At 71.7% G+C, this 57,601-nt stretch carries 47 protein-coding genes, 2 tRNA genes and 1 pseudogene; 30 read left to right on the top strand and 20 right to left on the bottom strand.

Going from position 1 to position 57,601, the window contains the following annotated elements:
- From DPA01S_RS09595 to DPA01S_RS09585, 3 genes are all read right to left on the bottom strand, one after another.
- Positions 1-740 (bottom strand): SDR family NAD(P)-dependent oxidoreductase (locus DPA01S_RS09595; RefSeq protein ID WP_061915741.1); only part of this gene is annotated, 740 nt, incomplete at its 3' end.
- Between the two features lie 19 nt (positions 741-759).
- A complete protein-coding gene (locus tag DPA01S_RS09590) occupies positions 760-2,352 on the bottom strand; it encodes a glycoside hydrolase family 13 protein (protein ID WP_061915738.1) in 1,593 nt (530 codons plus the stop codon).
- The gene (locus DPA01S_RS09585; protein ID WP_061915758.1) at positions 2,349-2,744 is read right to left on the bottom strand and encodes a globin; all 396 of its coding nucleotides are present in this window, start codon (positions 2,742-2,744) and stop codon (positions 2,349-2,351) included. Before DPA01S_RS09585 ends, DPA01S_RS09590 begins: the two co-directional genes overlap by 4 nt.
- Positions 2,745-3,257: 513 nt before the next feature.
- Between DPA01S_RS09585 and DPA01S_RS09580 the strand changes: the two genes are divergently transcribed.
- A complete protein-coding gene (locus DPA01S_RS09580) occupies positions 3,258-3,869 on the top strand; it encodes an HNH endonuclease (protein ID WP_061915736.1) in 612 nt (203 codons plus the stop codon).
- A 55-nt stretch (positions 3,870-3,924) separates the two neighbouring features.
- Here DPA01S_RS09580 and pepN read toward each other — a convergent pair whose 3' ends face one another.
- Complete coding sequence (gene pepN / locus DPA01S_RS09575; RefSeq protein WP_061915733.1) at positions 3,925-6,534, bottom strand: aminopeptidase N; 2,610 nt, start codon at positions 6,532-6,534, stop codon at positions 3,925-3,927.
- A gap of 109 nt (positions 6,535-6,643) precedes the next feature.
- Between pepN and DPA01S_RS09570 the strand changes: the two genes are divergently transcribed.
- The 3 genes from DPA01S_RS09570 (at position 6,644) to DPA01S_RS09560 (ending at position 8,685) form a co-directional block, all read left to right on the top strand.
- Positions 6,644-7,270, top strand: coding sequence for a mycothiol-dependent nitroreductase Rv2466c family protein (locus DPA01S_RS09570; RefSeq protein WP_061228470.1), 627 nt, complete (start codon positions 6,644-6,646; stop codon positions 7,268-7,270).
- Between the two features lie 63 nt (positions 7,271-7,333).
- Positions 7,334-7,807, top strand: coding sequence for a ribose-5-phosphate isomerase (locus tag DPA01S_RS09565; protein WP_007626676.1), 474 nt, complete (start codon positions 7,334-7,336; stop codon positions 7,805-7,807).
- A gap of 41 nt (positions 7,808-7,848) precedes the next feature.
- Positions 7,849-8,685 carry an Fpg/Nei family DNA glycosylase gene (locus tag DPA01S_RS09560; RefSeq protein WP_061915723.1) on the top strand — a complete coding sequence of 279 codons (837 nt, stop codon included), beginning with the start codon at positions 7,849-7,851 and terminating at the stop codon, positions 8,683-8,685.
- A 215-nt stretch (positions 8,686-8,900) separates the two neighbouring features.
- Here the strand turns inward: DPA01S_RS09560 and DPA01S_RS09555 are convergent.
- Positions 8,901-8,974: transfer RNA gene (locus DPA01S_RS09555), tRNA-Gly, on the bottom strand.
- A 202-nt stretch (positions 8,975-9,176) separates the two neighbouring features.
- Here DPA01S_RS09555 and DPA01S_RS09550 point away from each other — a divergent pair.
- From DPA01S_RS09550 to clpX, 5 genes are all read left to right on the top strand, one after another.
- A tRNA-Pro gene (locus tag DPA01S_RS09550) sits at positions 9,177-9,253 on the top strand.
- A 50-nt stretch (positions 9,254-9,303) separates the two neighbouring features.
- Positions 9,304-10,701: a trigger factor gene (gene tig / locus DPA01S_RS09545; RefSeq protein WP_061915720.1), complete on the top strand. Its 1,398-nt coding sequence runs from the start codon at positions 9,304-9,306 to the stop codon at positions 10,699-10,701.
- A 237-nt stretch (positions 10,702-10,938) separates the two neighbouring features.
- The gene (locus tag DPA01S_RS09540; protein ID WP_007626671.1) at positions 10,939-11,580 is read left to right on the top strand and encodes an ATP-dependent Clp protease proteolytic subunit; all 642 of its coding nucleotides are present in this window, start codon (positions 10,939-10,941) and stop codon (positions 11,578-11,580) included.
- A 68-nt stretch (positions 11,581-11,648) separates the two neighbouring features.
- On the top strand, positions 11,649-12,272 hold the full coding sequence (locus tag DPA01S_RS09535; RefSeq protein ID WP_007626669.1) for an ATP-dependent Clp protease proteolytic subunit: 624 nt from the start codon (positions 11,649-11,651) through the stop codon (positions 12,270-12,272).
- A gap of 146 nt (positions 12,273-12,418) precedes the next feature.
- A complete protein-coding gene (gene clpX, locus DPA01S_RS09530; RefSeq protein ID WP_007626667.1) occupies positions 12,419-13,687 on the top strand; it encodes an ATP-dependent Clp protease ATP-binding subunit ClpX in 1,269 nt (422 codons plus the stop codon).
- 128 nt (positions 13,688-13,815) lie between these two features.
- Here clpX and DPA01S_RS09525 read toward each other — a convergent pair whose 3' ends face one another.
- From DPA01S_RS09525 to benA, 7 genes are all read right to left on the bottom strand, one after another.
- Positions 13,816-15,051 (bottom strand): benzoate/H(+) symporter BenE family transporter, encoded by a 1,236-nt coding sequence (locus DPA01S_RS09525; RefSeq protein ID WP_061915717.1) that lies wholly within the window; start codon positions 15,049-15,051, stop codon positions 13,816-13,818.
- Positions 15,048-17,852 (bottom strand): helix-turn-helix transcriptional regulator, encoded by a 2,805-nt coding sequence (locus tag DPA01S_RS09520; RefSeq protein WP_061915714.1) that lies wholly within the window; start codon positions 17,850-17,852, stop codon positions 15,048-15,050. The genes DPA01S_RS09525 and DPA01S_RS09520 overlap by 4 nt, the downstream gene beginning before the upstream one ends.
- A 4-nt stretch (positions 17,853-17,856) precedes the next feature.
- Complete coding sequence (locus DPA01S_RS09515) at positions 17,857-19,266, bottom strand: MFS transporter (RefSeq protein WP_198150742.1); 1,410 nt, start codon at positions 19,264-19,266, stop codon at positions 17,857-17,859.
- 213 nt (positions 19,267-19,479) lie between these two features.
- A complete protein-coding gene (locus DPA01S_RS09510; protein ID WP_198150741.1) occupies positions 19,480-20,313 on the bottom strand; it encodes a 1,6-dihydroxycyclohexa-2,4-diene-1-carboxylate dehydrogenase in 834 nt (277 codons plus the stop codon).
- Positions 20,310-22,415 carry a benzoate 1,2-dioxygenase electron transfer component BenC gene (gene benC / locus DPA01S_RS09505; RefSeq protein ID WP_061915709.1) on the bottom strand — a complete coding sequence of 702 codons (2,106 nt, stop codon included), beginning with the start codon at positions 22,413-22,415 and terminating at the stop codon, positions 20,310-20,312. Before benC ends, DPA01S_RS09510 begins: the two co-directional genes overlap by 4 nt.
- Positions 22,416-22,509: 94 nt before the next feature.
- Positions 22,510-23,019, bottom strand: coding sequence for a benzoate 1,2-dioxygenase small subunit (gene benB, locus DPA01S_RS09500; protein WP_043567173.1), 510 nt, complete (start codon positions 23,017-23,019; stop codon positions 22,510-22,512).
- A 52-nt stretch (positions 23,020-23,071) separates the two neighbouring features.
- Positions 23,072-24,499 (bottom strand): benzoate 1,2-dioxygenase large subunit, encoded by a 1,428-nt coding sequence (gene benA, locus DPA01S_RS09495; protein ID WP_061915706.1) that lies wholly within the window; start codon positions 24,497-24,499, stop codon positions 23,072-23,074.
- Between the two features lie 322 nt (positions 24,500-24,821).
- On the opposite strand from benA, the gene catA reads away from it, so the two are divergent.
- The 3 genes from catA to catC all read left to right on the top strand — a co-directional run bounded on the left by catA (position 24,822) and on the right by catC (position 27,258).
- The gene (gene catA, locus DPA01S_RS09490; RefSeq protein WP_061915703.1) at positions 24,822-25,688 is read left to right on the top strand and encodes a catechol 1,2-dioxygenase; all 867 of its coding nucleotides are present in this window, start codon (positions 24,822-24,824) and stop codon (positions 25,686-25,688) included.
- A 96-nt stretch (positions 25,689-25,784) separates the two neighbouring features.
- Entirely contained in the window at positions 25,785-26,906 is a 1,122-nt protein-coding gene (locus tag DPA01S_RS09485) for a muconate/chloromuconate family cycloisomerase (protein ID WP_061915698.1), read from the top strand.
- A gap of 67 nt (positions 26,907-26,973) precedes the next feature.
- Positions 26,974-27,258, top strand: coding sequence for a muconolactone Delta-isomerase (gene catC, locus DPA01S_RS09480; protein WP_007628967.1), 285 nt, complete (start codon positions 26,974-26,976; stop codon positions 27,256-27,258).
- Between the two features lie 489 nt (positions 27,259-27,747).
- Here catC and DPA01S_RS09475 read toward each other — a convergent pair whose 3' ends face one another.
- The 3 genes from DPA01S_RS09475 to pcaD are packed head-to-tail and all read right to left on the bottom strand — an operon-like array spanning position 27,748 to position 30,592.
- Positions 27,748-28,959, bottom strand: a complete 1,212-nt coding sequence (locus DPA01S_RS09475; protein WP_061915695.1) for an acetyl-CoA C-acetyltransferase — start codon at positions 28,957-28,959, stop codon at positions 27,748-27,750.
- A 20-nt stretch (positions 28,960-28,979) separates the two neighbouring features.
- Entirely contained in the window at positions 28,980-29,786 is an 807-nt protein-coding gene (locus tag DPA01S_RS09470) for an IclR family transcriptional regulator (protein ID WP_153038745.1), read from the bottom strand.
- A gap of 14 nt (positions 29,787-29,800) precedes the next feature.
- Positions 29,801-30,592 (bottom strand): 3-oxoadipate enol-lactonase, encoded by a 792-nt coding sequence (gene pcaD / locus DPA01S_RS09465; RefSeq protein WP_232303093.1) that lies wholly within the window; start codon positions 30,590-30,592, stop codon positions 29,801-29,803.
- Between the two features lie 160 nt (positions 30,593-30,752).
- Between pcaD and DPA01S_RS09460 the strand changes: the two genes are divergently transcribed.
- The 12 genes from DPA01S_RS09460 to proB all read left to right on the top strand — a co-directional run bounded on the left by DPA01S_RS09460 (position 30,753) and on the right by proB (position 46,449).
- Positions 30,753-31,520, top strand: coding sequence for a CoA transferase subunit A (locus DPA01S_RS09460; protein ID WP_061915686.1), 768 nt, complete (start codon positions 30,753-30,755; stop codon positions 31,518-31,520).
- Positions 31,517-32,146: a 3-oxoacid CoA-transferase subunit B gene (locus DPA01S_RS09455; protein ID WP_007628956.1), complete on the top strand. Its 630-nt coding sequence runs from the start codon at positions 31,517-31,519 to the stop codon at positions 32,144-32,146. The genes DPA01S_RS09460 and DPA01S_RS09455 overlap by 4 nt, the downstream gene beginning before the upstream one ends.
- A gap of 149 nt (positions 32,147-32,295) precedes the next feature.
- Positions 32,296-33,288, top strand: a complete 993-nt coding sequence (locus tag DPA01S_RS09450) for a malate dehydrogenase (RefSeq protein WP_061915683.1) — start codon at positions 32,296-32,298, stop codon at positions 33,286-33,288.
- Positions 33,289-33,664: 376 nt separating this feature from the next.
- Positions 33,665-36,376 (top strand): valine--tRNA ligase, encoded by a 2,712-nt coding sequence (locus DPA01S_RS09445; protein ID WP_061915679.1) that lies wholly within the window; start codon positions 33,665-33,667, stop codon positions 36,374-36,376.
- On the top strand, positions 36,373-37,971 hold the full coding sequence (gene folC / locus DPA01S_RS09440; RefSeq protein ID WP_174521534.1) for a bifunctional tetrahydrofolate synthase/dihydrofolate synthase: 1,599 nt from the start codon (positions 36,373-36,375) through the stop codon (positions 37,969-37,971). The genes DPA01S_RS09445 and folC overlap by 4 nt, the downstream gene beginning before the upstream one ends.
- Positions 37,968-38,381, top strand: a complete 414-nt coding sequence (locus tag DPA01S_RS09435) for a DUF4233 domain-containing protein (RefSeq protein ID WP_007628951.1) — start codon at positions 37,968-37,970, stop codon at positions 38,379-38,381. The genes folC and DPA01S_RS09435 overlap by 4 nt, the downstream gene beginning before the upstream one ends.
- Positions 38,382-38,432: 51 nt before the next feature.
- Complete coding sequence (gene ndk / locus DPA01S_RS09430) at positions 38,433-38,843, top strand: nucleoside-diphosphate kinase (RefSeq protein WP_007628950.1); 411 nt, start codon at positions 38,433-38,435, stop codon at positions 38,841-38,843.
- Between the two features lie 331 nt (positions 38,844-39,174).
- Positions 39,175-42,855: an Rne/Rng family ribonuclease gene (locus DPA01S_RS09425; RefSeq protein WP_061915676.1), complete on the top strand. Its 3,681-nt coding sequence runs from the start codon at positions 39,175-39,177 to the stop codon at positions 42,853-42,855.
- Positions 42,856-43,097: 242 nt separating this feature from the next.
- A complete protein-coding gene (gene rplU, locus DPA01S_RS09420) occupies positions 43,098-43,403 on the top strand; it encodes a 50S ribosomal protein L21 (protein ID WP_007626967.1) in 306 nt (101 codons plus the stop codon).
- A 69-nt stretch (positions 43,404-43,472) separates the two neighbouring features.
- On the top strand, positions 43,473-43,736 hold the full coding sequence (gene rpmA / locus DPA01S_RS09415) for a 50S ribosomal protein L27 (RefSeq protein WP_007626965.1): 264 nt from the start codon (positions 43,473-43,475) through the stop codon (positions 43,734-43,736).
- 140 nt (positions 43,737-43,876) lie between these two features.
- Entirely contained in the window at positions 43,877-45,337 is a 1,461-nt protein-coding gene (gene obgE / locus DPA01S_RS09410) for a GTPase ObgE (RefSeq protein WP_061228481.1), read from the top strand.
- A complete protein-coding gene (gene proB / locus DPA01S_RS09405; RefSeq protein WP_061228482.1) occupies positions 45,334-46,449 on the top strand; it encodes a glutamate 5-kinase in 1,116 nt (371 codons plus the stop codon). The genes obgE and proB overlap by 4 nt, the downstream gene beginning before the upstream one ends.
- Positions 46,450-46,522: 73 nt before the next feature.
- On the opposite strand, the gene DPA01S_RS09400 is transcribed toward proB, so the two are convergent.
- The 3 genes from DPA01S_RS09400 to DPA01S_RS09390 all read right to left on the bottom strand — a co-directional run bounded on the left by DPA01S_RS09400 (position 46,523) and on the right by DPA01S_RS09390 (position 48,917).
- Positions 46,523-47,146, bottom strand: coding sequence for a carbonic anhydrase (locus tag DPA01S_RS09400; protein ID WP_061915673.1), 624 nt, complete (start codon positions 47,144-47,146; stop codon positions 46,523-46,525).
- 85 nt (positions 47,147-47,231) lie between these two features.
- Entirely contained in the window at positions 47,232-48,119 is an 888-nt protein-coding gene (locus DPA01S_RS09395) for a Sir2 family NAD-dependent protein deacetylase (RefSeq protein ID WP_061915670.1), read from the bottom strand.
- Positions 48,120-48,917 carry an MBL fold metallo-hydrolase gene (locus tag DPA01S_RS09390; RefSeq protein WP_061915667.1) on the bottom strand — a complete coding sequence of 266 codons (798 nt, stop codon included), beginning with the start codon at positions 48,915-48,917 and terminating at the stop codon, positions 48,120-48,122.
- Positions 48,918-48,940: 23 nt separating this feature from the next.
- Between DPA01S_RS09390 and DPA01S_RS09385 the strand changes: the two genes are divergently transcribed.
- Together DPA01S_RS09385 and DPA01S_RS09380 are read left to right on the top strand one after the other, a co-directional pair.
- Positions 48,941-49,678: an AAA family ATPase gene (locus DPA01S_RS09385; RefSeq protein ID WP_232303092.1), complete on the top strand. Its 738-nt coding sequence runs from the start codon at positions 48,941-48,943 to the stop codon at positions 49,676-49,678.
- Positions 49,679-49,695: 17 nt separating this feature from the next.
- On the top strand, positions 49,696-51,516 hold the full coding sequence (locus DPA01S_RS09380; RefSeq protein ID WP_109148408.1) for an FAD-binding dehydrogenase: 1,821 nt from the start codon (positions 49,696-49,698) through the stop codon (positions 51,514-51,516).
- 33 nt (positions 51,517-51,549) lie between these two features.
- On the opposite strand, the gene DPA01S_RS09375 is transcribed toward DPA01S_RS09380, so the two are convergent.
- Together DPA01S_RS09375 and DPA01S_RS09370 are read right to left on the bottom strand one after the other, a co-directional pair.
- Positions 51,550-52,710 (bottom strand): calcium/sodium antiporter, encoded by a 1,161-nt coding sequence (locus DPA01S_RS09375; protein ID WP_061915664.1) that lies wholly within the window; start codon positions 52,708-52,710, stop codon positions 51,550-51,552.
- A gap of 118 nt (positions 52,711-52,828) precedes the next feature.
- Entirely contained in the window at positions 52,829-55,006 is a 2,178-nt protein-coding gene (locus tag DPA01S_RS09370; RefSeq protein ID WP_061915661.1) for a RecQ family ATP-dependent DNA helicase, read from the bottom strand.
- 70 nt (positions 55,007-55,076) lie between these two features.
- Between DPA01S_RS09370 and DPA01S_RS09365 the strand changes: the two genes are divergently transcribed.
- From DPA01S_RS09365 to DPA01S_RS16790, 4 genes and pseudogenes are all read left to right on the top strand, one after another.
- A complete protein-coding gene (locus DPA01S_RS09365) occupies positions 55,077-55,487 on the top strand; it encodes a serine hydrolase (RefSeq protein WP_232303091.1) in 411 nt (136 codons plus the stop codon).
- A complete protein-coding gene (locus DPA01S_RS09360; RefSeq protein ID WP_061915655.1) occupies positions 55,409-56,020 on the top strand; it encodes a class I SAM-dependent DNA methyltransferase in 612 nt (203 codons plus the stop codon). Before DPA01S_RS09365 ends, DPA01S_RS09360 begins: the two co-directional genes overlap by 79 nt.
- A gap of 69 nt (positions 56,021-56,089) precedes the next feature.
- Entirely contained in the window at positions 56,090-57,394 is a 1,305-nt protein-coding gene (locus DPA01S_RS09355; RefSeq protein ID WP_109148416.1) for a glutamate-5-semialdehyde dehydrogenase, read from the top strand.
- Between the two features lie 70 nt (positions 57,395-57,464).
- Positions 57,465-57,601, top strand: a pseudogene (locus tag DPA01S_RS16790) (AAA family ATPase); the annotation flags it as partial.

Here is a 57,601-nt window from a genome sequence, read left to right as displayed (position 1 = left end):
CGGAGCATGAGGCTGCCGCCGTCGACCATCATCGTCTGCCCGGTCATATAGGACGCGTCGTCGCTGGCCAGGAACACGGCGACCCGCCCGATGTCGGATTCGGGGTCGCCGAATCGCCGCATCGGGGTGCCCGCGAGCAGCTTCTCCTCGATCCCCGGGTTCGCTTCGATGTACGCCTCGACGCCCTCGGTGAGCGCGAGCGGTGAGATGACGTTGACGTTGATCCCGTCGCGCGCCCACTCGTTGGCGGCCACCCGGCTGATCGCGCGGATCGCCTCCTTGGCGGCGGCGTAGGACGCCTGGGTGGCGCTACCGTCGATCCCGGCGCCGGAGGCGAAGTTGATCACCGAGCCGTCCTGCGCCGCCAGGTGCGGATGCGCGGCCTTCATGAGCCAGAACGTGGGGTAGAAGCCGGTGTTGAACGACAGGTCCATCATGCCGCCGGTGGTCTGCAACAGTGGGGCCTGACGGGAGGCGTGCGCGTTGTTGACCAGCACGTCGAGGTGGCCGAAGGCGTCGACGGCGGCGGCGACGATCTTCTCCGCGTTGGCCTCCACCGAGATGTCTGAGTTCAGGTACCGCACCTCGTCTCCGAGTTCGGCGGCGAGCGCCTCCCCGGCCTCGTCGTTGATGTCCACCACCAGGACTCGGGCTCCCTCGGCGACGAACGTGCGCGTGATGCCGCGGCCGATGCCGCCGGCCCCTCCGGTCACGATGGCCGTCTTACCGGAAAGTCGCATATCCCGCACCCTTCGATCGTCAGCGCTGGAGCCACACGGCGGTGTCCGGTGGCAGTCTGCTCCCGTCGAGGGGGCCCGACGCGAGCACCACGTCACCCTCGGGCAGCTGCACCGCGTGACGCGTTGTATTGATCATGCACAGGACCGGGCCGTCCTCGCGCCAGAACAGTAGACACCCGTCAAGTTTGTCGTCCCACCCGATCGTCGAGGACCCCGTGGGAGGCCACGACCGCCGGATCTCGATCGCTCGCCGATACAGCGCCAGCGTGGAATCGGGGTCGGTCTCCTGCGCTGCCGCCGTCAGCGGTGCCCAGCCGTCGGGCATCGGCAGCCAGGTCCGCGGCGAGTCCGAGAACCCGTACGGCGGCCGGTCGCCGTCCCACGGGATGGGAACGCGGCAGTGGTCACGCCCGGTCTCGGCGTGGGCGGTGCGCTCCCAGGTCGGATCGGTGAGCCGATCGTGAGGGATGGAGTAGTCGCTGGGCAGGCCGAGTTCGGCGCCGTTGTAGACGAACGTGATGCCCGGCAGGGCGAGCGCGACGAGGAGCATGGCGCGTGCGCGGGCTGTGCCGGTGGCGCCGTTGCCGTAGCGGGTCACCTCGCGCACGACGTCGTGGTTCGACAACGCCCATGTGGGGGCGGCGCCGGAGACGCGGGCGGCCTCGAGGGTGGAGTCGATCGCCGCGCGGATCGCCGCCGCCTCGAACGGGGCGCCGGTGAGGGCGAAGTGGAACGCGAAGTGCAGTTCGTCGGGCCGGAGGTAGCGCGCGAACCGCTCGACCGGGCCCACCCAGACCTCACCGAAGGCGGCGGTGCCGGGGTAGTCGTCGAGGACGCCCCGGATCCGTCGGTGGACGTCGTGGACGCCGGGCTGGTCCCACCGTGCGTCACGGGTGTCGACGACGAGCTGCGCGATCTCCACATCGTCGGGCAGGTCCGCCAGGTCGGCGGGTTTCGCGAGGCCGTGCGCGACGTCGATCCGGAACCCGTCCACTCCCAGGTCGAGCCAGAACCGCAGGGTGTGCTCGAGATCGTCGGCGACGTCCGGGTGCGACCAGTCGAGGTCCGGCTGCTCGGGGGCGAAGAGGTGGAGGTACCACTGCCCGGGCGTGCCGTCGGGCTCGGTGATGCGAGTCCAGGCGGGGCCGCCGAAGACGGACGGCCAGTTGTTGGGCGGTTCCGATCCGTCTTCGCCGCGCCCGTCGCGGAAGTAGTAGCGTGCCCGCTCGGGGCTGCCCGGCCCGGCGGCGACCGCGGCCGCGAACCACGGGTGCTCCACGCTGGTGTGGTTGGGCACGAGGTCCATGATGAGCACCATGCCCACGGCGTGCAGTCGCTCGAGTAGCCGCTCGAGGGTGGCGACGTCCCCGAACAGCGGGTCCACGTCCCGCGGGTCCGAGACGTCGTATCCGTGGTCGACGCCCGGCGACCGCATGATCGGCGAGAGCCAGATCCCGTCCACTCCGAGCGTCTCGAGGTGTCCCGCGCGGTCGAGGACGCCCTGCAGATCCCCCGCGCCGTCACCGTCGGAGTCGGCGAACGAGCGTGGGTAGATCTGGTACAGGACCATGTCGTCCCATGCTCGCCGGGCGTGCGCGGGGGACGGGGTCACGGCGCGTCCGCGGTGTTGACCATCATCGCGGCGGCGCGGGTGAGGTAGTCCACCAGCGCGGCGCGGTGTTCGTCGTCCAGGGTGTCGCGGTCGATCGTCTCGACCGCCGCGAGCATGTGGGTGAGCCACGCGTCGTGGGCGGCGCGGTCGACGACGTACGGGTTGTGCCGCATCCGCAGTCGCGGGTGCCCGCGTTGCTCGGAGTAGGTGGTGGGGCCTCCCCAGTACTGCTCGAGGAACATCCGCAGGCGGTCCTCGGCGGGGCCCAGGTCCTCCTCGGGGTACATCGGGCGCAGCACGGGGTCGTCCGCCACGCGGCGGTAGAACTCGTGGACGATCTTCCGGAACGTTTCCGCCCCACCGACCTCGTCATAGAACGTGCTGCTGCTCATGGCCTCCATGATGCCTGTGTAGTCACCTGCGGGCCGCCAGGGCGGACACCCGCGGACCCCCTCGCGGGTGGTGGAGCCACCCCTGATCCGCCCGCGTCACCCTCCGCCCCTGACCCGCCCGCGTCACCCTCCACCCCTGACCCGCGCTCATGCCCGACCCGGCCGCGGCCCCGGCCACGCCCCGGCGTGTGTCGATATGGACGCACTCGTGGCGACTGTGGACGTAACCATGGTGGTGATCCGGGCTCCGGACCTACATGGTTACGTCCAGAACCCGAGGGGCATGCGGTCCGACCGGCGCGGTTCTCCCGAGCGCGGCGTCACGGAGCGCAATCGGCGCCGCCCCCGCCGCCCCCGCCGCTACTGATCCTGGCAGGGCGACTCGGCGAGCCCGCTCGCCTGTAATCCGCGCGAAGAGTTCACCGAAGGTGCATCATCGTTGCAGGCAAGGTTCACTGCGGGCCCGGTCGGGAATGGTGCACTGGGCTCGGAACAGACGGGCGGAGACCGACCATGGGCACAGCAGTGCGCGAGAACTCGGAGTACCGACAACGGGGGTCGCGGACCCCCAAGCGACTGGAGCCGGTCCCGGACCGGCCGGTCCCGCTCGCGTCGGCACCGCGCGTGCTGTTGCTCAACGCCAGCTACGAGGCACTCACCGCCCTTCCTGCCCGCCGAGCCGTGGTGATGCTGCTGGGGGGGAAGGCCGACGTGGTGCACGAGCACCCGGTGGAGGTCGTGGTGCGGTCGGTCGACACTTCGGTGCGTGTGCCCTCCGTCATCCGGCTCCGCGAGTACGTCCGGATCCCATACCGCACGCAGGTGCCGATGACCCGCGCCGCGCTCATGCACCGGGACGGGCACCGCTGCGGATACTGCAACGCCAAGGCCACGACCGTCGACCACGTCGTCCCGCGCAGCCGCGGGGGAGCGCACAACTGGGAGAACTGCGTCGCCTCGTGCGCACCGTGCAACCACCGCAAGGCGGACAAACTCCTCTCCGAGCTGGGTTGGGAGCTCCACGTGCCGCTCGTCGCCCCGCGGGGCCGGACGTGGCGACTCGTCTCGCAGTTGCGGGAGATCGGCCCGTACTGGGAGGACTACCTCTATCTCGACGCCGCCTGATCCAGCGAAGTCCGGCGGCCGGGGTGCCGCGGCCGCCTGCCCGGCGATGGACCTGTCAGTCGGCCTCGGCGGCGTCGACGGCCCGGGCCGCCAACGCGCGGGTCATGTCCGCGGTCTGCTCGGCGATGATCCGACGCAGCGACGACGGCCGCGACTCGTCGGCGATCACCTGCTCGAACCGCTCCACGGTCTCGCTGTCGACCGCCCAGGAAGGGAAGATGCCCTCGGCGACGGTCTGCGCGAGGTCGCCGGGGCGCGCCTTCCACAGTGCGGTGACGTCGTCGAGGTAGCGCTCGCACAGGCCGCTGAGCAGGTGTTCGTGGCCGGGCAGATCCAGCCCGAGGAGTGTGGCACGCACGATCGCGTTGGTCGGGGCGTCGGCGCCTGTGGTCAGGAGCAACTCCTCCGCCTCCTCCTTCGCGGCGACGGAGGGGCGGGCCGCCCGCGCGGTGGCGGCCCGGCGGGCCCCGCCGGCCGTGTCGTCGGCGGCGAGCTCCGCATCGATGCGGTCGGTGCCCTCGACGCCCGCGGCGACGAGTGCGGTGAGCACGGTCCAGCGCAGATCGGTGTCGACGATGAGGCCGGGCAGCCCCGCGTCCTCGGCACCCGCGTCGAGGAGCGTCCCGAGCACACGCTGCTGATCGATCCCGATCGGGCACCCGCACAGCGCGGTGAGGAACGCGAGCTGGTGATCCGAACCCGGCTCGGCGTCGCGGGCTGCGGCGAGCATGGCCCCGGAGAACGTCGCCCACCCGGTCGCGGCCGCCCAGTCCGGGTCGGCGTAGCGCGCCAACGCGGTCTGCGCCTGCGTGAGTACGCGCTGGACGACGCCGATCTGGGGCTCGCGCGGGACGGCACGCGAGACCACCTCGACGAAGCGACGGGCGGGGAGCCGTGTCTCCCGCGTCATCTCCCACAGCGCCGACCAACACAGCGTCCGCGCCAGCGGGTCGACGATGTTCTCGAGGGAATCCAGGACGGTGGCCAGCGACCGCTCGTCCAGGCGGACCGAGCAGTACGTCAGGTCCTCGTCGTTGGGCAGGACGAGGTCGGGCACCGGCTGGCCGGCCAGGTCGGCGACGACGGTCCGCTCGCCGGCGATGTCGAGTTCGGCGCGGGCGGTCCGCACGAGCGCGCCGGAGTTGTCGCGGTTGTACAGGCCCACGCCCAGACGGTGTGTGCGCAGCTCGCCGGCCCCCGGTGCTGCGGGACCCTGGGTCACCGTCAGCTCGGAGATGCGGGCACTCGCTCCGCTACCCGAGACGGACACGTCAACGGAGATCGGGTTGATTCCGGTGGTGCGCAGCCACTGGTCGGCCCAGCCGGACAGGTCGCGGCCGGAGGACTCCTCCAGCGCTGACAGCAGGTCGTCGAACTCGGCGTTGCCGAACGCGTGCTCGGCGAAGTACGCGCGCAGACCCGCGAGGAAGGGCTCGCGCCCGACGTAGGCGACGAGCTGCTTGAGCACCGAGGCGCCCTTGGCGTAGGTGATGCCGTCGAAGTTGGCCTCGACCGTCTCCAGATCGGTCATGTCCGCCGCCACGGGGTGCGTCGACGGCAGCTGGTCCTGGCGGTACGCCCACGACTTCTCCACGTTGGCGAACGTCGTCCACGCCTCCGTGTACTGGGTCGCGTCGACCTGGGCGAGCACGGAGGCGAAGGTGGCGAACGACTCGTTGAGCCACAGGTCGTCCCACCACCGCATGGTCACGAGGTCCCCGAACCACATGTGGGCCATCTCGTGGAGGATCGTCTCGTTGCGCCGCTCGTAGCGGTAGCCGGTCACCCGGGAGCGGAACACGTAGTCCTCGAGGAACGTCACCGCGCCGGCGTTCTCCATGGCTCCCGCGTTGAACTCGGGGACGAAGATCTGGTCGTACTTGCCGAACGCGTACGGCAGCCCGAACTCGCGGTGGTAGAAGCCGAACCCCTCCTTGGTCTCCGCGAAGAGGCGGTCGGCGTCGAGGTACTCGGCGAGCGAGGCGCGGCACAGCAGCCGCAGCGGGATGGTGCCGTGCTCGTCGGTGTAGGCGTCCTCCACCACGTGGTACGGGCCCGCGATGAGCGCGACCAGATAGGTGGACATGATCTCGGTCGGCGCGAAGCGGTGGACCACGCCGCCGCCCTCCGCCGGTGACTCCTCGGCCAGCGTGTTGGCCACCACGACCCACTTCTCCGGTGCCGTCACCGTGAGCGTGTACCTCGCCTTGAGATCCGGCTGGTCGAAGCAGGCGAAGACCCGCTTGGCGTCCGCCGTCTCGAACTGGGAGTAGAGATAGACCTCCCCGTCCGCCGGATCGACCATCCGGTGCAGGCCCTCACCGGTCGTGGTGTACGCCAGATCGGCGTCCACCACGAGCTCGTTGGACTCCTGCAGGTCCGGAAGGGTGAGGCCCTCCTCGTCGTCGTACCGGTTCTCCTCCCCGGCCGGGAACAGTTCCCGGCCGTTGAGGACCGCCGACCTGATCACGGCGGACCGCAGGTCGATGAAGGTCTCCGCGCCCGGGCGCGCGCAGGAGAACCGCACCACGGTGCGCGAGCGGAACGTGCCGGTCCCGGGCCCGCCACTGCCGTCGGTGAGGTCGATCTCCACGTCGTATGACTCGACGCTGAGCAGGTCCGACCGCGCGGCGGCGTCGGCGCGGGTGAGGTTGAGCGAGCGCATCAGTGGGACCTCGGTTCCTGGGGGTTCGTCTACCGCACCAGTCCTACCACCCGGACCCGACACGTAAGCGGCAGTGGCGGCACGCGCGCCGGACGGGGAGGATGGGGACATGACCTCCAGTACGCAGTCCACCACCCGTTCCGTCGACTTCTGGTTCGATCCGCTGTGCCCCTTCGCGTGGGTCACCAGCCGCTGGATCCTCGAGGTCGAGAAGGTCCGTGACATCTCCCTGACGTGGAACGTCATGAGCCTGTCCGTGCTCAACGACGGCCGTGACCTGCCCGAGGACTACTTGGAGAAGATGAAGCTCGGGTGGGGCCCTGTGCGCGTGGCCATCGCCGCCGCCAAGCGCCACGGCCAGGAGGTCCTCGGGCCGCTGTACACCGAGATGGGCACCCGCATCCACGACCAGGGTCGTGGCGTCGAGGACCCGACCGTCATCACCGAGGCGCTCCAGGCGGCCGGCCTGGACGCCGACCTCGCCGCGGCAGCTGGGACCGATGAGTACGACGACGAGCTGCGCGCCTCCCACCACCGGGGCATGGACCCGGTGGGCGACGAGGTCGGGACCCCGGTCGTCCACGTCGACGAGGTGGCGTTCTTCGGGCCCGTCCTGACGCGCATCCCGCGTGGCGAGGAGGCCGGCAGGGTGTTCGACGGTGCCGCGCTGCTCGCCGGGTTCCAGTACTTCTTCGAGCTCAAGCGCAGCCGCACGGAGGATCCGCGGTTCGACTGAGCGGCACTGTCGGCACCGGTGCCCCGGGGGTGGGCGCACCCGGGGCGTGGCAGAATCGCCGCCATGCGCATCTACCTGGGAGCGGACCACGCCGGCTTCGAGACCAAGAACGTCATCGCCGAGCATCTGAAGGGCTCCGGCCACGAGGTCGTCGACTGCGGCGCCCACACCTACGACGCCGAGGACGACTACCCGGCGTTCTGCATCGACGCCGCCCGGAAGGTCGTCGCCGATCCGGGCAGCCTCGGGATCGTCCTGGGCGGGTCCGGCAACGGTGAGCAGATCGCCGCGAACAAGGTGCCCGGCGCCCGTTGTGCGCTCGCGTGGAGCGTGGAGACCGCCCGGCTCGCGCGTGAGCACAACAACGCGCAGCTGATCGGCATCGGCGGGCGTATGCACTCGCAGGAGGAGGCGCTGGCGATCGTCGACGCGTTCCTCGACCAGGAGTGGTCGGGTGCCGAGCGGCACCAGCGGCGCATCGACATCCTCGCCGAGTACGAGCGCACCGGCGAGGCCCCCGCGGTCCCCGGCGCCTGATTCCCTGACCGGCCCGGTCCCCACCGTGTCCGAGCGTCACCGTGCCTGAGGGGCACACCCTCCACCGGCTGGCCCGCCTGCACACCGAGTACTTCGCAGGCGGGCCCGTCCGTGTGTCCAGCCCCCAGGGTCGATTCGCGGACCATGTCGTCGTCGACGGACGGCACTTCGACCGCGCCACGGCGGTCGGCAAGCACCTCTTCCACCACTACGAGGGCGGCCTCGCCGTCCACGTCCACCTGGGCCTGTACGGCTTCTTCGACACCCACCTGGTTCCCGAGGGGCAGGACCCGCCGGCTCCGGTCGGGCAGGTCCGCATGCGGGTGGGCGCGATCGCCGACGGGGCGCCCGCACACTGGGTCGACCTGCGTGGACCGACCCGGTGCGAGGTGATCGCCGAGGCGGAGGTCGGCGACGTGCGCGACCGACTGGGCCCCGACCCCCTCGACCCGGACGCCGAGCCGGAGCGGGCCTGGGCCCGGATCGCGCGCAGCGCCCGGCCCATCGGTGCCCTGCTCATGGACCAGAAGGTCCTGGCCGGCGTCGGCAACGTCTACCGCGCCGAGGTGCTCTTCCGGCACGGGATCGACCCGTTCCGTCCGGGCAAGGACCTCGATCGCGCGCAGTTCGACGCCGTGTGGGACGACCTCGTCGCGCTGATGGAGATCGGGGTACGGACCGGGGCCATCCACACCATCCGTCCCGAGCACGATCACGGCGACGTGCCGAGGCGTGGCGCCGACCGGCCGCGCAACTACGTTTACCAACGCGACGGCTGGGAATGCCGGGTGTGCGGGGACGAGGTGCGTCAGCAGGCGATGGAGGCGCGGACCCTGTACTGGTGCCCCACCTGCCAACAGGGGCGGCCCGGCCGCTGATCGGGCGGCTGGACCCGGGCCGGGAAGCGCAGCCGCGCGCGACCATGGCGTCCGGCGCGCACCGGAGTCGGGGCGAGACGCCATGGAGAGGAGCGGCCGTGGGCGGGCCGGTCAGGCAGGCGCGAGACGCCATCCGCGGGAGCGTCTGGGCACCGGTCGAGGCGCTAGGACGGGAAGAGCCCCGGACCGTCGGTGGGGACGGGCGGGGCTCTCTGTGGAGCGGGTGACGGGAATCGAACCCGCGTATCCTGCTTGGAAGGCAGGGGCTTTACCATTAAGCTACACCCGCGTCGGTGGCCTGACCTGGGGTTTCCTCCCCGGTCCCGCTCACGCTGTGACAACACTACCGGACGCCACGCGGCGCCCCCAACTCCCGGGCCGATAAGTCGGAATCGGCGCCGAGGTGGGCCTGTCGTACACTGGGCGAGTTGGTTTGGCGGCCCGGCGGATTCCCCGTGCGTGACAGCGGGGCGGTCGGCCGCGCGACCCACCGGGATGTGGCGCAGCTTGGTAGCGCATCCGCTTTGGGAGCGGAGGGTCGCAGGTTCGAATCCTGTCATCCCGACCAGCGGAGCCGAAAGACACGAACCCCAGAAGACTTCCTAGGAGAACATCACCGTGAAGAGCACTGTCGAGCAGCTCAACCCGACCCGGGTCAAGATCACCGTGGAGGTGCCGTTCGCGGAGCTCGAGCCGGACTTCGCCAAGGCCTACAAGTCGCTCGCCGGCCAGGTCAACATTCCGGGCTTCCGTCCCGGTAAGGCCCCGGCCAAGCTCCTCGAGTCGCGGATCGGTCGCCCGGCCGTCCTCGAGCAGGTCATCAACGACATGATCCCCGCGCGCTACAGCCAGGCCGTCGACGAGCACGAGCTCGTGGTCCTGGCCCAGCCGGAGATCGAGGTCACCAAGCTCGAGGACAACGACGTCGTGGAGTTCACGGCCGAGGTCGACGTCCGCCCGGAGATCACCCTGCCGAAGTTCGAGGACCTCGAGGTCACCGTCGAGGCGCCCGAGACCGACGACGCCGCCGTCGACGCCGAGCTCGACAACCTCCGCGCCCGCTTCGGCACCCTCAAGGGCGTCGAGCGTGGCGCCACCAAGGGCGACTTCCTGTCCGTGGACCTGGCCGCCACCGTCGACGGCGAGCCGGTCGAGGACGCCTCCACCGAGGGCCTGTCCTACGAGCTCGGTTCGGGCACGCTCATCGAGGGGCTCGACGAGGCCGCCGAGGGCCTCAAGGCCGGCGAGTCCAAGGAGTTCACCTCCTCGCTCGTCGCCGGTGAGCACGCCGGCAAGGAGGCCGTCATCACGGTGACCGTCCAGTCGGTCAAGGAGCGCGAGCTCCCCGAGGCCGACGACGAGTTCGCCCAGATGGCCAGCGAGTTCGACACGCTCGAGGAGCTGCGCGCCGATCTCACCGAGAAGGTCGCCCAGCAGGCCAAGGCCGGCCTCGCCGGGGAGATCCGCGACAAGGTGCTCGACGCCCTCCTCGAGGCCACCGACGTCCCGACCCCCGACGCCCTCGTCGAGGCCGAGGCGCATCAGCAGCTGCACTCGATCTTCGGCGATGCCGCGCACGACGACGACATGATCAACTCCATGCTCGCCGCGGAGGGCACCGACCGCGAGACCTTCGATGCGGAGACGCTCGAGGCCACCGCCCGTGCCATCCGTAGCCAGCTCCTGCTGGACGCGGTCGCCGAGGAGGCCTCCACCGACGTCTCGCAGGAGGAGCTCACGCAGCACATCCTGTTCCAGGCCCAGCGCTACGGCATGGACCCCAACCAGTTCGTGCAGCAGATCCAGCAGGCCGGCCAGCTCGGCTCGCTGTTCTCCGACGTCCGCCGCTCCAAGGCCCTGGCCGACGTGATCCAGCAGGTCACCGTCAAGGACGCCGAGGGCAACGTCGTGGACACCTCCGAGTTCTTCGGCACCCGTGAGGACGCCTCGGACGAGGACGCCGCCGATGAGGCGACCGACTCCGCCGACGAGTCGCGCGAGGGCACCGACGCCTGATCGGTACGCCCAGTCGCACCCGGGGGCCGGGGACCACCACGCGTGGTCCCCGGCCCTCTCCTCGTCAGGGGCTGCCCCGGCGGAGAGCGGGGTCGGCCGACGCTGAGAGCGAACACCCGCCCCGGCGGGACGGTTCCGTCCCCGGCGTTGGTTAGTGTTTGACGTAACGGTTCCCCGGCCACCGGTCGGCCGGGCGCCGCGCGAGCGGTGAAGACGATGAGCGAAGGTAGGTTCCCCGTGGCCCAGAACGGTTCAGCGGCTCAGCCCGGTTCGACACAGCCCGCCCTCAACTCGCCGGGGTCCCACGGACTCACTCTCGGCGACTCGGTGTACGAACGTCTCCTGCAGGAGCGGATCATCTTCCTGGGCTCCCAGGTCGACGACGACATCGCCAACCGCCTCTGCGCGCAGATGCTCCTGCTCGCCGCGGAGGATCCCTCCCGCGACATCGCGATGTACATCAACTCGCCCGGCGGCTCGGTGACGGCCGGCATGGCCATCTACGACACCATGCAGTTCGTCGAGTGCGACGTGGCCACCTACGGCATGGGGCTGGCCGCCTCGATGGGCCAGTTCCTGCTGGCGGCCGGGACGAAGGGCAAGCGCTACGCCCTCCCGCACGCCAAGATCATGATGCACCAGCCGTCGGCCGGCGTCGGTGGCTCCGCCGCGGACATCGCCATCCAGGCCGAGCAGTTCGCGGCGACCAAGCGTGAGATGGCCGAGCTCATCGCCTTCCACACCGGTCAGTCGTTCGAGCAGGTCACCGAGGACTCCGACCGCGACCGCTGGTTCACGGCCGAGCAGGCCAAGGAGTACGGCTTCGTCGACCACGTGATCTCGCGTGCGTCCCAGTCCGGCGGGTCCTCGCCGTCATGATCGAGTCCTTCCCCGGCGGGAGCGCTCCCGCCGACCGTCCAGTCCCGCACACGACCACGGAGTCCCCGATGACCTCACTGCCGTCCTCGCGCTACATTCTCCCGTCCTTCGTCGAGCACTCCAGCTACGGCGTCAAGGAGTCCAACCCGTACAACAAGCTCTTCGAGGAGCGCATCATCTTCCTGGGTACCCAGGTCGACGATGCCTCGGCGAACGACATCATGGCCCAGCTCCTGGTCCTGGAGGGCCAGGATCCGGACCGCGACATCACCATGTACATCAACTCGCCGGGCGGCTCGTTCACGTCGCTCATGGCGATCTACGACACGATGCAGTACGTGCGCCCGGACGTCGTGACGGTGTGCCTCGGGCAGGCCGCGTCGGCCGCGGCCGTGCTTCTGGCGGCCGGCACGAAGGGCAAGCGGGCAGCGTTGCCCAACGCCCGCATCCTCATCCATCAGCCGGCCACCGGCGGCATCCAGGGTCAGGTCTCGGACCTGGAGATCCAGGCTGCGGAGATCGAGCGGATGCGTCGTCTCATGGAGACGACCCTCGCCCGGCACACCGGTCGTGACGCCGACCAGATCCGCAAGGATACGGACCGCGACAAGATCCTCACGGCCGAGGAGGCCAAGGATTACGGCATCATCGACACCGTGTTCGACTACCGCAAGCTGTCGGCGGGCAACTGACGCGGCGGCGGCGCGCCGCTCGGGGGAGCGGTGGGCCGTCGGGTGCAATGAACTGATCGCGCGGGGCGGCTTTCGTGGCCGCTTCCGCGTACCGTCGACTACGGGGCGTGACATCGGCGCCCCCGGAATGCGAGGACGTAGAACTCATGGCGCGTGTGGGTGAGAGCGGCGACCTGTTGAAGTGTTCCTTCTGTGGGAAGAGCCAGAAGCAGGTCAAGAAGCTGATCGCCGGTCCCGGGGTCTACATCTGCGACGAGTGCATCGAGCTGTGCAACGAGATCATCGAGTCCGAGGTCGACGAGTCGCAGGAGGCGGGTCTCGACGCGCTGCCCAAGCCGGCCGAGATCCACGCGTTCCTCGACGAGTACGTGGTGGGGCAGGACGCGGCCAAGCGCAATCTCGCGGTGGCCGTCTACAACCACTACAAGCGCATCCGCGTCGGCGCGGCCCTCGGGCGTGGTGACGGCGTCGAGCTGGCCAAGTCCAACATCCTGATGCTGGGCCCGACCGGATGCGGTAAGACCTACCTCGCGCAGACCCTCGCCAAGATGCTCAACGTGCCGTTCGCGATCGCGGACGCCACGGCGCTGACCGAGGCCGGGTACGTGGGCGAGGACGTGGAGAACATCCTCCTCAAGCTCATCCAGGCCGCGGACTTCGACACCAAGCGCGCCGAAATGGGCATCATCTACATCGACGAGGTCGACAAGATCGCCCGCAAGGCGGAGAACCCGTCGATCACGCGGGACGTGTCCGGCGAGGGCGTCCAGCAGGCGCTGCTCAAGATCCTCGAGGGCACCCAGGCGTCGGTGCCGCCGCAGGGCGGGCGCAAGCACCCGCACCAGGAGTTCATCCAGATCGACACGTCCAACGTGCTGTTCATCGTGGCCGGCGCGTTCCAGGGCCTGGAGAAGATCGTCGGCGACCGCGTGGGCCGCAAGGGCCTGGGCTTCGGGGCGGAGGTGGCCAGTAAGAACGAGCTGGACACCACGGACAACTTCTCGGAGGTCATGCCCGAGGACCTGGTCAAGTTCGGTCTGATCCCGGAGTTCATCGGGCGCCTGCCGGTGGTCGCGACGGTGACCAGCCTGGACCGCGAGGCCCTGGTGAACATCCTCGCCGAGCCGAAGAACGCGCTGGTCAAGCAGTACGCCCGCCTGTTCGAGATGGACGGCGTGGAGCTGGAGTTCACCCAGGACGCGCTCGAAGCCGTGGCCGATCAGGCGATCCTGCGCGGCACCGGCGCCCGCGGTCTGCGCGCGATCATGGAGGAGGTGCTCCTGCCGGTGATGTACGACATCCCGGGCCGTGACGACGTCGCCCGCGTGGTGGTCACCGGCGAGACGGTGCGCGACAACGTCCTCCCGACGATCGTCCCGGTCTCCGAGGAGGAGCCCCGGGAGCGCTCGGCGTGAGCTGACCCCGGAGACGCTGCCTCCTGTTACACGAGACGGCCCCCGCCACCCGGCGGGGGCCGTCTCGTGTCCGCGCGTGTCAGGACGGGATCGGTGTCAGGACGGGATCGGTGTGAGGCTGGGAGGCGTCAGGACAGGGTCCGGCGCTCGAGCAGCGCGGTGACCGCCATCCCCACCACGATGCCCCAGAACGGCGCCGAGATCCCCAGGAGCGAGACGTCGGCCACGGTCACGAGCAGACACACCAGCGGGCCGAGCGCGCGGTCGGTGCGGAACGCGGTGACGAACGCGGACTGGAGAGGCGCGAGCATCGCGAGCCCGCCGAGCGCGGCGATGAACGCCGCCGGTGTCCCCAGGATGAGGCCGACGAACGCGGGGGAGAGCACCCCCACGACCAGCGCCAGCGCGCCGTTGGTGATCGCGGCCGCGTAGTGGCGGTCGCGGTCGCCGGAGGAGACGATGAGGGCGTTGGTCGGCCCGGTGAGGCAGGTCGAGACCGCGCCGATGGCGGAGACGAGCAGGGACCAGACGCCGCAGGCGACCGCGCACGCGGAGACGGGCGGGTGGTGGCCCTTGGCGCGCAGTACGGCGATGCCCTGCCCGTTCTGGACGACCAGCACGGTGATGGCGAGCGGGACCACGAGTTCGGTCATCGCGCGCAGGGTGAACTCGGGCGTCTGCAGCATGGGCGCGGCGATGAGCCCGTCGTCGAGAATTCCGCGTGACAGGCCGCCGGTGAGGATGACCGCGACGATCCCCACGACCATGGCGGCGAGGATGGGCGGGACCACGCGGGCGACGCGGGGGACGGAGCCGACGACGACGAAGGCGAGCGCCATCGGGAGGGCCACCGCGGCGGACGACCAGACGGAGGACACCAGACCGAGCCCGAACTGGAGGAAGACCCCGGCGACCATGGCCATGATGATCGGCATGGGGATCCAGTCCATGAGCCGGCGGGCCAGGCCGGACACCCCGACCAGCAGGATCACCACCCCGGTGACGACGTAGGCCCCGAGTACCTCCGACCACCGCAGGTGGGCGAGCGAGTTGCCGACGATGACCGTGCCGGGGATGGTCCAGAAGAACGCCAGCGGCGTGCGGTGGATCCAGCTCATGAGGATGGTCAGCAGACCGTTGGCGAAGAAGACGCCGAAGATCCACGACGACAGTTGGCCGGGGGACAGGTCGCCCTGGCCGCCGGCGGTGAGGATGACGGCGACGGGGCCGGTCGCGGAGAAGACCAGCGCGATGAGGGCGTTGGCGAATTCGCGGGGGCCGATGTCGGACAGCACCCGGCGGGGCGAGGGCCCGGTGGTGGCGGCCGGGGCCGGGCGGACGGTCGACGGGGGTCCGGTGGTCACAGTTCTCCCGGGAGGTGGTGGTCGGTTCTGAACGGCTCGGCGTTGCGGGAGACGTAGGCGGCGAGCTCGGTGCGGCCGCGGACCCCGAGCTTCGAGTAGATGCGGGTCAGGTGGTACTGGACGGTCTTGACGGACAGGAACAGCTCCTCGGCGGCCTGGGCGTTGGTGCGTCCGGCGGCGACGAGGGTCGCGACGGCGCTCTCCTGGGGGGTCAGGGTGCTGTTGCCGCCGGTGCGGGTGACGTCGACGCCGCCCGCGCGGCGCTCCCTGTCGCACCGCTCGACGTACGCGCGGGCCCCGAGCTGTTCGTAGATGTCGCGCGCCGTGCCCAGAGCGAGGTGCGCCTCGCGGCGTCGGCCGGCCCTGCGCAGGGTCTGCCCGTACCCGAAGTGCATGCGCGCCGAGTAGTAGGGCATCGCTAATCCGTCGAGGTGGTCGAGGCTGCGGCGGAAGATGCGGTTGCACTCGTCGACGTCGCCCCGGACGGCGGCGATGCGGGCGCGCACGGCGCCGAGGCGGGCCAGGGTGGACCGGTGGCCCTGCTTCTCCGCGCGTGCCTCGACGGGATCGATAAGGCCCTCCGCCTCGTCCAGTCGGCCCGCCAGGACCAGCGCGTGGGCGTAGAGGTCGTGCCACGGCCAGTACCCCGGCTGGTCGATGTCGAGTTCGGCGGCCAGCGCGACGAGGGGCTCGGCGGCCAGCCGGACGGAGGTGTAATCACCGGTCGCGGCCGCCACCTGCATCCGGGCCATCGCCGACGGGATGACCTGGACGGGGTAGGCGTCGGCGCTGGTGGTGAGGTTCCGCAGGTGCGCGGCCGCGCCGAGGTGATCGCCGCGCATCGAGCGGATGACGGCGCCGGGCCAGTGGACCACCGGCGCGAGGAGGTCCAGCTCGAGGTCGTCGACCCGGCGGGCGGCGGTGTCCACGACGCGCAGCGCGTCGTCCCACTCGCCCCGCAGCATGAGAGTCCGGGCCAGCCACGCCTGCGCCCAGATCGAGATGCGGGCAGACCCGGAGACGTCGGCGGTGGGGACGGCCGAACCGAGATGCCGGCGCGCGCTCTCCAGATCGTCCCGGGCGAGCGAGATCCAGCCGGCCGCCATCTCGAACCGCTGGGCGACGGCCGGCGCCAGGCCCGCGAGCCGGTCCTCGACGGCGGGCGCGGTGTCGGGGCCGCCCTCGATCGCGCGACCGAGCATCTCGATGGCCCGGGCCTCCTCGACCTCGGGCTGGTCGGGGCGTCCGCTGCCGGTGACGACGCCGGCCCAGTGGCGGATGCGCGCCGGCCGCCACTCACACAACGAGTGGACGACGAACTTCTGGGCGAGGGTGACCGGGTTCGCGGTGGGGGTGTCGGCCGTGCCGTCGGCCCGGGCCGCGAGGGCCCGTTCGAGCAGGACCTGGGCCTCGCCGGCGTGGCCCAGGTGCAGTGCCAGGGAGCCGAGGACGGCGTCCCGGCGCGCGTCCGAGCGCGCCCGCTCGAGGCTCTGGGCGAGCGAACGCGCCTCGCTGATCCGGCCGGAGTTGAGCAGGGCGTCGACTCCGTCGATCTGGAGGTCGCGCGCCCGCTCGGCATCCGGGTTGAGCGCGGCGGCGGTGAGGTAGGCGTGTCCGGCCGAGCTCCAGCGGCCGGCGCGGGCGTGCATGAGCGCGCGGGCCCGCAGGGTCTCGGACAGGTCGGGGTCCGGGCCGATCGACGCCGAGGCGCGGTGATCCAGCGCGGCGTCGAGATCGCCGACCTCGTCGGCGACGTGGGCGGCGAGGGTGTGCAGCCGCAGCAGCTCGCTGGGCGGGATCCCGCGCAGCACCGCCGTCCGCAGCAGCGGGGAGCGGAAGCGGACGCTCGCCGCCCCGGGCGTGAGGTCCACGCGGGCCAGGTCGGCGGCGTGGGCGACGTCGAGGGCCGCGCCGATGAGCGCGGGGGAGACCGAGATGCGGGAGCGTGCGGCGAGCAGCGCGGACAGCGCCTCGTAGGTGACCGGGGGCGACAGGACGGCGGCGGCCTCGATCACCGTGCGATGGTTCGGGTCCATCCCGTCCAGCAGGGCGGCGACCTCCCGCTCCACGGACGCGGGCAGGGGCGGGACGGAGAAAGGGGCGTTCCACCAGGAGTCGGGGGCCTGGTCGGCGACGGTCGCGACGGCCCCCGCCTCGCCGCCGGTGTAGTCGAGCAGGCGCCGGGCCGCGGCGGCCGACGGCTCGCGACCGGTGCGGGTGGCGACGAGGGTGCGGATCTCGGACTGGTCGAGCGCCCCGAGTCGCACGGTCTCGCGTGCGAGTTCGGAGCAGAGTTCGGCGGACGGGCCCTGCGCGGGGCTGCCGAGGGTCAGCACGAGCATGACGGACGCGCCGCCGGCGGCCTCGAGCGCCGAGGCGAGGACCCGCAGCGAGGCCGGGTCGGCGTACTCGGCGTCGTCGACGACGACCACCGCCCCCGGCCCCGCGGAGACCAGGGCACCGGCCAGCGCGTCGACCAGCACCGGGGCACCGACCGGCTCGGCCTCCTCGGACCCGGGCCGGCGGGCGGGTTCGGTGTCGGGTCGGGGCAGGCGCTCGAGGACCCGCGCGGCCACGACCCACCGCGCGTCCTTCTCCCAGGGCAACGCGCGGACGAGCACGGAGGTCACCCCGGACAGCTCGGCGACCACGGAGTCGACGAGGTGGCTCTTGCCGCCGCCGTCGGCGGCGGTGACCAGGACGATGGACGACCGCTTGCCCGCCACCGCGCCGTGGATCGCGTGGAGGCGATCCGCGGCGCGGTGGTGACCGTAGCGGGGGACGGGGTGGGCGAAGGTCATGCGCTCAGCGTAGGTCCGACCCCGCGGAGGCGACGGGCACCGGCGCCGGGGTGGGCTCGGGCAGTCCGGGGGAGCGGGGCACGGCCAGCGTGAGGGTCGCACCCACGAGCGCGATGCCGCCGAACACCAGGAAGGACGTGTCGGCCTCCAAGCCGGCCGCGACGAGGAATCCGCCGATCACCGGACCGAGGATCCCGCCCAGGCGACCGAAGCCGGCGCACCAGGCGACACCCGCCGCGCGGGCACTGGTCTCGTAGTAGTTCGAGACGAAACCGTAGAGCAGGACCTGGGTACCGATCGTGCCCATGCCGGCGGCCGCGACGAGTACCACCACCAGGACGAGCGGCGGGGAGACCGTGATGGCGACCAGAGCGAGCGTGGCCAGCACGAACGAGCAGGCGACGATCACCCGCGGGCCGTGGCGATCCGCGAGCCAGGACGCGGCCAGGCCACCGACGATCGCACCGCCGTTGAGCACCAGCAGGAATCCCAGCGAGCTCGTGGCGTCGATCCCGTAGTTCTCCATGATCGTGGGCAGCCAGGTGTTCAGGCCGTACGTCAGCAGGAGCCCGGCGAAGCTCATGAAGCCCAGGAGCGCCGTGCCCAGACGGTAGCGGGGCGACAGCAGGGCGGCGAAGCCGGTGCGGGTGCCCACCTCGTCGTCGTCCCCCGTCCCCGTCGACGTGCCCGCGGTGAGGGGCACGCCCTCCGTCCGCGCCATCTCCGCCGGCAGGCCGGTGGCCCCGCAGATCCGTGCGGCGCGCGCGGTGTGGCCGCGGGAGGCCAGCCAGCGCGGGGACTCGGGCAACGCGTACCAGGCGTACGGCAGGAGCAGCACCAGCGGAAGGGCGCCGATGAGGAACAGGCCGCGCCAGCCGATATGGTCGCGCAGAGCCATCGCCAGGGCGGAGGCGAGGACGCCGCCCGCGGGGATGCCGCTGTAGACCACGGCGTTGAACAGGTTGCGTCGGCCGGCGGGGGCGAACTCGGCGATGATCGCGCCGGCCGTGGCGACGATCGCGCCGATCCCGAGGCCGGTGAGCAGGCGCAGGACGCCGAACGTCGTGATGTCCCGGGCGAACGCGGTGGCGGCCATACCGATGGAGAACCAGGCGATCGCGCCGAGCATGATGCGGCGCCGGCCGATGCGGTCGCCGACCGCGCCCGCGCTGAGCGCGCCGATCATCACGCCGATGAGCGCGTACGAGCCGAGCGCACCGGCCTGGGCGGCGCCGAGCTCGCCGATCTGGGAGGGGTCGGCCATGAGGGTCGGAAGGACCGCGCCGTAGACCACGAGGTCGTAGCCGTCGAACAGGATGGCCAGTGCGACCACGGCGAGGACGCCGTAGACGGTCCGGCGGTGGGCGGGGGATTCCCACACGTCGGAGGCGCGGCTGGTCGGGGCCGACGGGATGGTGGGTGCGGGCGGCCCGGAGGACGCGGGAGGGCTGGAGGACACGGGAGGGCTCCGTTCGGTGGTGGCAGGGGTGCCGGTGTGAGGATCGGTGCGAGGACGGTCGGGAGAGTGGGGCCGGGCGGGGGGAGGGTCGGACCGGGCGGGGACGGTCGGATGGGCCGGGCCGGGCGGGAGGGCCGCCCGGCCCGGGAGGGGGAGGGACGCGGCCGGTCAGCCCTGGTCGCCGCCGGCGACCGGCAGGACGGATCCGGTGATGTAGGAGGCCTCCTCGGACGCGAGGAAGCAGATCGGGGCGGCCTGCTCGAGGAGGGTCCCGTAGCGGCCCATCACCGTGGAGTCGACCGTCTGCTCGACGATCTGCGAGTACCAGGTCTTCTCCTCCTCGGTGCGGGCGTCGCCGCCGCGGGAGACCTTCCGCTCGGGGGCCAGTGTGCCGCCGGGGGCGGTGGCCACCACCCGGACCCCGTGGGGCGCCGCCTCGAAGGCGAGCGCCGAGGTCAGGCCGTTGACCCCGCCCTTGGACGCGGCGTAGGGGACCCGGTTGACCCCGCGGGTGGCGACGGAGGAGACGTTGACGATCGTGCCCGCGCCGGCGGAGACCATCGACGGCAGGACGGCGCGGCACATCCACAGCGTGGGGAACAGCGACCGGCGGACCTCGGCCTCGATCTGCTCGGCCGAGTACTCGTGGTACGGGCGGGCCCAGATGGTCCCTCCGACGTTGTTGATGAGCGTGTCGATCCGGCCGTGTGCGCCGAGCGCGGCCTCCGCCGCGGACCGTGCGCCCTCGAACGTCTCCAGGTCCGCCTCGACGGGGACCACACGGTGGCCGTCCGGGGACACCGCGGTCAGCTCGTCGGCCACCTCGGTGATGAGGTCGGCGCGGTCGACGACGGTGACGAGTCCGCCCTCGCGGACCACCCGGTCGGCGACGGCGCGGCCGATGCCCTGGACGGCGCCGGTGATGAGCACCGACCGCCCGGCGAAGCGGCCGGGGGACAGCACCGGGGGCACGGGGTCGTACTCGCCGACGGGCGCGCTCACGACGCCGCCCCCACGGACCCCTGGTCGGCGGCCTGCTGGTCCAGGGCCGTGCGCATGGTGGTCTTGGCGTGTTCGGTGTGGCGGCGGATGAGGTACCGCGCCGCGTCGCGGTCGTTGTTCTCGAACGCGACCACGATCTCCAGGTGCTCGGGGACGATCTCCTCGGACACCCAGCGGGCGTCCGGCAGGACGCTGTTCATCACCTGGGTCACCTCCAGCATGCGGTAGGCCTGCAGCAGCGAGTCGTTGCCGGTGCAGCGGAAGAGGAACTCGTGGAACTGGGCGTTGGCGGCGGTGAACCGCTCGGGGTCGAGGAAGTGGTCGCCCTCGATGTACTGGTTGGCCGACTCGGCGAGCATCCGGAACTCGGCGAGCCGCGCGGCGTCGAGGCGGCCCATCGTCAGCTCGACCACGCCGAGCTCGAGAGCCATGCGGGCGTCGAACTGGGCGTCGGAGTGGCGGATCGCGGGGTGGATCTCGCCGCTGACGACGCCGGGTCCCGAGGTGATGGTCTCGGAGCGGTTGCCGCCGGCCAGCGAGATGGTGGCGGCCGCGTTCGAGGCGGTCGTCCCGGTCGAGGGCGCGAGGGTGACCTGCGGCGGGGTGTAGCCGACGGGGCGGGCGGCGATCGGGGCCTCGGGCTCGGACGCCGCGACCGGCGCGGGGAACAGTCCGGGCGCGGGCGGGGTGTAGCCGACCGGGCGGGTGGCGATGGGCGCCGGCCGTTCCGCCGAGGTGGCCGCGGGGGCCGGGTGGCCGCCCGGGGCCGGCGGTGCGTAGCCCACGGGCCGGGCCTCGATGGCGGGGACCGGCTCGCCGGGCCGTCGCGCGACGAGCGGCACAGCCGGTGCGGGCGTGGCCGAGGCCGGCGCAGCCGAGGCGGCGGGCGCTGTGGGGGCCGCGGGGGTGACCGCGCGCTCCTCGGCCTGACCGGCGGCGGCGCCGTCGGTGCCGGACCCGGCGGTCTCGCCGCTGTCCGTGTCCGTTCCCGTGGCCGGCGTGGAGGTGGAGGGTTCGACGACGAGGGCCGCCTCCTCCACCGGCTCCGCCGGTTCGGTGCCCGTCGCGGCCGGGGCCGGTGTGGCCGGCGCCGCGGCGGCAGGGGTGAACTTCTCGTAGTAGAAGTGCGTGACCTGCAGACCCTCGTCGTCCAGGAACCCGCGCACGGCCTCGACCATCGGCGGCGGGCCGCACAGGTAGATGTCGGTGGTGCCGTCGTGGAGGTGCTCCGGGCGGATCAGGCTCGTGACGTACCCGCTGTTGGGGTGGACGGTCTCCGGGTCGGCGACGACCAGGTCCCAGGTCATCCTGGGGATGCGGGTGGTGAACTCGTCGAGCAGGTCGGTGTAGACGACGTCGGTGTCGAAGGACGTGCCGTAGATGAGGTGGATCGGGCGGTCGGTCGTGCCGGCCGCGGCGAGAGTCTCGAGGATGGACAGCACGGGCGCCAGCCCGGTCCCGCCGGCCAGCAGCAGCAGCGGGCGATCGGACTCGCGGAGGAAGAAGCTGCCCATCGGCCCGGTGAGCTCCAGCCGGTCGCCCACCGCGCAGCGCTGCGCGAGGTATTCCGACATGGCGCCGCCCGGCGCGTACTTGATGAGGAACGACAGGTGGGTCGAGTCGGCGCCGGTGGAGAACGAGTACGAGCGCGTCTGATCGGTCCCGGGCACGGCGATGTTGACGTACTGGCCGGGCAGGAAGGCCAGGGCGTCCCGATCGTCCAGCTCGACCGTGAGCGCGAACGCGCCCTCGGCGAGCCGCTCGACCGCCGTCACCGTCGCGGGGTGCGCGGCGGCGGCGGTCTTGGCGACGTCCGAGGTGGTGGGGATCTGCACGACCAGGTCCGAGCGCGGCACCATCTGACACGGCAGGCAGTAGCCGGCCGCGGCCTCGTCCTCGGTGAGCGCGTCGTCGATGTAGTCGCCGCCGTCGTACTCGCCGGACTCGCACAGGGACTTGCACGTCCCGCACGCGCCGTCACGGCAGTCGAGGGGGATGTTGATCCGGGCCTTGTACGAGGCGTCGGCGACGGTCTCCGACGGGCCACAGTTGATGAAGCGCGTCACCCCGTCCTCGAAGCTCAGGGCTACCTGGTAGCTCATGGGTCTTACTCCTGGTCGCTGGCTGGTCGGCCGCGCGCGGCGACCGGGTGGGTGCCGGCGCCCGTGGGGCGGGCGCCGGCGCGGGGTGTGGGTGTCACACCATGTAGACGTCCACGATGTGGTGGATGTAGTCGTTCTTCAGGACGACCTTCTTGTAGGTGATCAGCGGGGACTCACCGGTGACGTCCAGGGTGTAGAACGACGTGCCGAAGTACTGGTCCGTGGTCTTGTAGCGGAAGTACGACGAGATCCAGTTGAAGCGGACGTCCACCTCACCGGGCCGGCGGTCGAGCACCTCGATGTTGCTGATGAGGTGGTTCGTGCGCGGCTCGGGCAGGGAGGTGGCCGACGACCGGTCGGTCCGGATGCGGAACACCCGGTCCTCGATCCCGGCCCGGTTGGGGTAGAAGATCAGCGAGATCTCCGAGTACGGGTCGGTGGTGAGCTCGCCGTCGTCGTCCCAGGCGGGCATCCAGTACATGGCGTCCTCGCGGTAGCACTCGATCCACTGCTCGAACTGGCGGTCGTCGAGCAGGCGTGCCTCGCGGAACAGGAAGGCGGAGATCTCATCGATGGAGATCGACGCCACGGCGGGTGCGGACATGATCATGCCTTTCTTGGGGCGTAGGAGTCGGTGGGGCGTGGGTGCGGTCGGCTCAGGCGTCGGCGGAGACCGTCGCGTGCTGCGGCGCACGACCGGGAGCGCCCGCCCCCTGCTCGTCGGCCTCGCGCGCGGCCTTCTCGGCCTCGAGTGCCCGCTGCATCGTCTCGACCCAGTAGGCGTGCTGGATCGGGTACAGGCCCTCGTCCTCGGTCTTGGCACCGGAGGACAGCACGTTCTCCATACCCAGGCCGCGGGCGGTCTCGTCCGGGCCGGTGATCTGGTGGGTGCTGCCGCGGGTCATGTCGTTCCACGGCGCGGCGTCGGCCAGGTAGGTCTTCTGGCAGGAGCGGAACTCCTCCAGATCGTCCGGGGTGGCCATGCCGGTGGCGTTGAAGAAGTCCTCGTACTGCCGGATGCGGGCGGCCCGGGCCTCGGCGCTCTCGCCCTTGGGCGCGATGCAGTAGATCGTCACCTCGGTCTTGTCGACCGAGATCGGCTTGAAGTGCCGGATCTGGCTGGAGAACTGATCCATCAGGTAGACGTTCGGGTACAGGCACAGGTTGCGGGAGGCGCCCACCATGAACTCGGCCTTCTTCTCGCCGATCTGGTCGGCGAGCTCCTGCCGGCGGTCCCACAGCGGACGGTCCTCGGGGTTGCCCCACCACATCCACAGCAGGAGGTGGCCGTGCTCGAACGACCAGTAGCCGCCGCCCTGCTTGCCCCAGGTGCCGGCGTCCATGGCCTTGGTCTCGTTCTTGGACTCACCCGAACCACGACGGGCGGTGGTCGCCGCGTAGTTCCAGTGGGTGGCCGAGACGTGGTAACCGTCGGCACCGTTCTCGGCCTGCAGCTTCCAGTTGCCGTCGTAGGTGTAGGTCGACGACCCGCGCAGCACCTCCAGCCCCTCGGGGGACTGGTCGACCAGCATGTCGATGATGACCGTGCTGTCCCCGAGGTGCTCCTCGAGCGGCAGCACGTCCGGGTTGAGGCTGCCGAACAGGAAGCCGCGGTAGCTCTCGAAGCGGGCCACGCGACGCAGGTCGTGCGAGCCGTCCTTGTTGAACTGCTCGGGGTAGCCGGCGTCGCGGGGATCCTTGACCTTGAGGAGCTCACCGGAGTTGGAGAACGTCCAGCCGTGGAACGGGCAGGTGAGGGTCGTGCGGTTGTCCGTCTTCCGGCGGCACAGCATCGCGCCGCGGTGGGAGCAGGCGTTGATGAGGCAGTTGAGTTGTCCGTCCTTGCCGCGCGTGATCACGACCGGCTGGCGGCCGATGTCGGTAGTGAAGTAGTCGCCCACCTCGGGGATCTGGCTCTCGTGGGCGAGGTAGACCCAGTTGCCCTCGAAGATGTGCTTCATCTCGAGTTCGAAGATCTCCTCATCGGTGAAGATGCGGCGGTTGGCGCGGATGATGCCGTCTTCGGGCCGGTCCTCGAGGGCGGTCTCGAGGGTGGCCTGGACGTGGTCGAGTCGATCTGACATCGAGGGCTCCTAGCGTGATCGGTTCCGGCCGCTGTGCGGCCTCCTGCCGTTGTCACCCCACCGTGCCAGCATGTGCGGTCGATCACACTAGGGGACCTCCTAGTCATACCTAGGTGCTCAGTGTTCGTATGCCGAACGCGGACCACGGTCCACTGCGGCGACCTGCGACTTCATCGCCCCGCTGTTCGCGAAGCGCACGATTCGTACTCTATAGGTGTTGAGGCTCGTGATTGACGACACATCAGATACAGCGCACAGTAGGGACATCGACCGGGCCAGCCGGTCCGATCCACACCTCATCCGACACCACTCGAGGAGCGTCATGACCAGCACCGCAGTCCCGAGCGCCGCCGGCTCCGGAAACGCCGCGACGGACAAGTTCAAGGGCAACCGTTTCACCTCCGACACCTCCAAGGAGCGTGCGGCCGCCATCTACAAGGACGTGCTGACCAAGCTGTCCGAGGTCATCTACGAGCACGAGGTCACCTACGACGAGTACCGCGTCCTCAAGCAGTGGCTCATCGAGGTCGGCGAAGGCGGCGAGTGGCCGCTGTGGCTGGACGTCTTCCTCGAGCACTTCATCGAGGACTCCAACAGCCGGATCTTCAGTGGCACCAAGGGGTCCATCGAGGGCCCGTACTACGTGCCGGACGCCCCGAACCTGGGCTCGAAGGGCGTCATGCCGATGCGTGAGGACGAGAAGGGGACCAAGTTCATCTTCCGCGGCCAGGTCCGCGACCTGGACGGCAAGGGCATCGAGGGCGCCACGGTCGAGCTGTGGCACGCCGATTCCGACGGCTACTACTCGCAGTTCGACGACGGCCTGGGGATCCCGGAGTGGAACCTGCGCGCCACCTTCTCCACCGACGCCGAGGGTCACTTCCACATCACCACGGTCCAGCCGGCGCCGTACCAGATCCCGCACGACGGCCCGACCGGGGAGTTCATCGCCAGCTACGGCGGGCACCCGTGGCGTCCCGCGCACCTTCACCTCAAGGTGACGGCCCCGGGCAAGCGCCTCATTACCACCCAGCTGTACTTCGAGGGCGGCCAGTGGGTCGACGACGACGTCGCCGGCGCCGTCAAGCCCGAGCTCATCCTGCACCCGAAGCCCAATGCCGACGGCATCGACGAGGTCGAGTACGACTTCGTGCTGGATCCCGTCTCCGAGAAGCGCTACGTGGCCTGACCGGCCCCGACACGCGCAGTATCACTCCGTCAGCCCCGGTCGCCACGAGCGACCGGGGCCTCGGCGGTTCACCGGCCGACCCAGCAAAGGACCCCCATGTCTGACCTGACCATCCGTTCCGTGGAGACGCGGATCCTCGACGTGCCGCTCATCCGGCCACACAAGTTCGCGACGACCACCGCCACCGCCCAGTCGATCCTGCTCGTCTCCGTGACCACGGAGGCCGGTGTCGTGGGGTACGGCGAGGGCGTGACGCCGGGCGGACCCTGGTGGGGCGGCGAGTCGGCCGAGACCATGCAGGTGCTGGTCGAGAAGTACCTCGCCCCGGTCGCCGTGGGCCGGCGGGTGGACGAGGTCCCCGCCGTGCTCGAGGCGATGGAGGGCGTCGTCGCGCGGGGACGCTTCGCCAAGGCCGCCCTCGAGATCGCCATGTTCGACGCGTGGGCGCGCTCGCTCGACGTGCCGGTGCGCTCGCTCCTCGGCGGCGCGGTGCGTGACTCGATCGAGTGCACCTGGGCGCTCGGTGCCATGCCGCTCGAGGAGATGGTCGAGGAGATCGACGAGCTCATGGCGGCGGACCGGCACCGCACCTTCAAGCTGAAGATGGGTGCGCTGGAGCCGGCGGAGGACGTGGCCCGGATCGCGGCGCTCGCGGAGCGGCTGAACGGTCGCGCCGGCCTGCGGGTCGACATCAACGCCCGCTGGGACCGCTTCACCGCCAACGTCCACCTGCCCGCGCTGGTGGAGGCCGGGATCGAGCTCATCGAGCAGCCGACCCCCACCGAGCAGGTCGAGGTGCTCGCCGAGCTCAACCGGTCCCTGCCGGTGCAGTTCATGGCCGACGAGTCGGTCCAGTCGCCGCATGACGCGCTCGAGGTGGCCCGCCGGGACGCCGCCGGGGTCATCGCGGTCAAGACCACGAAGCTCGGCGGTCTGACCCGGGGCAAGGAGACGGTCGCCATCGCCCGCGCGGCCGGGATCGCCTGCCACGCCGCCACCTCCCTGGAGGGGCCGATCGGCACGGTCGCCTCACTTCACCTGGCCTGCGCCGAGCCCGGCTTCAACTACGGCTCGGAGCTCTTCGGCCCGCTGCTGCTGGCCGAGACATACGTCACCACGCCGATCCGCTACGAGGAGGGCCGCGTGCACCTCCCGGAGGGGCCGGGACTCGGCGTAGAGCTCGACCACGACGCGGTCGAGCGGTTCACCCGCCGCTGATCACCGCGCGACCCGCACCACAGACACTCGCGCGACCCACACCACAGACAAGAAGGAGAGGCCGACAATGGCACTGTTCCACGTCCGGATGGACGTCAAGATACCGCACGACCTGGACCCGGAGGTGCGCGCCGAGACGGTGGCGCGCGAGAAGGCGTACAGCCAGGAGCTGCAGCGTTCGGGAAAGTGGAAGGAGCTCTGGCGCATCGTCGGCCAGTACTCGAACATCAGCATCTTCGACGTCGAGTCGGCCGATGAGCTCCACGAGCTGCTCCAGGGACTCCCGCTATTCCCGTACATGGACATGGAGGTCATGGCCCTGACCCGGCACCCGTCGCGGATCGACGGCTGACGGCGACATGACGGACGCCCCCGGGGCGGAGCGCGGAACACGCGGTCCACCCCCCCCGGGGGCGTCGTCGTCTCTCAGGCGGGCCCGGCGCCGGGCGCGCTGTTCCTGGCACCGGCCGCGCTGTTCCTGGCATCGGGCGCCGGGCGCCGGACGCTAGGCGCCGGGTGCCCGACGAGCTGGTCGGGGTGCCTCCCTCTCCGCGACTGCAGCGGGCAGAGGCGCAGCGCGACCCCCGCGAAGTGCGCTGGCTCCACGGCTCACGCTGCCCCTCTGTACGGAAATCCCGGGGGTGCGCTGCGGGAACGGACCTTTCCGCCAGCGCGGGTCGAGGGCGCAGCACAACCGGCCGCACCCGCGCTGGCGGAATGCCCGGGCGCGGCCTTCCCGGGGCGCTCGTAGGGCCCGGCGCACCGGGGTCCGGCACACCGGGGTCCGGCACTCCGGGGGCCCGGCGCTCCCGGATGGTCGGCCGCGGTCGCGGCGCCGGCGTCAGACCCGCTCGAACACGGCGGCGAGGCCCTGGCCGCCGCCGATGCACATGGTCTCCAGGCCCCACTGCGCGTCGCGGCGGACCATCTCGCGCGAGAGGGTGGCGAGCATCCGGGCGCCGGTCGCGCCGACGGGATGGCCGAGAGAGATGCCGGAACCGTGCGGGTTGAGGTGCTCGGAGGCGGGGTCGATGTCCCACTCACGCATGACGGCCAGAGCCTGGGCGGCGAACGCCTCGTTGAGTTCGATGACGTCCATGTCGGCCAGCGTGAGGCCCAACCGGTCGAGCGCCTTGGCGGTCGCGGGGACCGGGCCGATGCCCATGGTCTCCGGGGCGACGCCCGCGACGGCCCAGGAGGCCAGACGCACGATCGGGGTCAGGCCGAGAGCGGCCGCCCTGTCGGCGGTGGTCACCACGCACATCGCGGCGCCGTCGTTCTGACCGGAGGCGTTGCCGGCGGTGACGGTGGCCTCGGAGTCCGAACGACCCATGATCGGGCGCAGCTTAGCGAGGGCCTCCACGCTGGAATCCGCACGCGGGTGCTCGTCGGTGTCCACGACCAGGTTGTCGCCCTTCCGCTGCGGGACGGTGACCGGGACGATCTCCTCGCCGAACACGCCGGACTGCTGTGCGGCGACCGCCCGCTGGTGTGACTGGACGGCCAGGCGATCCTGTTCCTCGCGGCCGATCCCGTACTCGCGTCGGAGGTTCTCGGCGGTCTCGATCATCCCGCCGTCGATGACGTGGGACAGCCCGCCGACGGTCGTGCGGGCCCGGCCCAGGCGATCGACCAGAGAGATCCCGTCGCCCTTGATCCCCCACCTGGGGGACGGGCTGGCATAGAACTCCACCTGGCTCATGGACTCCACGCCACCGGCCACCAGGAGATCCACGCCGCCTGAGGCCACCTGGAGCGCGCCCGTGATGATCGCCTGGAGGCCGGAACCGCAGCGACGGTCGAGCTGCATGCCCGGCACGTCGATCCCGAGCGGGGAGTCGAGCGCGGCGATGCGTCCGATCGCCGGTCCTTCGCCGCTCGGTGAGCCCTGGCCCAGAATGACGTCGTCGACGTCGGCGCCGGTCAGACCGGTGCGCTCGACCAGAGCGGTGAGCAGGCCGGTCGCGAGGGTGTTCGCGTCGAGGTCGCGGAACACCCCTCCGAAGCGTCCGACGGGGGTGCGTAGGGGTTGGCAGATGACGACATCACGCATGGGTGCTCCTCGGGTCGGGGTCAGCGGTTGACGATGGCGAGATCGGCCGACAGCGCGCGCGCCGTGGCCAGCAGTTCGGGGATGAGCTCGTCGTGGAGTTGCTCGGGGGAGTATCTGGCGGCATGGGTGGAGACGTTGAGCGCGGCCCGGACCGCGCCGTTGCGGTCGTGGACCGGAGCCGCGACCGAGCGGAGGCCGGGTTCGAGCTCCTGGTCGACCACGCACCAGCCCTGTTCGGCCACCCGCGACAGTTCGGCGCGCAGTGCACCCTCCTCGGCGAGCCCGTGAGGGGTCAGCGCCCGCAGATCCGTCGCGTCGAGGTAGGCGTCGAGATCCTCGGCGGGAAGGGCCGCGAGCAGGACCCGCCCCATCGAGGTCGCGTACGCGGGGAACCGGGTCCCGATGGTGATGCCGATGGTCATGATCCGGCGGACCTGGACGCGGCCGACGTAGACGATGTCGGCGCCGTCGAGCACCGCGACCGACGACGACTCGCCCAGTCGGGAGCTGAGCTTCTCCAGGTGCGGCTGCGCGAGGTCGGTCAGGGGGAGAGCGGACAGGTAGCTGTAGCCGAGGTCGAGAACCCGGGGGGTCAACCAGAAGACGGAATCGGCGGTGTCGACGTAACCGAGCTCGACGAGCGTGTGCAGGAAACGGCGGGCGGTCGCACGGGTCAGACCGGTGTTGCGCGCGACGTCACTGAGGCTCTGTCGGGGCCGGCGGGCGTCGAACGCGCGGATCACCGACAGTCCGCGGGCGAGGGATTGGACGAAGTCGGGGGACGCCGAGCGGTCGGACTCGACCGTGGAACCCGCGGAGGTGCCCACGACATCGCCGCGTGTCACTCCGACTCCTTCTGCCCGGCGGCGGTCAGATGGGCCCGCAGCTGCTCGGTGACGCGCTCGGGGATCTCGACGGTGGGGACGTGCGCGGCGGGGGAGAGGGTGACGAACTCCGAGCCCGGCACCCCGTCGGCGATCTCCTCGAGCACCTCGGGCGGGGTCGAGGGGTCCTCGTCACCGGCGAGCACGAGGGTGGGGCAGGTGATGCGGCCGAGATCGGCGCGGTTGTCCCAACCGGACAGGGCGTCGCAGGCCGCCGCGTACCCCTCGGCCGGGGTGGCGAGGACCATCTCGCGGAGCCGGGTCACCAGCTCGGGGTCGGCCTCCGCGCGCGCGGAGGTGATCCACCGGGCGACGACGGCGTCGGCGACAGCGGCGGTCCCGCCCTCGCGAACGGCGGTGGCCCGCTCGACCCACCCGGCCGGCTCGCCGAACCTGGCCGCCGTGCACAGCAGGGCCGCCGACCGCACCCGCGGGGCCTCGTGGACGGCGAGCCACTGTGCCACCGCGCCGCCCAGGGAGAGGCCGACGACGTGGAACCGGTCGATCGAGAGCGAGTCGAGGAGGGCGGTGACGTCGCCGGCGAGATCGGCGATGGTGCACGGTCCGGGCACGACCTCCGACCCACCGTGGCCGCGGTGGTCGATCGCCACCACGGTGTGGTCACGTGCGAGGTCGCTGACCTGTGCGTCCCACATGGAGCGATCGGAACCGAGCGATCCGAGCAGGGCGACGACGGGGGTGTCCGCGGAGCGGGGTCCGCTGACCTCGTGGGACAGGGTGGCGGGCATGGACTCGTCCTTTCCTCGATCAGCGTTCGTGGGCTGTTCGAAGCCGCGCCCGGGACCCCGGGCGGGCTCGATCCGCGCCCTCATGCGTTCCACGATACGCCGAAGTGGTGCGAAGGGCGAACGTTTGTACAAGATGCGAACACGCGCTATCGTGTGTGACATGACCAACAAGATCTATTCCTCGGCCGCCGAGGCGGTCGCGGACATCCCGGACGGCGCGTCCCTCGCCGTGGGAGGTTTCGGTCTGGTCGGCATCCCCGCCGTCCTCATCGATGCGCTCCTCGACCAGGGCGCGGGCGATCTGAAGACGGTGAGCAACAACTGCGGTACCGACGGCTTCGGCCTCGGCAAACTGTTGGAGGCGCGTCGTATCACCCGGACCACCGCCTCGTACGTGGGCGCCAACAAGGAGTTCGCCCGGCAGTACCTGTCGGGCGAACTCGAAGTGGAGCTCACCCCTCAGGGCACACTCGCCGAGCGCATGCGCGCCGGCGGCGCGGGCATCCCCGCCTTCTACACCCCGGCGGGCGTCGGCACGATGGTCGCCGAGGGCGGCCTGCCGCTGCGCTACGACGGTGACGGTGGAGTGGCCGTGGCCTCCGAGCCGAAGGAGGTGCGGGTCTTCGACGGCGAGCAGTACGTCCTCGAGCGGGCCATCGTCACCGACTTCGCCCTGGTGCACGCGCACCGGGCGGACACTGCCGGCAACCTGCAGTTCCGGGGGACCGCCCGCAACTTCAACCCGGATGCGGCCATGGCCGGCCGGGTCACGATCGTCCAGGCCGAGGAGGTCGTCCGCGAGGGCGAGATCGACCCCGCCGACGTCCACCTGCCCGGCATCTTCGTCCAGCGCATCGTCGAGGTCGGACGCCAGGAGACCGGCGTGGAGATCGAGAAGCTCAGCAGCAAGGGGGAGGATCAGTCATGAGCTGGACCCATGAGCAGATGGCCGCCCGGATCGCCGCGGACTTCACCGACGGCCAGTACGTCAACCTCGGTATCGGGATGCCGACGCTGATCCCCGACTACCTCCCCGAGGGCGTGCGCGTCACCCTCCACTCGGAGAACGGGATCCTGGGCGTCGGCCCCTACCCGACCCGCGAACAGCTGGACCCCGAGATGATCAACGCCGGCAAGGAGACGATCACCGCCGCACCCGGCGCGGCGTTCTTCGGCTCCTCGGACTCGTTCGCCATGATCCGGGGCGGTCACGTCGACGTGGCGGTGCTGGGTGCGATGCAGGTCTCGCAGCACGGCGACCTGAGCAACTGGATGATCCCGGGCGCGATGGTCAAGGGGATGGGCGGTGCCATGGACCTCGTCCACGGTGCCGGCCGTGTGATCGTGATGATGGACCACGTCACCCGTAAGGGCGATCTCAAGCTCATGGAGGAGAACACCCTCCCGTACACCGGAAAGGCCTGCGTCCAGCGGGTCGTGACCGATCTGTGCGTCCTCGACATCACCGAGGAGGGCTTCCGCCTGGTGGAGCTGGCGCCCGACGTCACGATCGACGAGGTCCGTCAGAAGACGGCTGCGCCGGTCCACGCCTGATCAGCGCCGCCCGCCGGGCATCGCAGCCCGCGGGGCTTGCAGCCCGCAGTGCAGCGCGCACACGGCTGACGAGCGGGCACGCGGTACGGGGTCGGATTCGCACTACTGTGGGGACCGACCCCGTCGTCGTTCCCGGGAGGCCCTCGGATATGAGCACCAACACACCGGTCACCGTCACCGTCACCGGTGCGGCCGGCAAGATCGCCTATTCGCTGCTGTTCTGGCTCGCGTCCGGCCTGGTCTTCGGGCCGGGCACCCCGGTCCGCCTACGGCTCCTCGACATCCCGTCGGCCGTGGTCGCCGCCGAGGGAGTGGCGATGGAGATCGAGGACTGCGCGTTGCCGTTGGTCGACTCGATCGAGATCACCGACGACGTGACAGAGGCGTTCGACGGCGCGAACGCGGCGTTCCTCGTGGGTGCCCGACCGCGCGGGAAGGGCATGGAGCGGGCCGATCTCCTCACCGCGAACGGGGCGATCTTCCGCGAACAGGGGCGGGCGATCAACGACCACGCCGCCGACGACATCCGCGTGGTCGTCGTGGGTAATCCCGCCAACACGAACGCGTACATCGCCCACCGTCACGCGCCCGACGTCCCGGCCGGACGCTTCACCGCGCTCATGCGTCTCGACCACAACCGCGCGCTGAGCCAGCTGGCAACGCGGCTGGGGGCCCGGGTGTCCGAGCTCGACGGGGTGGTGGTCTGGGGCAACCACTCCGCGACCCAGTTCCCCGACGTCACCTATCTGACGCGCGGGGGCGAACCAGTCACCGCCGGGCTCGACCCCGAGTGGCTGGCCGACACCTTCATCCCGCGCGTCGCGGGCCGCGGCGCCGAGATCATCGCAGTCCGGGGATCGTCGTCGGCCGCCTCCGCGGCCGGTGCGGCGGTCGACCAGATGCGGGACTGGGTGCGTGGCACGTCCGGCGAGAGCTGGACCACCGTCGCGCTGCCGTCGGGCGGTGAGTACGGCACGGTCCCCGGCGTGGTGACGGGGTTGCCGTGCCGCAGCCGGGGCGGCGAGTGGGAGGTCGTCGAGGGCCTGGAGATCAGCGATTTCCAGCGGGCCCGCATCGACGCCTCGGTCGCGGAACTCGTCTCCGAGCGGGACGCCGTGCGCGCGCTCGGCCTGGCGGACTGACCCCGCGATCCTCCACCGACCCTCGACACCGTGAAGTCCGACGCCGCGGACAGGTGGGCGTACGTGTGACGCCCGAGTGGCGAGGGGCCCCGAGGGGTCCGCCGCGGCCTGCGCGCCCACGGTCGGCGCGTGTGAGCACCCGGCCGTGCCGGCGGCCCCGGCGGCGGCGCTCACGGCGAAGGCCACCCGCAGGAACCCGCGCCTCCCCAGTCCGCGTTCGAGCGTCTCCGCGGCGCGATGTCCGGTGTGCTCCATGGTGGGCTCCTTCTGCAGATGATGTTCTCCGACGGCGACCGGCAGAAAGCTACGTGTCCTGTTTGTCGAACCGGTTTCACCGTGTTTCGGGCGAGTTCCGCCGACGGCCTAAGATGGCCGGGTGACCACTCCAGCCGCTTCCCCTCCGAACGCCGACCGCGCGGACGCCCTGCCCGCCTCCTGGAACCCAGGTGAGGTGGAGGCCGAGCTGTATCAGCGATGGGTGGACGCCGGCTACTTCGAGGCGGACGCGTCCAGCGGTAAGCCCGCGTATTCGGTGGTCCTGCCCCCGCCCAACGTCACCGGCAGTCTGCACATGGGACACGCGCTCGACCACACCCTCATGGATGTGCTCACGCGGCGCAGGCGCATGCAGGGGTACGAGGTGCTGTGGCTGCCCGGGATGGATCACGCCGGCATCGCGACGCAGACCCTGGTGGACCGCAAGCTCCGCGACGAGGGGATCGACCGTCACGAGATCGGTCGTGAGGCCTTCATCGAGAAGGTCTGGGAGTGGAAGCGTGAGTCCGGCGGCACGATCGGCGAGCAGATGCGTCGCCTCGGCGACGGCGTGGACTGGTCGCGCGAGCGGTTCACCCTCGACGACGGCCTGTCCCGCGCCGTCCAGACGATCTTCAAGGAACTCTACGACCAGGGGCTGATCTACCGCGCGGAGCGACTGGTCAACTGGTCGCCCACGCTGCAGACCGCGATCTCCGACATCGAGGTCAAGTACTCCGACGTCGAGGGCGAGCTGGTCAGCTTCCGCTACGGCTCGATGGACGACTCCGAGCCGCACCTGGTCGTGGCCACGACCCGTCTCGAGACCATGCTCGGCGACACCGCGATCGCCGTCCACCCGGACGACGAGCGCTATGCGCATCTGGTGGGCACCGAGATCCCGCATCCGTTCCGCGACGGCTGGACCATGCGTGTGGTCGCCGACGACTACGTGGACCCCGAGTTCGGGACGGGCGCCGTCAAGGTCACGCCGGCACACGACCCCAACGACTTCGCCATCGGCCAGCGTCACGGGCTCGAGATGCCCACGATCATGGACGCCACCGGCCACATCACGGGCACCGGCACCCGCTACGACGGCATGGACCGTTTCGAGGCACGTGCGGCGGTCCGCGAGGACCTGGCGGCGCAGGGGCGGATCGTCAAGGAGGTCCGGCCCTACCTGCACTCGGTCGGTCACTCGGAGCGGTCCGGGGAGCCGATCGAGCCGCGCCTGTCGCTGCAGTGGTGGGTCCGCGTCGAGGAACTGGCGAAGATGGCCGGCGACGCGGTCCGCGACGGCGACACGGTGATCCACCCGACGAGCCAGGAACCGCGGTGGTTCGACTGGGTCGACGACATGCACGACTGGTGCATCTCACGCCAGCTGTGGTGGGGCCACCGGATCCCGATCTGGTACGGGCCCGACGGCGAGGTGGTGTGCGTGGGTCCCGACGAGGAGCCGCCCGCCGGGTACACGCAGGAGGCCGACGTCCTCGACACGTGGTTCTCCTCCGCGCTGTGGCCGTTCTCCACGATGGGCTGGCCCGAGCGCACCGCCGACCTCGAACGCTTCTACCCGACGTCGGTGCTGGTCACCGGCTACGACATCCTGTTCTTCTGGGTGGCGCGGATGATGATGTTCGGCACGTTCGTGGGCCGCCGGCTCGGCGGCGACAAGGCCGCGCCCGGCACGGTCCCGTTCACCGACGTGTTCCTCCACGGGCTGGTCCGTGACGAGCACGGTCAGAAGATGTCCAAGTCCAAGGGCAACGGTATCGACCCGTTGGACTGGGTCGACCGTTTCGGCGCGGACGCACTGCGGTTCACGCTGGCGCGAGGCGCGCACCCCGGCGGCGACCTGTCCGTCGGCGACGACTCCGCGCAGGCCTCGCGCAACTTCGCCACCAAACTCTTCAACGCCACCCGCTTCGCGCTCATGAACGGCGCGAAGGTCGGTCCGGTGCCCGACGCCGCGGATCTCACCGACGCCGACCGGTGGATCCTGCACCGTCTGGGGCAGGTGCGGGAGACCGTCGACGAGGCGTTGGAGCGCTACGAGTTCTCCAAGGCGTGCGAGGCCCTCTACCACTTCGCGTGGGACGAGGTCTGCGACTGGTATCTCGAGCTCGCGAAGGTCCAGTTCGGGAACGACGACGAGTCCCGCGCCTCCGAGCGGGCCGAGCGGACGAGGCTCGTACTGGGCCACGTCCTGGACGTGCTGCTGCGGATGCTGCACCCGGTGATCCCGTTCGTCACCGAGACCCTCTGGACCGCCCTCACCGGCGGTGAATCGCTCGTGATCGCGCCGTGGCCGACCGACGTGGTCCCGGCCGACGACGCCTCGGACGCGGTGCGGCGGGTGGGCGACGCCCAGACGCTGGTCACGGAGATCCGCCGGTTCCGCTCGGATCAGGGCCTCAAGCCCGGTCAGCGCGTGCCGGCGCGTATCGGTGGCGTCGACGGCGCGGACCTGCCGGCCGACCTGCTCGACCAGGTGGCCTCGCTCGCCCGCCTCACGCCGGCCGCGGACGACTTCACCGCCACGGCGTCGCTCGAGGTCCGGCTCGGCCTGTCGACGGTGGACGTCGAGATCGACACGTCGGGGACGATCGACCTCGCCGCCGAGCGGCGTCGCCTGGAGAAGGATCTCGCGGCGGCCCACAAGGAACTCAAGACCACGGGCGCCAAGCTCGGCAACGAGGCGTTCCTGGGCAAGGCGCCTGACCACGTCGTCGACAAGATCCGTGCCAGGCGTGACCTGGCGGAGGCCGAGGTCGCCCGGATCACCGCCCGGCTCGAGACGATGCCGGCGGGGAGTGGCTCCGCGTGAGTGACCGCAAGTGGCTCCCGCCCCACGATCCGGAGGAGGGATGGGACACCCCGACCGAGGAGGACGTCGCCGAGATGCTCGGCGAGGACGGGCTCGTGTCGGGCGTACCACTGGGCGGGCCCATCCCGGGGGACGAGGAGAGCGACGGTGACGACCACCTGCCGCCGCGCCCGATCCCCGAGGTGGGCAGCCCCGAGTGGCAGGCCGACACGGCCGAGCTCGCGGCGGTCGAGGAGAACCTGGCCACCCGCTGGCCCGAGTCCCGCCTCGAGCCGAGCCTGGACCGGATCGCCGAGCTGACCTCGATCCTCGGCGACCCACAGCACGCCTACCCCGTGGTGCACGTCGCCGGGACGAACGGCAAGACGTCGGTCACCCGGATGATCGACGCGCTGCTCCGGGCGCTCCACCAGCGCACCGGGCGCAACTCCAGCCCGCACCTGCAGAGCGTCACCGAGCGCATCGCGATGGACGGCGAGCCGATCACGGCGCGGACCTTCGTCGACACCTACCGTGAGCTGCAGCCCTACTTCGACCTGGTCGACCAGCGGTCCGAGGAGGCGGGCGGCCCGCGGATGAGCTACTTCGAGGTGCTCACAGCGATGGCGTTCGCCGCGTTCGCCGACGCTCCCGTCGACGTCGCGGTGATCGAGACGGGGATGGGCGGGACCTGGGACGCCACCAACGTCGTGCGGCCGGCCGTCTCCGTCATCACCCCCGTCGGCCTGGACCACACCGAGTACCTCGGCGAGGACCTCGCGACGATCGCGGGGGAGAAGGCCGGGATCATCCAGCCGGGACCCTCCGACGACCTGCTGCCGCGGGACCCGGTCGCCGTGATCGGCCGCCAGGAGCCCGAGGCCATGGAGGTGCTGATCCGCCGCGCGGTCGAGGTCGGCGCGGTCGTCGCGCGCCTCGGTTCCGAGTTCGATGTCGTGGAGCGGCGTCTCGCCGTGGGCGGACAGCAGCTAACCCTGCGCGGGCTCGGCGGCGAGTACCCCGAGGTGTTCCTGCCCCTGTTCGGCGAGCACCAGGCCGAGAACGCGGCGACCGCCCTGGCCGCGGTCGAGGCGTTCTTCGGAGCCGGGCCCGACAGGGCGCTAGATCCGGAACTCGTCCGCGCCGGCTTCGCCGCGGTCGACAACCCGGGCCGTCTCGAACGGCTCAGCTCCAGCCCCACCGTCCTGGTGGACGCGGCCCACAACGGCCACGGGGGTCGCGCGCTCGCCGAGGCCGTCACCTCGGAGTTCGACTTCAAGCGGCTGGTCGCCGTGGTCGCCATGCTCGACGGCAAGGACGCCGACGCCTTCCTCGCGGCGCTGGAGCCCGTGGTCGAGGAGGTCGTCGTCACCCGCTCGGCGTCACCGCGCGCGATGGAACTCGACGAGTTGGCCCGGATCGCGGAGGAGCGGTTCACCGCGCAGCGCGTCCACGTGGTGGACACCCTGCCCGACGCGGTCAGCGCCGCCCTGGATCTCGTGGGCGTCCCGGACCCCACCGCGGACGACGACGTCTCCGGAGTCGGCGTCCTCGTCACCGGCTCCGTGGTGACCGCCGGTGCCGCCCGCAGTCTGTTCGGAAAGGACGCACAGTGACCGACCCGACCCCCGGACCCCGGGGCACCGCACACGAGCCGTCGGTGGACCCGTGGAAGGGCCTGCGGGGCATCATGGCGGGGACCCTGGTGCTCGAGGCGATCGTCATCGGCCTGGTGCTCACGGTGATCGCACGGCTCGACGACGGCGCGCACTTCCAACCGTGGAAGGTGTGGTTCGTCAGTCTGCTGGCGATCGCGATGCTCGTGGCCAGCGGACTCCAGCGCAAACCCTGGGCGATCCCGATGAATCTGACCCTCGCGGCCCTGGCCGTGGCGGGATGGGCCGTGCACTGGTCGATGGGCGTCTCCGGCCTGTTGTTCGCGACCGTGTGGGCGTACATCCTGTTCCTGCGCCGCGACCTCGCGGGACGGATGGCCGGGGGATACCTGCCCAGTCAGCACGACTGAGCGGCCCCGCCGGGCGACCCCGCCCGCGTATGTGCTTGTAGCATTGCCGCCGTGACCGAGAGAACCTTCTTCCTCATCAAGCCCGACGGAGTCGAGCGCGGCCTGACCGGCACCATCCTGTCCCGTATCGAGGCCAAGGGGCTCAGGATCGTCGCCATGGACATGCGGCGGGTGCCGCAGGAGACCGCGGCCGAGCACTACGCGGAGCACGCCGAGCGTCCGTTCTACGGCGACCTGCTCGAGTTCATCACCTCCGGTCCCGTGGTCGCTGGCGTCCTCGAGGGGCCCCGCGCGATCGCCGCGTGGCGGCAGCTCGCGGGTGGCACCGATCCCGTCGAGAAGGCCGCCCCGGGCTCCATCCGCGGCGACTTCGGCCTCGAGACCCAGCTGAACCTCGTCCACGGTTCGGACTCCGAGGAGTCGGCGGCGCGCGAGATCGCGCTCTGGTTCCCCGGTCTGTAGCTCCCGCCACCTCCTGCAGCGACGACGCTGCCCACGCGCCCGTCGGCCCCCGTCCCGACGGGCGCGTCGCCATTTCGTGGTGCCCGGACGGCGACGTTCCGGCGCCCGGTGTGGGAGAATGATCGGAGCCCATCCTGGCGAGTGGACCACCAGTCCGCCCCGGAACGGGCGCCCGCCACCCGCGGCCCGATTCGTCCGGGTACCGCGGACCACAAGACGTTGCCCCGCCACGGCGGGGCCGAGACCAGAAGACGCCCGACCCCGTGCGGCGGCGTGGGTCACCGGTTTCCCGGTGACGTGATCGCGCCCGGAGTCCGGCCGGAGGAGACACGTGTCGGATCCGAACCTGACCATCGACGACCTCGCCGCGCTGCCCGAGAGGATGCGCGCGCACGCCGCGGCCAAGGCCGTGGGCATGACCAGCAAGGAGTTCCTGGCCGCCATGGCCGGGATCGGGGTGGAGATCAAGAGCGCCCAGTCCGGCGTGACCCGCGACATGCTGCTGACCTGGTTCAACAGCCGTTCCGACGCGGCGGAGGCTCCAGCCGCGAAGAAGGCCCCGGCCCGCAAGACCGCCGCGAAGAAGGCCGCGGCGAAGAAAGCCCCAGCGCGCGAGGACGCCGCCGAGGCGACGGGAGTGGACGTGGCCCCCGCCGAGGGCGAGACGGCCGATACCCGATCCGCCCGGAAGGCGCCCGCCCGGAAGAGCCCGGCGCGCAAGACCACCGCCGAGAAGACCGCCGAGAAGGCCACCGCGGCGGAGAAGAGCGCCGCGAGGACCGCCGACGAGACCGTCCCGGCCGAGGACACCCGCTCGGAAGCCGCCCGCACCGGGGGTGGGAAGACCGACGCGAGGAACCGGCCGCCGCTGCCGGAGATCGCGATCGTCACCGGCGAGGTCGGCGCCGCCGAGCCCGGGAACCGTCGCCGTCGCTCCACCGCGACCCCCTCGTTCTCCCCCCTGTTCCTCTCCCCCGAGGACACCGCCGCGTCCACCGGGAGGTCCGACTCGGCAGCGCAGTCGGACGCCACGGCGCCGTCCGACTCGACCACGCGGTCCGACCCCGCTGCCCAGCCCGATTCCACCGAACAGTCCGACTCCGGTGACGGCGGAACCCGTCGTCGTCGCCGTGGCCGTCGGGGCCGCGGCCGCGGGCGTGGTGAGGGCGGCGACGAGCAGAACGGCCAGGACACCACCTCCGGTCCGGACGCGGGTGCCGCCGGATCCGACGACGCGACCGGTGACGACGACAACGATGCCGACGACCGCACCGCCGCCGCCACGGCGTCCTCCGGAGACGCCGACGGCGCAGACGCGTCCGACGACGCCGCGACGGCCGCCCGCGGGCCCGGCCGCGACCGCTCCGACGACGCCGCGGACCGGACGGCCGACGACGCCGACGGGCAGGACGATTCCGGAGACGACGACGCGGACGAGTCCGACGACTCCTCGGGTGCCCCGTCGGGCTCGAGGAGGCGTCGTCGTCGTCGTCGTCGTGGTGGGGGTTCGGGCGCCGACGACGCCCAGACCTCCAGCGACGACCCGCCCCACACCGAGGTCCACGAGCGCGACTCGCGCCGCCGCACCGGGCGTGGGGGACAGGGCTCCGGCACGTCCTCCGACGAGGTCCAGGGCATCACCGGCTCGACCCGACTCGAGGCCAAGCGCCAGCGTCGGCGCGACGGCCGTGAGGCCGGCCGCCGCCGCCAACCGATCCTGTCCGAGGCCGAATTCCTCGCCCGCCGCGAGGCCGTGGACCGCGTCATGGTGGTCCGCGAGAAGCAGCGCACCGACGGCAAGGGCCTCATGACCCAGGTCGGCGTCCTCGAGGACAAGGTGCTCGTCGAGCACTTCGTCACCACCGAGTCCGCCCGCTCGATGGTCGGCAACGTCTACCTCGGCCGCGTGCAGAACGTCCTGCCCAGCATGGAGGCGGCGTTCGTCGACATCGGACGCGGCCGCAACGGCGTGCTCTACGCCGGCGAGGTCAACTGGGAGGCCGCCGGCCTCGGCGGAAAGGCCCGGCGGATCGAGCAGGCCCTCAAGTCCGGCGACATGGTGTTGGTCCAGGTGACCAAGGACCCCGTCGGGCAGAAGGGCGCCCGCTTGTCGACCCAGATCTCGCTGGCCGGCCGGTTCCTCGTCTACGTCCCCGACGGCAACTCCACCGGCATCTCGCGCAAGCTGCCCGACACCGAGCGGCGCCGCCTGAAGGGGATCCTCAAGGAGGTCGTCCCCGAGGGCTCCGGCGTCATCATCCGCACCGCGGCCGAGGGCGTCAGCGCCGAGGAGATCGGTCGCGACGTCGAGCGGCTCGCCGCGCAGTGGACCGAGATCTCCGAGGCGGCCGCCAAGCGCACCGAGTCCGGTTCCGGCACGCCCGTCGCGCTGTACGAGGAGCCCGATCTGCTGGTCAAGGTCGTCCGCGACCTGTTCAACGAGGACTTCTCCAAGCTCGTCATCCAGGGCGAGACGTCCTGGAACACGGTCCACGGCTACGTCTCACGTGTGGCGCCCGAGATGGTCGACCGGCTCGAACGCCACGACAACCCCGACGTGGACGTGTTCGCCACCCACCGGGTCGACGAGCAGCTGGCCAAGGCGCTCGACCGCAAGGTGTGGCTGCCCTCCGGTGGCTCCCTGGTGATCGACCGCACCGAGGCCATGACCGTCATCGACGTCAACACCGGCAAGTACACCGGCTCCGGCGGCAACCTCGAGGAGACCGTCACCAAGAACAACCTCGAGGCCGCCGAGGAGATCGTCCGCCAGCTGCGCCTGCGGGACGTGGGCGGCATGGTGATCATCGACTTCATCGACATGGTCCTCGAGGCGAACCGCGACCTCGTGCTGCGCCGCCTCACCGAGGCCCTCGGCCGCGACCGCACCCGCCATCAGGTCTCCGAGGTCACCTCGCTCGGCCTTGTCCAGCTCACCCGGAAGAAGCTGGGCACCGGTCTGGTCGAGGCGTTCTCCACGCCGTGTGAGCACTGCCAGGGTCGCGGTCTGATCGTCCACGCCGACCCCCTCCACACCGAGTCGCACAACGCCGACGAGCCGGGCGCCAAGCGCGGCCGTCGTCGTGGCGGCAACGGCAACGGTAAGGGCAACGGCGAGTCCGACAGCGCCTCGCCCAAGCAGGCACCGCGCAAGGACGGCCCCGCGCCGGCCGCGCACCCGGCCGCGCTGGCGATCGCCCGGCAGAACGCCGAGGCCGGCGCCGGCGGGACCGATTCGGCGGATTCGAAGACCGTCGAAGCCGCCGAGGCCGCCGCGCCCGTCGTGGTGGCCGCCCCGCCGGCCGAGGCCGGTACAGACGAGTCCGATGCCCCGGCGGCGACGTCGGCGGCAGAGGCCGCGGCCCCGTCGGCGGCAGAGGCCGCGGCCCCGTCGGCGGCGGACGCGGCGACGACGGCGGTGGCGACCTCTGCTGCGGACGAGGGCGAGACCGCTCCCGCAGCGGCCCCCGAGGCGGGGGTGGCGGACTCCGCCGACGCCGCCGGGGTCACCCGGCCCGCGCGTCGGCGCCGCGCGTCGCGACGGGCGGCGAGCAACGCTCCAGCCCCGGAGACCGCCGCCGCGGACTCCGCCGCGAAGGAGGTCGTCGAGACGCCACAGGCCGAGTCCGCAACGGTGGCCGAGGCGGAGGAGATCGTGGACGAGGTCGAGTCCGCGACGTCGGGGGGTGGGGCCTCAGCCAGCACGTCCGCCGACGCCACGTCCGCCGACGCGGCGACCACCGGTGCCACGTCCGGCCGGCGGCCCCGTCGCCGGTCGACCCGTCGCGAGGCGGGTGCCGCCACAGCGGACTCCGCGGCGGCCACGAGCGCGGCCGGCGCCGCCACGGCCGCCACGGAGATCCCTGCGGCTCCGGCGGCATCGGTCGAACCCCCGGCCGGGGTCGAGGCCGCGCCGCTCGCGCAGACGCCGACCGCCGTGGTCGCCGAGCCGCGCAGGCGCCCCGCGAGGCGACGCGCGACCCGGTCGACGACGGCTCCCACGAGCGACTGAGAGACCGGGCCGCGTGTCCGGCGGCACGGTCGGTTTGACCTGCTGCGCCGCCGGACCGTAACCTTGACAGGTCGCTCGTCGCGGCGCTATGTCGCCGCGCGAGGAGTCGCGGGCCCGGTCCACACGGACCGGCGTGGCCGACGACCTCCGACCGGCGTGAGCCGGCGAGCATGAGAGAACACCGCACACCAGGTGCGGTCGCCCCGGCGGCCGCACACCCGAGAAGCAAGGGGAAGCCCTCGATGTACGCGATCGTCAAGACCGGCGGCAAGCAGTACAAGGTCGCCGAAGGGGACCAGGTCAAGGTCGAGAAGATCGAGGGCGAGGCCGGAACCTCCGTGTCGCTGTCCCCGATCCTCGTGGTGGACGGCTCGGCCGTCACCTCCGACGCCGACGCCCTGGCCAAGGTCACCGTCTCCGGCGAGATCGTCGAGCAGACCAAGGGTCCGAAGATCCGGATCCACAAGTTCAAGAACAAGACCGGGTACCACAAGCGTCAGGGCCACCGTCAGAAGCTGACGGTCGTCAAGATCACCGGTATCAAGTAATCCGTCACCGGCCGCCAAGGCCACCAGCTCAGCGCCCTCGGGCGTGCTCCCTGAAGGAGGGACTCGGACATGGCAAGCAAGAAGGGCGCGTCCAGCACCCGTAACGGTCGTGACTCCAACGCGCAGCGTCTCGGCGTCAAGCGCTTCGGTGGCCAGGAGGTCAACGCCGGCGAGATCCTGGTGCGCCAGCGCGGCACCAAGTTCCACCCGGGCGTGAACGTCGGCCGCGGCGGCGACGACACCCTGTTCGCCCTCTCCGCCGGTGCGGTGGAGTTCGGCACCAAGCGCGGCCGCAAGACCGTGAACATCGTGCCGGCCGGCGCCGAGGCCTGAGCCTCCCAGCCGACCGAACCACACGTGAATCGCCCTCGGGGGCCGGGCGGGGTCTGATCGACCCCACACCCGGCCCCCGAGAGTATTTGCGGCAGCACCACCCGATCCACCGTCGTCCGTCACCAGGAGGAGTCCCCACCATGTCGAGATTCGTCGACCGCGTCGTCCTCCACCTCGCGGCGGGGGACGGCGGCCGCGGCTGCACCTCCGTGCACCGCGAGAAGTTCAAACCGCTCGGCGGCCCCGACGGCGGCAACGGCGGCGACGGCGGTGACGTCGTGCTCGTCGTGGACCCGCAGGTCCACACCCTGCTCGACTTCCACTTCCGGCCCCACGCCCGCGCCGGCAAGGGCCAGCCCGGCATGGGTTCCCACCGCAACGGCGCCCAGGGCGCCGACCTCGTGCTCCCGGTCCCGCCCGGCACGGTCGTGCTGGACGAGAACGGTGAGGTCCTCGCGGACCTCGTCGGCGCCGGCACCCGGTTCGTCGCAGCCGAGGGCGGAAAGGGCGGTCTCGGCAACGCGGCCCTGGCGTCCCGTGCGCGTAAGGCGCCCGGCTTCGCCCTGCTGGGCGAGCCCGGCGAGGTCCGCGACGTCACGCTCGAGCTCAAGTCGATGGCCGACGTCGGACTCGTGGGCTTCCCGTCCGCCGGCAAGTCCTCCCTCGTCTCGGTGCTCTCCGCGGCCAAGCCCAAGATCGCCGACTACCCGTTCACGACCCTGGTGCCCAACCTAGGGGTGGTCTCGGTCGGCGACGACACCTTCACGATCGCCGATGTACCCGGCCTCATCCCCGGTGCCAGCGAGGGCCGCGGTCTCGGCCTGGACTTCCTACGCCACATCGAACGCACCGCCGTCCTGGCCCACGTCGTCGACTGCGCCAACCTTGAGTCCGACCGCGACCCTGTCTCCGACGTGGACGCCCTCGAGGCGGAGCTCGCCGCGTACCGGTCAGAACTGTCCGACGCCGGGATCGGCGACCTGTCCGACCGGCCCCGCGTGGTGGTGCTCAACAAGATCGACGTCCCCGCCGCGGCCGACATGGCCGAGATGGTCCGCGAGCAGTTCGAGGCCCGGGGGTGGCCCGTGTACGCCATCTCCGCGGTCGCCCACAAGGGCCTCGACGAACTCCGCTTCGGGCTCTACGAGCTGGTGAAGGCTCACCGGAAGGCCAACCCGCCCGCCGCGCCCGAGCGGATCGTCATCCGGCCCAAGGCCGTGGACGCGGGCGAGTTCGACGTCCGCCCCGACCCCGCCTCTCCCGGCGACTTCGTCGTCACCGGCACCAAGCCCGAGCGGTGGATCCGTCAGACCGACTTCGAGAACGACGAGGCCGTGGGCTTCCTCGCCGACCGCCTCGCCCGGATCGGCGTGGAGGACGCGCTCATCAAGGCCGGCGCCGAGGAGGGCTGCACGGTCACGATCGGCGACGTCTCGTTCGAGTGGGAGCCGCAGACCCCGGCCGGCGTCGACCTCATGCGCACCGGCCGCGGCACGGACATCCGACTCGAGTCCGACGAGCGTGTGGGCGCCGCCGAGCGCAAGTACCGCAAGCGCGTGCGCCGCGGCCTCATCGACCCGGACGAGGAGATCCTGGAGTGACCACCGAGCGCGAGCTGCGCCGTCGCATCGGCACGGCCCGCCGCGTGGTGGTCAAGATCGGTTCGTCCGCGATCACCAGCTTCCACGGCGGGATCCGGCGCGCCGAACTCGACACCCTGGCGGACGTCTGCCAGACGCGCATGACCGGCGGATCGGACGTGTTCGTGGTGTCCTCGGGCGCGATCGGCGCCGGGATGGCCCCGTTGGGCATGACCACCCGGCCCGCCACATTGTCGGCCAAGCAGGCCGCCGCGAGCGTCGGGCAACTCGAACTGGCGCGCGCGTGGGGTGACTCGTTCGCCCGCTACGACCGGGTGGTGGGACAGGTGCTGCTCACCGCCGCCGACATCGGCCGCCGGGACAGCGCCGCCAACGCGCAACGCACCCTCGACCGCCTGCGCACCCTGCGGGCGGTGCCGGTCATCAACGAGAACGACACCGTCGCGACCAACGAGATCCGCTTCGGCGACAACGACCGGCTGGCGGCCCTGGTCGCCCACCTCATCAGCGCCGACGCGCTCATCCTGCTCTCGGACGTCGACGCCCTCTACGACTCCGACCCCCGCAAGGGCGATGCGACCGCGGTGACGATGGTCGGCGGCGAGGGGGACCTCGACGGCGTGGTGGCCGGCGCCGGGGGATCGCTCGGGACCGGCGGCATGGCCTCCAAGCTCGCGGCCGCCCGCCTGGCCGCCGACGCGGGGATCCCGGTCCTGCTCACCTCCGCGGAGCGGGCGGCCGAGGCGCTCGCCGCCGAGCCGACCGTGGGGACGGTCTTCGCGGCCCGCCCCGAGCGGATGACCGCCCGCCGTTTCTGGGTCCGCCATGCCGCCGATGCGCGGGGCGCGGTGCTGCTCGACGACGGCGCCGTGCGCGCGGTGACGGGCTCGCGTCGGTCGCTGCTGCTCGCCGGGGTCACGGGCGTTGACGGGCTGTTCCACTTCGGCGACGTCATCGAGCTCCACGACTCCGACGGGCGGGTCGTGGCCCGGGGCATCGCGCAGTACGACTCGATCGAGGTCCGATCCCGGCTCGCCGAGCGGCAGTCCGGGACGGGCGCCGCCGGCCAGGGGCGGCCGCTGGTGCACGCGGACGATCTCGTCGCCGTCTGAGCGCGGACCCCACCGCGCCGGGCTGCCGAGCCGCCGCGAGCCGGGCCGCCGGTCCGCGCGCGCCGCGGAGGGATCAGCCCCCGTTGACCCTGCCCTCGGTGTGGACCGGTGTGACGGTCCCCGCCTCGAGGTTGTAGATCGCGCCGACGATCGCCGTGCGGCCCTCGGTGATCGCGCGGTCGACGGCCGCGGACTTCTCGCGGATCGCGGTGACCGTCTGCCGGACGTTCTCGATCACCACGTCGTCGTACCCGGCATCCGGGTCGCGCCGCGCCTCGAACACGGCCGGGGCGATGCGCTCGACCACGTCGCGCAGGTAGCCCGACGGGGTGGAGTGGGAGTCGACCGCGGTGATGGTGGCGCCGACCGCGCCGCACGAGGTGTGCCCCAGGACGAGGGTGAGCGGGATGCCTAGGACGTCGACGCCGAACTCGATCGAGCCCAGGACGGAGGGGTCGACGATGTGGCCGGCGTTGCGGATGACGAACAGGTCACCCAGGCCCTGGTCGAACACGACCTCCGCGGGCACACGCGAGTCGGCGCAGCCGAAGACCATGCCGAACGGGTGCTGCTCGCCAGTGAGTTCGGCGCGGCGGGCGGGGTCCTGGTGCGCGTGGAGGCTGGCGCCGTCGACGTAGCGACGGTTTCCGGTGAGGAGTCGGTCCAGCGCTGCGGCGGGGGTCAGATCTGTGCTCATGGTTCCAGTGTGCGCCTGTGGCGGCCCGCACGGCGACCGCACCCCCCGGGGTCCGGGCCGTGGGGTGCTCGCCATCGCCCGCGGTCTACGCGCCCAGCGCCCGGTCGACGCGGGTGAGGACCTCGATGCAGTCACCGTCGATGGTGAGGGTGGCCTCGTCGTGGGCGCGGGTGCGGCCGCGGTTGATCACCGCGACGGGCGTGCCGGTGGTCACCGCGCGTTGCACGAACCGGTAGCCGGAGCGCACCGTGAGTGACGAGCCGACGACGACGACGAGGTCGGACCCGTCGACCAGGGCGTTGGCCTCCTGTACGCGGTGCGCGGGGACGTTCTCGCCGAAGTAGACGATGTCGGGTTTGAGCACTCCGCCGCAGCGTGGGCAGTCCACCATGCGGAAGTCGGCGGTGTCGGTGAGGACGGCGTCGGCGTCCGGGGCGATCTCGATCGCGCCGCGGGTCGCGACGCGTTCGGTGAAGCCGGGGTTGAGACGGTCCAGCTGCTCGTGCAGGGCCCATCGGCTCTGGCGGAGCCCGCAGTCGAGGCACGTGACCACCGCGTAGGTGCCGTGCAGGTCGACCAGCCGCCGGCTGCCTGCCTTGAGGTGGAGCAGGTCCACGTTCTGTGTGATGACGCCCGGGACGGCGCCGCACCTCTCCCACCGGGCAAGCAGCATGTGCGCGGCATTGGGGCGGGCGGCCTCCATATGCCGCCAGCCCAGGTGGTTGCGGGCCCAGTAGTGACGGCGGAACGCGGCGTCACCGACGAACTGCTGGTAGGTCATCGGGGTGCGACCCGGCGAGTCGGGCCCGCGGTAGTCGGGAATGCCCGAGGGCGTGGAGATGCCCGCGCCGGTGAGGACGACCGTGCGGCGGCCGTGCATCAGCTCCGCCAGGGCGTCGGCACGCTCGGGCAGGTCGGGATCCGGCCGGGTGCGCTCGGCCGGGGTCCAGGCGGTGTCGCGGACGCGGACCATCTAGAGCCCTCCGGGCCCCGAGGGGTCGTGCGCGCACACCATGTCCAGAGTGTCGCCGCGGCGAGCGGCCACCCCGGCGAGTCGGGCGTGCGTCACCGCGACCGCGGCCGGCTCCAGGGCCATGACGCGTTCGGCGACCGGGACCCACGCCGGCACCCGGCCCATCGAGCCGACCTGGCCCCGGTGGTAGAAGGCATCACCCGCGTGGAGGACGTCCTTGTCGTCGTCGCCGTCTCCGGGCGCGGACGGGTCTCCGCCGCGCCCCGGCACGAACACCCCCGCGTGCCCGACGGCGTGACCCGGCAGGTCCACGAGCAGCATCCCCTCGGCGACATGGTCCAGGGGGTGCACCCGGAAGCCCTCCCACCGGTCGGTGCCGAACGAGTACTCGGTGAAGCGCGGCCCGTGCTCCCACTGGCGGCGGCGGTAACGCCGACGCTCCAGGAAGCGCGGCGTGCGCACCGCCCACGTCAGGGCCTGCGCCGAGACGTGCACCTGCGCGGCGGGGAAGTCGGCGAGGCCGCCGATGTGGTCGAGATCCAGGTGGGTGAGCACGATGTGCCGCACGTCCCGCGGATCCAGGCCCAGGGCCTCTATGCGGCGGACCGCCGTCTCGCGCTCACGCAGTGCCGGGCGCAGGACGTGGCGCGCGGCGCCGAGGCGACCGGCCGGGTCGGCGATGTCCGCCAGCCCGATCCCCGAGTCCACCAGCACGAGGCCGCCCGGCGCCTCTACCAGCAGCACGCGCGTGGGGGCCACACCCGCGAACGTCCCGCAGTTCATCTGGTGGATCCGCATGAGCGCAACGGTACCGTGGCCGGGTGAGCCGAGACCGTGTCCTGGACCCCCGCCCGGTCGTCCGGGTGGTGGCCGACCCCGACCCCGACCTCCCCCGGCCGGCGGACCAGTGGCCGTACTCCATCCCGGCGGTCGCGCAGCTCCTGCGCGACGGGCTCGAGCTGGACGATCTCACCGTGCTGGTCGGCGAGAACGGCGCCGGCAAGTCGACGGTCGTCGAGGCCGTCGCCATGGCGTTCGGTCTGGGAGCCGAGGGCGGGTCCGTCCACGGCCGGGACGTCACATGGCGGTCGGAGTCGCCCTTGAACTCGGACCTGCGCCTGGTCCGCGGGGGAGCCGCGTCCCGGTGGGGCTACTTCCTGCGCGCCGAGACCATGCACGGCATGTTCACCTACCTGCAGTCCTCGGGCCCCGAGCGGGATTTTCACTCGCGCAGCCACGGCGAGGCGTTCTGGGACATCCTCACCACCTCCCGGTTCGACGGCGGCGGCCTGTTCGTCCTGGACGAACCGGAGGCGGGCCTGTCGTTCGACGCGCAGCTCCGACTGGTGGCGCTGCTGCTCGAACTGGCCGACCGACACGGCGCGCAGGTGCTCATGGCGACCCACTCGCCGATCCTCGCCTCGGTCCCCGGCGCCGCGGTGTACGAGCTCTCCGACGAGGGGATGCACCGGGCGCGATGGGAGGACCTGGCGATGGTCGACCACTACCGGCGTTACCTCGACGCGCCCGAGCGATACCTGCGCCACCTGCTGGAGTGACCGGGCACACTGGACCCATGACCAGTTCCGCGTCCCGTTCCGCACGCACCACCGGCGAGGCCCGGCCCGTCCGCCCCGTCTACCCGTCGTGGCAGCCGCCGTCGACGTCCCGCGCCGCCAACGCCGGACCTCTGCCCGCGCCCGAGCCGGGCTTCGCCCCGGACGTCATCGTGGTGGGGCACGGCCTGGCCGGCCTCGTGGCGACCTACGAGGCGACGCGCGCGGGCAAGAAGGTGCTGGTGGTGGACCAGGAGAGCGAGAAGAACCTCGGCGGGCAGGCGTTCTGGTCCCTCGGCGGGCTCTTCCTCGTGGACACCCCGGAGCAGCGGCGGATCGGCATCAAGGACTCGCTCGAACTCGCGTGGCGGGACTGGCTCGGCTCGGCCGCGTTCGACCGCCCCGAGGACCACTGGCCACGGCAGTGGGCGCGTGCGTACGTCGAGTTCGCCGCGGGGGAGAAGCGGCGGTACCTGCACGACCTGGGGTTGCGGATCATCCCCACCGTCGGCTGGGCCGAGCGTGGCGGCGGCGACGTGAACGGGCACGGCAACTCCGTCCCTCGCTTCCACGTGGCGTGGGGGACCGGGCCCGAGGTGGTCCGCGTCTTCGAGGAACCCGTCCGCGATGCCGCCCGCGCCGGCCTGGTCCGCTTCGCGGTGCGCCACCGGGTGGACGAGATCGTGGTGGAGGACGGCCGCGCCGTGGGCGTGCGGGGCGCGACACTGGCGCCCTGCGACTACGACCGCGGCGTCGCGTCCCCCCGGGAGGAGACCGGGGAGTTCGAGTTCCGGGCGAAGGCCGTGCTGCTGGCCTCCGGGGGCATCGGCGGCAACCCCGACCTGGTGCGGAAGTACTGGCCCGCCGACCGGCTCGGCGACGTGCCGAAGGACCTCATCGTGGGTGTGCCCGAGCACGTGGACGGGCGGGTGCTGGAGATCTCCGCACGGTCCGGTGCGAACCTCATCAACCGGGACCGCATGTGGCACTACACCGAGGGCGTGGCCCACTTCGCGCCCGTGTGGCCCTCGCACGCGATCCGCATCATCCCGGGACCGTCCACCCTGTGGCTCGACGCGAACGGCGACCGGATGCCCGTGCCGTTGTTCCCGGGCTTCCACACCACGGCGTCCATCGAGGCGATCCGCCGAGCCGGCCAGGACTACTCGTGGTTCATCCTCGACTCGGCGATCGCCGGCAAGGAGTTCATCCTCTCCGGCTCCGAGCAGAACCCCGAGCTGACCGACAAGAGCATCCGGAAGTTCGCGTCCAAGGCGGGCAGCGGCCTTCCCCCGTCGATCGCCGACTTCGCCGAGAAGGGCGTCGACTGGGTGGTGGCGGACACGCTCGAGGAGATGGTCGCCGGCATGAACTCGCTGCTGCGGGAGGGCGAGCCCGAGCTGGACGTGGAGAAGGTGCGGGAGTTCGTCCTGGCGATGGACGGGCAGATGGACAACCCGTTCGCCAAGGACGCCCAGGTCCAGGCGATCCACAACTCGCGGCGCGTGCTCACCGACAAGCTCACCCGCCTGGCCAAGCCGCACCGCCTGCTCGCGGACTCCGGGCCGGGCAAGGGCTCGGCCGCCGGCTCGGGTGGCCCGCTGATCGCGGTGAAAGTGCACCTCATGACGCGCAAGACCCTCGGCGGGATCGAGACGACGCTCGACTCACAGTGCCTCACTCCCGCCGGCGAGCCGTTCCCGGGGCTGTACGCCGCCGGTGAGGTCGCGGGATTCGGTGGCGGCGGCGTTCATGGTTGCAACTCACTCGAGGGCACGTTCCTCGGCGGGTGCATCTTCTCCGGCATGAAGGCCGGACGGGCGATGGCGCGGGAGGTCTGAGCCGTCCGGCGGCCGATGCGGGGCCGCCTCCCCTCAACCGCCCTCGCGGCCGCCGTCGTCTCTCGCGACGGGCCGGCCGCGGGCCTGTCCGCGCCCCCGCCGGACACCGAGTTCGTAGGTGGCCAATACGATCAGCCACAGCGCGGTGACGGGGATGACGAACCAGAGCATGGCGGCGCTGAACGGATCCAACGCGTCGTGGTCGGCGGCCTGCAGCACCACGTAGGCGACGTACGCGGCGTAGAACCCCGCGAAGAGCAGTCCCTCCCACCGCTTGATCGCCATCCCGGTGAAGGCGATCGGGAGCAGAGCCATCGAGACGGCGAGCATGATCGGCAGGTCGAAGCGGATGGCCCCTGGGGCGACCCCGATCGGCGTGATGAGCGAGGTCATTCCGAGAACCGCGCCGATGTTGAACATGTTGCTTCCGACGATGTTGCCGATGGCGAGGTCGCGTTCGCCGCGGATCGCCGCCACGAGACTCGTGGCGAGTTCCGGGAGGGAGGTGCCGATGGCCACCACCGTGAGACCGATGACCAGGTCACTCATCCCCCAGGCCGACGCGAGATCACTGGCCGCGGTGACGAGTAGCCGTGCCCCGATCACGAGCAGCGCCACCCCGGCGATCACGAGAGCGCTGTTGAGGAGGACCGGGTGCGAGGTCTCGCCGCCGGTAGGCGTCGTCTCGCCCGCGCTGTCACCGGCCGGGGCGTCCAATGCCTCGGTGGCGCGGTCTCCATCCTGTTTGCGCGCGATGACGATCGTCGCGGTCGTATAGGTCACGAGGCCGGCGAGGAGCAGCAGACCGTCGAGGAAGCTGATCGTGCCGTCGAGGGCCACCAGAAGCACGACCAGAGAGAACAGCACCATGATGGGGATGTCGACTCGCACGATCCGGGACGTCGCCACGAGAGGGGCGACGATCGCGGTCATCCCCAGGATGAGCAGAATGTTCGCGATATTGCTGCCCACGACGTTGCCGACGGCCAATCCCGGGTATCCACTCAGCGCGGCATCGACGCTCACCGCGAGTTCCGGCGCCGAGGTGGCGAACGCGACAACGGTGAGTCCCACCACCAGCGGGGAGATTTTGAAAACGGCGGCCAGACCGCCAGCGCCCCGCACCAGCACTTCACCGCCGCCGATGAGCAGCACGAAACCTAGCGCCAGGGCGGCCACCGTCAGGACGCTCATGACTGGTCAGACCGGGTCGTGGAGGAGTCCGGCCGAGCCGTAGGAGACAGTCTCGTCGAAGTGACCATGCTTCGACGATTCCATGCCGGCGCCCACCCTGTCGACCACCGGCGGTCGCCTAACCCGCGGTGACGACAGCCAGGGGCAGGACCGCGGAGGCCCCGGACTCCCGCAGGTGGCGCGCCGCCTCGGTGACCGTCCAGCCCGTGCCGAGCACGTCGGTGACCAGCAGGACCGGCCCGTTCGGGGGCGTGGCCGGGCCGGAGAACGTGCCCCATAGCTGCGCCACGCGGTAGGCCGAGTTCTGCGCGGTCACCGGCGGCAGCGCCGGGTCGCGGGTGAGCTCGCCGAGCGGCTCCATGCGCCCCATCCGCGCCAGCGCGTCGGCGAGGCCCCCGACGAGCTGCGGGTGCTCCCCGGTGACCAGGGCGACGACCCCGGTGGGCCGCTCGGTCCAGCCCCACTCGCGCAGGACCGGCACGCAGGCGCGGGCCAGCCACTCGGGCGCGTCCTGATCGGGCTCGGCGAGCAGCACCCGCAGCTTCTGCCCCAGACCGAGGTCGGTGAGACGCGCGAGGGCCCGGCCCTCGGCGGGACCGTCGGTGATCTTGCCCTTGAGCGGCACGTCGAGCTTGGCCAGGCCCGTGGGCCACTGCCGGCGGGGCGGCAGTACCACGCCGGGCCGCTCAAGCGCCTCGCGGGCCCGGGTCAGCGCGCCGGAATCGACGTCCGAGGTGCGGCGCTCGCCGGTGCAGTTGTCGCAGCGCCCGCAACCGGGCGACGCCGGGTCGAGGGTGGGGTCGTCGAGCTGCGCGCGCAGGAACTCCATGCGGCAGGAGTCGGTGCGCTCGTAGGCGATCATCGCCTGCTGCTCGGCCTGCCGCGCCTCCGCCAGACCCGCGTAGCGCTCGGCGTCGTAGTGCCACGGCCGCCCGGTGGAGACCCAGCCGCCGCGCACCCGCTGGACCGCGCCGTCCACGTCGAGGACCTTGAGCACCATCTCCAGCCGCGTCCGGCCGAGATCCACGGCCGGCTCCAGAGCCTGCGTCGACTGCGGACGGCCGGGCTCCAGCGCGTCGAGGACCCGCCGCACGGCGTCCTCCGGCGGGAAGGCCAGCGACGCGAAGTGGTTCCAGATCGCGCGGTCCTCCGGCCCCGGGAGCAGGACGACCTCGGCTCTGTCGGCCGCGCGCCCGGCGCGGCCGATCTGCTGGTAGTAGGAGATGGGGGAGGGCGGCGCCCCCAGGTGGACGACGAAGCCCAGGTCCGGCTTATCGAAACCCATACCCAGCGCGGAGGTGGCGACCAGCGCCTTGACCTCGTTGTCCAGGAGGGCGCGCTCGAGGTCCTCCCGCTCGCCGGAGTCGGTACGCCCCGTGTACGCGCTGACGCGGTGCCCGGCCGAGGTGAGCAGCTCGGACATGTCCTCGGCGGCGGCGACGGTGAGGCAGTAGACGATCCCGCTACCCGGCAGCGAGTCGAGGTTCTCCACCAGCCACGCCGCGCGCGTCTCGGAGTCGTCGATCGTTACCACCGACAGTCGGAGCGACTCACGGTCCAGGCCGCCGCGGAGGACGAGGGTGTCCGAGGCGGCGGAGTCGTCAGCGGCCGGAGCCTGCTCCGCGAGGCCGCTCACGCCGACGCCTAGCTGCTGGGCGACGTCGCGCACCACGCGGTCGTTGGCCGTGGCCGTGGTGGCAAGGACCGGCACCCCCTCCGGCAGGTCGGCGAGGAGGGTGCGGATCCGGCGGTAGTCGGGCCGGAAATCGTGCCCCCAGTCGGAGACGCAGTGGGCCTCGTCGACCACGACCAGCCCGGCGTCCGCGGCGAGCGCCGGCAGCACGGTGTCGCGGAAATCCGGGTTGTTCAGCCGCTCGGGGCTCACCAGCAGCACGTCCACCTCGCCTGCCCGGACGGACGCGCGCACCTCGTCCCACTCGGTCATGTTGGCCGAGTTGATGGTCGCCGCCCGCACCCCGGCCCGGGCCGCCGCCTCGACCTGGTTGCGCATGAGCGCCAACAGCGGCGAGACGATCACCGTGGGACCGGAACCGAGCTCGCGGAGCAGCCGCGCGGCGATGAAGTACACCGCTGACTTGCCCCAGCCGGTGCGTTGGACCACCAGTGCGCGCCGACGGTCGGCCACCAGCGCCTCGATCGCGGTCCACTGGTCCTCGCGCAGCCTGGCGCCCGGCCCCGCCAGGGCCCCCAGCAGTTCATCGGCCCGCGCCCGCAGGGACGCGGGATCCGATTCGGTCGGGCTGTCGGAATGAGGACGGTCCGCCGGCGAGATCATGGGCCCATCGTGCCCCACCACTACGACACGAGGGTGCGGCGCCGACCCCGACCGGCGTCAACTGGTGGCCGTGACGAGCGACGGGCGGGGCATCGCGGGACAGGTCGAGCAGGCGGCGGAGCAGCTGGCACACCGGCGGGTGGGGGTGGTCGTCGCCGCCGGGCCGCCCGGGGGCACCCACGTCGCCGCACGCGGCGACACGGGGCGGGGACGGGCCCCCGACGCGCACTCGCTGTTCGAGATCGGCTCCATCACCAAGACGTTCACCACGCTGCTGCTCGCGGACGGCGTCGTGCGCGGTCGGTGGCGGCTCGACACCCCGGTCCGCGAGTTGCTCCCCGACGGCGTCGCCGTCGTCACCGCCCTCGGCAGCGCCGCACCGCGGCGGCCATACTGGACCGCATGGCGCAGACATGGAAAAAGATCGTGGAGGCCGACCCCGAGCACTCGCGGCGATACGCGCGGCGCTGGGACGACATGATCGCCGAGGGCGTCGACATCGACGGCGAGGCGCGTCTCGCCGACGCCATGGCGCCGCGCGGAGCGCGCGTCCTCGACGTGGGCTGCGGCCAGGGACGGATGGGCGTCTACCTCCACGCCCGCGGCCACCGGGTCACCGGCGTCGACATCGACCCCTACCTCGTCGACCGGGCGCGCGAACAGTGCCCCGACGCCACCTGGGAGGTCGCCGACCTCGCCGTCGACGGCTGGGCCGCCGGCCCCTTCGACCTGGCGGTGTCGGCCGGCAACGTCCTCGCCTTCGTCGACCCGGCCGACCGCGGTGCCGTTCTTTCCAACCTCGCCGACCGGCTGGCCCCGGCATCGGAGTCCACCGACGGGCAGCCCGGCAGGCTTGTCGTGGGATTCGGGCTCGACCGCGGCTGGACGCGGGAAGAGTTCGACCTCGACGCCGAACGCGCGGGACTGCGGGTCGAGCAGCGGTGGTCGACCTGGGACCTGCGGCCTTTCGACGACGACAGCGGCTTCATGGTCGCGGTACTCGTGCGCGCGTAGGGGTCCGTGCAGGTGCGCGCGTCTGTCACCTGCGCCGTCGGCGAGCCACCGATCGGTAAGCTGGCCCGCATGACCACCAGCCACGTCGACGCCCCCGACCTCGCCGGCCAGACGGACGCCGATCGGCCGGCCGCAGACCCGGTGCGCGACGCCGTCCACGGCGCCGCCCGTCGTGCCCGCGCCGCCTCGCGCGAGCTGGCGCTGCTGACTGCCGACCGGAAGAACGCGATGCTGCTCGCCGCGGCCGATGCTCTCGTGGCGGCGGAGTCGACGATCCTCGAGGCCAACGCGGCGGACATCGCCGAGCAGATCGAGGCCGGTACCGGAGAGGCCATGCTCGACCGGCTCCGCCTGACCGGCGACCGAATCGAGGGCATTGCCGGCGGCCTGCGTCAGGTCGCCGGTCTGGCGGACCCGATCGGGACCGTCACCCGCGGGTCGACCCGGCCCAACGGACTCCAGCTCCGTCAGGTCCGCGTGCCGCTGGGCGTAGTGGGGATGATCTACGAAGGGCGTCCCAACGTGACCGTCGACGCGTTCGGTCTGGCCTTCAAGTCGGGCAACGCGGCGCTCCTCCGCGGCTCCCGCTCGGCACGCGACTCCAATGAGGCGCTCGTCGAGGTGCTGCGCGGGGTGCTCGCCGAGCACGACCTGCCCGTCGACGCCGCGCAACTGCTCCCCTCGGAGGACCGCTCGTCGGTCACCCACCTCATCCAGGCGCGCGGCCTCGTCGACGTCGTGATCCCCCGGGGAGGCGCGGGCCTCATCCAGGCCGTGGTGGAGAACTCCAAGGTCCCCGCCATCGAGACCGGCACCGGCAACTGCCACCTCTACATCCACGGGGACGCCGACCTCGACGAGGCGATCAGCCTCCTGCTCAACGGCAAGACCCGCCGCTGCAGCGTCTGCAACGCCACCGAGACGGTGCTGCTCGACGCCGCCCTGGGCGACGCCGCCGTGGACCGCGTCGTCGGCGCCCTCCGAACGGCCGGAGTCACCGTTCACGGGGACCGCGAGGGCCTCGTCCCCGCCGATGACGTTGACTGGGGCGAGGAGTACCTCAGCATGGACATCGCCCTCAAGGTCGTCGACGGCGTCGAGGAGGCGATCGACCACATCGCCCGCTGGTCGTCGGGCCACACCGAGGCCATCTCCACCCGCAGCATCGACGTGGCCGACGAGTTCTGTGCCCGCGTCGACGCGGCGGCGGTGATGGTCAACGCCTCCACCGCCTGGACCGACGGGGAGATGTTCGGCTTCGGGGCCGAGATCGGTATCTCCACGCAGAAGCTCCACGCCCGCGGCCCCATGGGGCTCGAGGAGCTCACCAGCACGAAGTGGATCGCCCACGGCAAGGGGCACGTGCGGCCGTAAGGCGCCCGCGCCCGAGCAGGCCGCATCAGCGCGGTTCGCACCAGATCACCCCACCGAGAGGACCCGCCCCATGGACCGAGCCCGCACCGGACAACGACCGGCTTTCGAGAGCATCGACCACGTCATCGACGCCCTCGGGGAGCAGGGGTACCTGGCCGACCGGTCGACCGCGACGGTCGTCTACCTCGCCGACCGGCTCGGCAAGCC

The organism is Dietzia papillomatosis NBRC 105045 (genome assembly GCF_001570845.1).
Classification (GTDB): domain Bacteria; phylum Actinomycetota; class Actinomycetes; order Mycobacteriales; family Mycobacteriaceae; genus Dietzia; species Dietzia cinnamea.
Note: the sequence above shows the minus strand (reverse complement) of the source record. Positions and strands in the feature narration are given on the sequence as shown.

Bases quoted from the DNA above. Each gene is read 5' to 3' on its own strand.
- catA (WP_061915703.1), top strand. From the start codon at position 24,822: ATGACCAGCACCGCAGTCCCGAGCGCCGCCGGCTCCGGAAACGCCGCG.
- rpmA (WP_007626965.1), top strand. From the start codon at position 43,473: ATGGCAAGCAAGAAGGGCGCGTCCAGCACCCGTAACGGTCGTGACTCC.
- DPA01S_RS09585 (WP_061915758.1), bottom strand. From the start codon at position 2,744: ATGAGCAGCAGCACGTTCTATGACGAGGTCGGTGGGGCGGAAACGTTC.
- pcaD (WP_232303093.1), bottom strand. From the start codon at position 30,592: ATGCCCGCCACCCTGTCCCACGAGGTCAGCGGACCCCGCTCCGCGGAC.
- DPA01S_RS09390 (WP_061915667.1), bottom strand. From the start codon at position 48,917: ATGCGGATCCACCAGATGAACTGCGGGACGTTCGCGGGTGTGGCCCCC.
- DPA01S_RS09475 (WP_061915695.1), bottom strand. From the start codon at position 28,959: ATGCGTGATGTCGTCATCTGCCAACCCCTACGCACCCCCGTCGGACGC.
- DPA01S_RS09455 (WP_007628956.1), top strand. From the start codon at position 31,517: ATGAGCTGGACCCATGAGCAGATGGCCGCCCGGATCGCCGCGGACTTC.
- DPA01S_RS09370 (WP_061915661.1), bottom strand. From the start codon at position 55,006: ATGATCTCGCCGGCGGACCGTCCTCATTCCGACAGCCCGACCGAATCG.
- DPA01S_RS09450 (WP_061915683.1), top strand. From the start codon at position 32,296: ATGAGCACCAACACACCGGTCACCGTCACCGTCACCGGTGCGGCCGGC.
- obgE (WP_061228481.1), top strand. From the start codon at position 43,877: ATGTCGAGATTCGTCGACCGCGTCGTCCTCCACCTCGCGGCGGGGGAC.
- rplU (WP_007626967.1), top strand. From the start codon at position 43,098: ATGTACGCGATCGTCAAGACCGGCGGCAAGCAGTACAAGGTCGCCGAA.
- benC (WP_061915709.1), bottom strand. From the start codon at position 22,415: ATGAGCTACCAGGTAGCCCTGAGCTTCGAGGACGGGGTGACGCGCTTC.
- clpX (WP_007626667.1), top strand. From the start codon at position 12,419: ATGGCGCGTGTGGGTGAGAGCGGCGACCTGTTGAAGTGTTCCTTCTGT.
- DPA01S_RS09520 (WP_061915714.1), bottom strand. From the start codon at position 17,852: ATGACCTTCGCCCACCCCGTCCCCCGCTACGGTCACCACCGCGCCGCG.
- DPA01S_RS09485 (WP_061915698.1), top strand. From the start codon at position 25,785: ATGTCTGACCTGACCATCCGTTCCGTGGAGACGCGGATCCTCGACGTG.
- DPA01S_RS09380 (WP_109148408.1), top strand. From the start codon at position 49,696: ATGACCAGTTCCGCGTCCCGTTCCGCACGCACCACCGGCGAGGCCCGG.
- DPA01S_RS09360 (WP_061915655.1), top strand. From the start codon at position 55,409: ATGGCGCAGACATGGAAAAAGATCGTGGAGGCCGACCCCGAGCACTCG.
- DPA01S_RS09570 (WP_061228470.1), top strand. From the start codon at position 6,644: ATGACCTCCAGTACGCAGTCCACCACCCGTTCCGTCGACTTCTGGTTC.
- catC (WP_007628967.1), top strand. From the start codon at position 26,974: ATGGCACTGTTCCACGTCCGGATGGACGTCAAGATACCGCACGACCTG.
- benB (WP_043567173.1), bottom strand. From the start codon at position 23,019: ATGTCCGCACCCGCCGTGGCGTCGATCTCCATCGATGAGATCTCCGCC.
- DPA01S_RS09400 (WP_061915673.1), bottom strand. From the start codon at position 47,146: ATGAGCACAGATCTGACCCCCGCCGCAGCGCTGGACCGACTCCTCACC.
- pepN (WP_061915733.1), bottom strand. From the start codon at position 6,534: ATGCGCTCGCTCAACCTCACCCGCGCCGACGCCGCCGCGCGGTCGGAC.
- DPA01S_RS09355 (WP_109148416.1), top strand. From the start codon at position 56,090: ATGACCACCAGCCACGTCGACGCCCCCGACCTCGCCGGCCAGACGGAC.
- DPA01S_RS09580 (WP_061915736.1), top strand. From the start codon at position 3,258: ATGGGCACAGCAGTGCGCGAGAACTCGGAGTACCGACAACGGGGGTCG.
- DPA01S_RS09565 (WP_007626676.1), top strand. From the start codon at position 7,334: ATGCGCATCTACCTGGGAGCGGACCACGCCGGCTTCGAGACCAAGAAC.
- benA (WP_061915706.1), bottom strand. From the start codon at position 24,499: ATGTCAGATCGACTCGACCACGTCCAGGCCACCCTCGAGACCGCCCTC.
- DPA01S_RS09460 (WP_061915686.1), top strand. From the start codon at position 30,753: ATGACCAACAAGATCTATTCCTCGGCCGCCGAGGCGGTCGCGGACATC.
- DPA01S_RS09535 (WP_007626669.1), top strand. From the start codon at position 11,649: ATGACCTCACTGCCGTCCTCGCGCTACATTCTCCCGTCCTTCGTCGAG.
- DPA01S_RS09375 (WP_061915664.1), bottom strand. From the start codon at position 52,710: ATGAGCGTCCTGACGGTGGCCGCCCTGGCGCTAGGTTTCGTGCTGCTC.
- DPA01S_RS09395 (WP_061915670.1), bottom strand. From the start codon at position 48,119: ATGGTCCGCGTCCGCGACACCGCCTGGACCCCGGCCGAGCGCACCCGG.